At 55.5% G+C, this 57,671-nt stretch carries 48 protein-coding genes (2 of these 48 cut by a window edge); 34 read left to right on the plus strand and 14 right to left on the minus strand.

Going from position 1 to position 57,671, the window contains the following annotated elements; translation table 11 throughout:
- Together KRR23_RS11915 and KRR23_RS11920 are read left to right on the plus strand one after the other, a co-directional pair.
- Positions 1 to 939 carry the 3' portion of an EAL domain-containing protein gene (locus KRR23_RS11915; protein WP_216742648.1) on the plus strand. The gene continues 1,521 nt to the left of window position 1, outside the view, so the window shows 939 of its 2,460 coding nt (coding positions 1,522-2,460); its start codon lies beyond the left edge, outside the window; its stop codon occupies positions 937 to 939.
- A gap of 45 nt (positions 940 to 984) precedes the next feature.
- Positions 985 to 1,779 carry an iron-containing redox enzyme family protein gene (locus KRR23_RS11920; protein ID WP_216742649.1) on the plus strand — a complete coding sequence of 265 codons (795 nt, stop codon included), beginning with the start codon at positions 985 to 987 and terminating at the stop codon, positions 1,777 to 1,779.
- Between the two features lie 111 nt (positions 1,780 to 1,890).
- Here the strand turns inward: KRR23_RS11920 and KRR23_RS11925 are convergent, their stop codons facing one another.
- The 5 genes from KRR23_RS11925 to KRR23_RS11945 all read right to left on the minus strand — a co-directional run bounded on the left by KRR23_RS11925 (position 1,891) and on the right by KRR23_RS11945 (position 6,874).
- Positions 1,891 to 2,817: a GGDEF domain-containing protein gene (locus KRR23_RS11925; RefSeq protein WP_216742650.1), complete on the minus strand. Its 927-nt coding sequence runs from the start codon at positions 2,815 to 2,817 to the stop codon at positions 1,891 to 1,893.
- A gap of 371 nt (positions 2,818 to 3,188) precedes the next feature.
- Positions 3,189 to 3,929, minus strand: a complete 741-nt coding sequence (locus tag KRR23_RS11930) for a YciK family oxidoreductase (RefSeq protein ID WP_216742651.1) — start codon at positions 3,927 to 3,929, stop codon at positions 3,189 to 3,191.
- A gap of 175 nt (positions 3,930 to 4,104) precedes the next feature.
- Positions 4,105 to 4,776: an N-acetylmuramic acid 6-phosphate phosphatase MupP gene (gene mupP / locus KRR23_RS11935; RefSeq protein WP_054593468.1), complete on the minus strand. Its 672-nt coding sequence runs from the start codon at positions 4,774 to 4,776 to the stop codon at positions 4,105 to 4,107.
- A gap of 4 nt (positions 4,777 to 4,780) precedes the next feature.
- Positions 4,781 to 5,479: a bifunctional 2-polyprenyl-6-hydroxyphenol methylase/3-demethylubiquinol 3-O-methyltransferase UbiG gene (gene ubiG / locus KRR23_RS11940; RefSeq protein WP_019692990.1), complete on the minus strand. Its 699-nt coding sequence runs from the start codon at positions 5,477 to 5,479 to the stop codon at positions 4,781 to 4,783.
- 63 nt (positions 5,480 to 5,542) lie between these two features.
- The gene (locus KRR23_RS11945) at positions 5,543 to 6,874 is read right to left on the minus strand and encodes a TRZ/ATZ family hydrolase (RefSeq protein WP_216742652.1); all 1,332 of its coding nucleotides are present in this window, start codon (positions 6,872 to 6,874) and stop codon (positions 5,543 to 5,545) included.
- A gap of 108 nt (positions 6,875 to 6,982) precedes the next feature.
- Between KRR23_RS11945 and mtnA the strand changes: the two genes are divergently transcribed.
- The 27 genes from mtnA (at position 6,983) to KRR23_RS12075 (ending at position 40,438) form a co-directional block, all read left to right on the plus strand.
- Positions 6,983 to 8,059 (plus strand): S-methyl-5-thioribose-1-phosphate isomerase, encoded by a 1,077-nt coding sequence (gene mtnA / locus KRR23_RS11950; protein WP_216742653.1) that lies wholly within the window; start codon positions 6,983 to 6,985, stop codon positions 8,057 to 8,059.
- Positions 8,060 to 8,481: 422 nt separating this feature from the next.
- Positions 8,482 to 11,151 (plus strand): DNA gyrase subunit A, encoded by a 2,670-nt coding sequence (gene gyrA, locus KRR23_RS11955; RefSeq protein ID WP_216742654.1) that lies wholly within the window; start codon positions 8,482 to 8,484, stop codon positions 11,149 to 11,151.
- Between the two features lie 64 nt (positions 11,152 to 11,215).
- Positions 11,216 to 12,301 carry a 3-phosphoserine/phosphohydroxythreonine transaminase gene (gene serC / locus KRR23_RS11960; RefSeq protein WP_216742655.1) on the plus strand — a complete coding sequence of 362 codons (1,086 nt, stop codon included), beginning with the start codon at positions 11,216 to 11,218 and terminating at the stop codon, positions 12,299 to 12,301.
- Positions 12,301 to 13,395: a prephenate dehydratase gene (gene pheA, locus KRR23_RS11965; RefSeq protein WP_216742656.1), complete on the plus strand. Its 1,095-nt coding sequence runs from the start codon at positions 12,301 to 12,303 to the stop codon at positions 13,393 to 13,395. The genes serC and pheA overlap by 1 nt, the downstream gene beginning before the upstream one ends.
- An 11-nt stretch (positions 13,396 to 13,406) precedes the next feature.
- The gene (gene hisC / locus KRR23_RS11970; RefSeq protein WP_123584982.1) at positions 13,407 to 14,519 is read left to right on the plus strand and encodes a histidinol-phosphate transaminase; all 1,113 of its coding nucleotides are present in this window, start codon (positions 13,407 to 13,409) and stop codon (positions 14,517 to 14,519) included.
- A 28-nt stretch (positions 14,520 to 14,547) separates the two neighbouring features.
- On the plus strand, positions 14,548 to 16,755 hold the full coding sequence (locus KRR23_RS11975) for a bifunctional prephenate dehydrogenase/3-phosphoshikimate 1-carboxyvinyltransferase (protein ID WP_216742703.1): 2,208 nt from the start codon (positions 14,548 to 14,550) through the stop codon (positions 16,753 to 16,755).
- Complete coding sequence (gene cmk, locus KRR23_RS11980) at positions 16,752 to 17,441, plus strand: (d)CMP kinase (protein ID WP_054593462.1); 690 nt, start codon at positions 16,752 to 16,754, stop codon at positions 17,439 to 17,441. The genes KRR23_RS11975 and cmk overlap by 4 nt, the downstream gene beginning before the upstream one ends.
- Before the next feature lie 121 nt (positions 17,442 to 17,562).
- Entirely contained in the window at positions 17,563 to 19,254 is a 1,692-nt protein-coding gene (rpsA, locus tag KRR23_RS11985) for a 30S ribosomal protein S1 (RefSeq protein ID WP_019692981.1), read from the plus strand.
- Between the two features lie 196 nt (positions 19,255 to 19,450).
- On the plus strand, positions 19,451 to 19,732 hold the full coding sequence (locus KRR23_RS29090; RefSeq protein ID WP_253912033.1) for a hypothetical protein: 282 nt from the start codon (positions 19,451 to 19,453) through the stop codon (positions 19,730 to 19,732).
- Between the two features lie 174 nt (positions 19,733 to 19,906).
- On the plus strand, positions 19,907 to 20,203 hold the full coding sequence (gene ihfB / locus KRR23_RS11990; protein ID WP_003369729.1) for an integration host factor subunit beta: 297 nt from the start codon (positions 19,907 to 19,909) through the stop codon (positions 20,201 to 20,203).
- A 24-nt stretch (positions 20,204 to 20,227) separates the two neighbouring features.
- Positions 20,228 to 20,467 (plus strand): LapA family protein, encoded by a 240-nt coding sequence (locus KRR23_RS11995; protein ID WP_103315828.1) that lies wholly within the window; start codon positions 20,228 to 20,230, stop codon positions 20,465 to 20,467.
- Positions 20,467 to 20,709 (plus strand): sugar nucleotide-binding protein, encoded by a 243-nt coding sequence (locus tag KRR23_RS29390; RefSeq protein WP_216742657.1) that lies wholly within the window; start codon positions 20,467 to 20,469, stop codon positions 20,707 to 20,709. Before KRR23_RS11995 ends, KRR23_RS29390 begins: the two co-directional genes overlap by 1 nt.
- 766 nt (positions 20,710 to 21,475) lie before the next feature.
- Positions 21,476 to 22,918 (plus strand): mannose-1-phosphate guanylyltransferase/mannose-6-phosphate isomerase, encoded by a 1,443-nt coding sequence (locus KRR23_RS12005; protein WP_216742658.1) that lies wholly within the window; start codon positions 21,476 to 21,478, stop codon positions 22,916 to 22,918.
- Between the two features lie 148 nt (positions 22,919 to 23,066).
- Entirely contained in the window at positions 23,067 to 24,434 is a 1,368-nt protein-coding gene (locus KRR23_RS12010) for a phosphomannomutase (RefSeq protein WP_216742659.1), read from the plus strand.
- Between the two features lie 314 nt (positions 24,435 to 24,748).
- A complete protein-coding gene (gene gmd, locus KRR23_RS12015) occupies positions 24,749 to 25,840 on the plus strand; it encodes a GDP-mannose 4,6-dehydratase (protein ID WP_216742660.1) in 1,092 nt (363 codons plus the stop codon).
- Positions 25,833 to 26,780, plus strand: coding sequence for an NAD-dependent epimerase/dehydratase family protein (locus KRR23_RS12020; RefSeq protein ID WP_216742661.1), 948 nt, complete (start codon positions 25,833 to 25,835; stop codon positions 26,778 to 26,780). Before gmd ends, KRR23_RS12020 begins: the two co-directional genes overlap by 8 nt.
- Positions 26,777 to 27,994, plus strand: coding sequence for a glycosyltransferase (locus KRR23_RS29395; RefSeq protein WP_216742662.1), 1,218 nt, complete (start codon positions 26,777 to 26,779; stop codon positions 27,992 to 27,994). The genes KRR23_RS12020 and KRR23_RS29395 overlap by 4 nt, the downstream gene beginning before the upstream one ends.
- Positions 27,991 to 28,818 (plus strand): ABC transporter permease, encoded by an 828-nt coding sequence (locus tag KRR23_RS12030; protein ID WP_216742663.1) that lies wholly within the window; start codon positions 27,991 to 27,993, stop codon positions 28,816 to 28,818. Before KRR23_RS29395 ends, KRR23_RS12030 begins: the two co-directional genes overlap by 4 nt.
- Before the next feature lie 2 nt (positions 28,819 to 28,820).
- Positions 28,821 to 29,528, plus strand: a complete 708-nt coding sequence (locus KRR23_RS12035) for an ABC transporter ATP-binding protein (protein ID WP_216742664.1) — start codon at positions 28,821 to 28,823, stop codon at positions 29,526 to 29,528.
- A gap of 868 nt (positions 29,529 to 30,396) precedes the next feature.
- A complete protein-coding gene (locus KRR23_RS29400) occupies positions 30,397 to 31,986 on the plus strand; it encodes a capsular biosynthesis protein (RefSeq protein WP_216742665.1) in 1,590 nt (529 codons plus the stop codon).
- Between the two features lie 793 nt (positions 31,987 to 32,779).
- A complete protein-coding gene (locus KRR23_RS12045) occupies positions 32,780 to 33,268 on the plus strand; it encodes a hypothetical protein (RefSeq protein WP_216742666.1) in 489 nt (162 codons plus the stop codon).
- Positions 33,269 to 33,751: 483 nt separating this feature from the next.
- Positions 33,752 to 34,858, plus strand: coding sequence for a glycosyltransferase family 4 protein (locus KRR23_RS12050; protein WP_216742704.1), 1,107 nt, complete (start codon positions 33,752 to 33,754; stop codon positions 34,856 to 34,858).
- A 187-nt stretch (positions 34,859 to 35,045) separates the two neighbouring features.
- Positions 35,046 to 36,017 (plus strand): SDR family oxidoreductase, encoded by a 972-nt coding sequence (locus KRR23_RS12055; RefSeq protein ID WP_216742667.1) that lies wholly within the window; start codon positions 35,046 to 35,048, stop codon positions 36,015 to 36,017.
- Entirely contained in the window at positions 36,014 to 37,042 is a 1,029-nt protein-coding gene (locus KRR23_RS12060; RefSeq protein ID WP_216742668.1) for a glycosyltransferase family 4 protein, read from the plus strand. The genes KRR23_RS12055 and KRR23_RS12060 overlap by 4 nt, the downstream gene beginning before the upstream one ends.
- 105 nt (positions 37,043 to 37,147) lie before the next feature.
- Positions 37,148 to 39,142: a nucleoside-diphosphate sugar epimerase/dehydratase gene (locus KRR23_RS12065; RefSeq protein WP_216742669.1), complete on the plus strand. Its 1,995-nt coding sequence runs from the start codon at positions 37,148 to 37,150 to the stop codon at positions 39,140 to 39,142.
- 114 nt (positions 39,143 to 39,256) lie between these two features.
- Positions 39,257 to 39,592: a helix-hairpin-helix domain-containing protein gene (locus KRR23_RS12070; protein ID WP_216742670.1), complete on the plus strand. Its 336-nt coding sequence runs from the start codon at positions 39,257 to 39,259 to the stop codon at positions 39,590 to 39,592.
- 216 nt (positions 39,593 to 39,808) lie between these two features.
- Entirely contained in the window at positions 39,809 to 40,438 is a 630-nt protein-coding gene (locus KRR23_RS12075; RefSeq protein WP_216742671.1) for a DUF5666 domain-containing protein, read from the plus strand.
- A gap of 62 nt (positions 40,439 to 40,500) precedes the next feature.
- Here the strand turns inward: KRR23_RS12075 and KRR23_RS12080 are convergent, their stop codons facing one another.
- From KRR23_RS12080 to gcl, 8 genes are all read right to left on the minus strand, one after another.
- Positions 40,501 to 41,499, minus strand: coding sequence for a sulfate ABC transporter substrate-binding protein (locus KRR23_RS12080; RefSeq protein WP_216742672.1), 999 nt, complete (start codon positions 41,497 to 41,499; stop codon positions 40,501 to 40,503).
- An 89-nt stretch (positions 41,500 to 41,588) separates the two neighbouring features.
- Positions 41,589 to 42,413, minus strand: coding sequence for an ion transporter (locus KRR23_RS12085; protein ID WP_216742673.1), 825 nt, complete (start codon positions 42,411 to 42,413; stop codon positions 41,589 to 41,591).
- Between the two features lie 21 nt (positions 42,414 to 42,434).
- Positions 42,435 to 43,355, minus strand: a complete 921-nt coding sequence (locus tag KRR23_RS12090) for an urea transporter (RefSeq protein WP_216742674.1) — start codon at positions 43,353 to 43,355, stop codon at positions 42,435 to 42,437.
- Between the two features lie 175 nt (positions 43,356 to 43,530).
- Positions 43,531 to 44,946, minus strand: coding sequence for a pyruvate kinase (gene pyk / locus KRR23_RS12095; protein WP_216742675.1), 1,416 nt, complete (start codon positions 44,944 to 44,946; stop codon positions 43,531 to 43,533).
- Entirely contained in the window at positions 44,936 to 46,216 is a 1,281-nt protein-coding gene (locus KRR23_RS12100) for a glycerate kinase (RefSeq protein ID WP_216742676.1), read from the minus strand. Before KRR23_RS12100 ends, pyk begins: the two co-directional genes overlap by 11 nt.
- A gap of 155 nt (positions 46,217 to 46,371) precedes the next feature.
- On the minus strand, positions 46,372 to 47,262 hold the full coding sequence (locus KRR23_RS12105) for a 2-hydroxy-3-oxopropionate reductase (protein WP_103315860.1): 891 nt from the start codon (positions 47,260 to 47,262) through the stop codon (positions 46,372 to 46,374).
- Positions 47,263 to 47,472: 210 nt separating this feature from the next.
- Positions 47,473 to 48,255 (minus strand): hydroxypyruvate isomerase, encoded by a 783-nt coding sequence (hyi, locus tag KRR23_RS12110; RefSeq protein ID WP_216742677.1) that lies wholly within the window; start codon positions 48,253 to 48,255, stop codon positions 47,473 to 47,475.
- Between the two features lie 127 nt (positions 48,256 to 48,382).
- The gene (gene gcl, locus KRR23_RS12115; protein WP_216742678.1) at positions 48,383 to 50,158 is read right to left on the minus strand and encodes a glyoxylate carboligase; all 1,776 of its coding nucleotides are present in this window, start codon (positions 50,156 to 50,158) and stop codon (positions 48,383 to 48,385) included.
- 268 nt (positions 50,159 to 50,426) lie between these two features.
- Between gcl and KRR23_RS12120 the strand changes: the two genes are divergently transcribed.
- Entirely contained in the window at positions 50,427 to 50,867 is a 441-nt protein-coding gene (locus tag KRR23_RS12120) for a heme-binding protein (protein ID WP_216742679.1), read from the plus strand.
- Positions 50,868 to 51,094: 227 nt separating this feature from the next.
- Entirely contained in the window at positions 51,095 to 51,553 is a 459-nt protein-coding gene (locus KRR23_RS12125; protein ID WP_216742680.1) for a transposase, read from the plus strand.
- Positions 51,554 to 51,664: 111 nt separating this feature from the next.
- Here the strand turns inward: KRR23_RS12125 and KRR23_RS12130 are convergent, their stop codons facing one another.
- Positions 51,665 to 52,273: a TetR/AcrR family transcriptional regulator gene (locus tag KRR23_RS12130; protein WP_103319032.1), complete on the minus strand. Its 609-nt coding sequence runs from the start codon at positions 52,271 to 52,273 to the stop codon at positions 51,665 to 51,667.
- A gap of 261 nt (positions 52,274 to 52,534) precedes the next feature.
- On the opposite strand from KRR23_RS12130, the gene KRR23_RS12135 reads away from it, so the two are divergent.
- The 3 genes in view from KRR23_RS12135 to KRR23_RS12145 are tightly spaced (at most 13 nt apart) and all read left to right on the plus strand, a layout consistent with a single transcriptional unit that may run on beyond the window.
- Positions 52,535 to 53,662 carry an efflux RND transporter periplasmic adaptor subunit gene (locus tag KRR23_RS12135; RefSeq protein WP_216742681.1) on the plus strand — a complete coding sequence of 376 codons (1,128 nt, stop codon included), beginning with the start codon at positions 52,535 to 52,537 and terminating at the stop codon, positions 53,660 to 53,662.
- 13 nt (positions 53,663 to 53,675) lie between these two features.
- Positions 53,676 to 56,741 carry an efflux RND transporter permease subunit gene (locus KRR23_RS12140; protein WP_216742682.1) on the plus strand — a complete coding sequence of 1,022 codons (3,066 nt, stop codon included), beginning with the start codon at positions 53,676 to 53,678 and terminating at the stop codon, positions 56,739 to 56,741.
- A gap of 5 nt (positions 56,742 to 56,746) precedes the next feature.
- Positions 56,747 to 57,671 carry the beginning of an efflux RND transporter permease subunit gene (locus KRR23_RS12145; RefSeq protein ID WP_216742683.1) on the plus strand. 2,192 nt of this gene lie beyond the right edge of the window, so 925 of the gene's 3,117 nt are visible here — the first part of the coding sequence; it begins with the start codon at positions 56,747 to 56,749; its stop codon lies off the right edge, out of view.

Here is a 57,671-nt window from a genome sequence, read left to right on the forward strand (position 1 = left end):
GCCACCCTAGAGGCTTCATTGCGTGCTGCCGACATGGCCTGCTACATGGCCAAGGAGAAGGGCCGCAATCGGGTGCAGGTCTATCATGCTGACGACTCCGAGTTGTCCCTGCGCTTTGGCGAGATGGCCTGGGTACAGCGCCTGCACATGGCGCTGGAAGAGAACCGCTTCTGTCTGTACTCCCAGGAAATCGCTGCGCTGGGGCATATAGAGCGGGGCGGTGGGCATATCGAAATCCTGCTGCGTCTGCACGACGAAGCCGGGCGGATGATTCTGCCGGACAGCTTCATTCCTGCCGCCGAGCGTTATGGACTGATGACGTCCCTGGATCGTTGGGTGGTCGAGAATGTTTTCAGGATCATTGCGCAGGGCATCGCACAAGAGCGCAAAGGGCCGTTGGCCATGTGTGCGATCAATCTGTCAGGCACTACCATCGGTGATGAGGCTTTTCTGCACTTCCTGCGTGAAAAATTCACTGCCTATGCCATCCCGCCTGAAATGATTTGTTTTGAAATCACTGAAACCAGCGCGATTTCCAATTTGGGCAGCGCAATCAGATTTATCAATGAGCTCAAAGGGTTGGGATGTCATTTTTCGCTGGATGACTTTTGTGCCGGTATGTCCTCATTCGCCTATCTAAAACATTTACCTGTAGACTTCTTGAAGATCGACGGGAGTTTCGTAAAGGATATGCTGGACGACCCGATTAACCGTGCAATGGTCGAGGTGATCAATCACATCGGTCATGTCATGGGTAAGCGCACCATTGCCGAGTTTGTTGAAACACCCCAGATCGAGCAGGCATTGCTGGAGATCGGGGTGGATTATGCTCAAGGGTATATCATTGAACGCCCGCAATTGTTTACCTGTGACAGCCTGCAATGTCGGCCCGCCAGACCGCAGCCTCTGTTATTCAGGGCGCCTGGCACGTTCCGTTGAAATCTCTTGCTGATCCGTACCATCACAATCAAAAGGAGTGCGACAGTGATCGATACATTCAACAGATCCGGCCCGCTTATGGAAGCCGCAAGTTACCCCGCCTGGGCTCAGCAACTGATCCGGGATTGCAGCGAGAGCAAGCGTCGGGTTGTCGAACATGAACTGTATCAGCGGATGCGTGACAACAAACTCAGTGCAAGGACCATGCGTCAGTACCTGATTGGTGGCTGGCCGGTCGTTGAGCAGTTCGCGTTGTACATGGCGCAAAACCTGGCGAAGACCCGTTTTGCCCGCCATCCCGGCGAGGACATGGCGCGTCGCTGGCTGATGCGCAACATTCGGGTTGAGCTCAATCATGCCGACTATTGGGTGCACTGGAGTCGCGCGCATGGCGTCAGCCTGGAAGATTTGCAGGCACAGCAGGTTGCACCTGAACTTCATGCATTGAGTCATTGGTGCTGGCATACCAGCTCGGCGGATTCGCTGATTGTTGCCATTGCAGCGACCAACTATGCCATTGAAGGGGCGACCGGGGAGTGGTCGGCGCTGGTGTGTTCCAGCGGGGTCTATGCGGCAGCGTTCCCTGAGGACGACCGCAAGCGCGCGATGAAGTGGCTGAAAATGCATGCTCAATACGATGATGCCCATCCATGGGAAGCCCTGGAAATCATCTGCACGCTGGCAGGCCTGAACCCCACCAGATCCCTGCAAGCTGAACTGCGTCAGGCGATCTGCAAGAGCTACGACTACATGTATCTGTTCCTGGAACGCTGCATGCAACTGGAACACTCCGAAAGGGTTCCGGTAGCCCGGGAGCGGATGGCGCTGGTCGAAAGCTAAACAATCACAGCCAGGTGGCAGTTCCTACATTCGGCGGGGTGTCATGACAGACCGCAGTCTGTAGGAGCTGCCGCAGGCTGCGATCTTTTCCGGAGCGCTTGAGTTCAAGCTTCAACCCGCCATCGTCAACCGGTTACGCCCTTCGCGCTTGGCCACATACAACGCACTGTCGGCGCGTCGCAACAAGCTGTCTGCGGACTCGCCCGGCAGCAGCGTCGAGCATCCGAGGCTGACCGTTAAGCCGATCAGCGTCCCATCGGCCGAATACTCCCCGGCTTGTGCGGCATAGCGCAGGCGTTCGCCTACCATTGCAGCGGCTTCGCGGCTGGTGTTGGACAGCAGAATCAGAAACTCTTCTCCACCGAAGCGAAAGACCATGTCTACGTTGCGCAACTGGTCTTTGATCGAGGTTGCGACAGCCTTCAACACGTCATCGCCGGCGCTGTGACCGTAGTTGTCATTGATCTGTTTGAAGTGATCGATATCGAGCATCAACAGCGACAGCGGCTGCATGTGTCGCCGGGCCATGTCGATCTCCCGTTGCAGGGTCTGATCCATGGCAATGCGATTGCCGGTGCCGGTCAGCGGGTCGCGCAGTGCACTTTGAGTGGCCGCTCGATAGAGCAGGGCATTGCGCATCGGGAAGAGCAAGGTGGATAGCAGGGATTCGAGGTTACCCTGATCCTTTTCGCTGAAGCGCTGATTGCGACGGAACACCAGATCGCCCAGGTGTGTGCCTTCGTGGCTCAGGCTATAGCTCACCGAGTGATGTCCGCGCTGACCGAACTCCAGGCGCAGATCGCTGGTTTTGTGTTGATAGTTCAAGGCGTCCAGTGGCACAAGGCGCTGAATTTCGCGGAAAAACAGTCCCAGAATGCGCTGCGGCTCAAGGCTGGTTTGCAGTTGCAGGCCCAGCTGCTGGCGCAATTGACCGAGGCTGGCAGGACGCTCCAAAAGGGGGGGCAACTGGCCAAAGCCCAGCCGCTGCATTTTGGCGCTATCGAAGTCAATTGCGTTGGTCTGGGTTGGAGATTTCATATGGCGTGAGCCCCTAAGCAGGAATGCTGTCTTACAGGCTGGGTGAGAGCGGCTTTGGGCTGCGCGTCATACTGGTCCATCAGTCCCGTAGGACATGTGGCTAGATTTTAGTCTGCTTTGTCGAGCAAAAGTAAGCTCGACATGGCGCTGCCCGATCGCTAACACGCTGCGTGTTTCAACAGGATTAGAGCGAAAGTCATGCCATTCGGTTCAGACGAATAAAATTCGTTTTAAATCAGCTTGTTGGCTTGTGTGTCGGTGACTGGTGGCTGATTCGGCGGCATTTGATTGACTTCAAACAGGCGCTTGAAGGGGGGGGAGGCACGTGCCGCGACAGTATGCCGTCGCGGCAGTGGGGTGCAGCGAGGGCCTTACTGAGCGTCGAACGCCTGACCGTTGATGCCAGTGCTGTCCGGCCCCATCAGGTACAGGTAGACCGGCATGATTTCTTCAGGCGTCGGGTTATTGGCTGGATTTTCTCCCGGGTACGCTTGAGCGCGCATGCTGGTGCGGGTAGCGCCTGGGTTGATGCTGTTGGAGCGAACCGGCGCGACGCTGTCGACTTCGTCGGCCAGGGTTTGCATCAGGCCTTCGGTGGCGAACTTCGACACGCCATAAGCGCCCCAGTACGCACGACCTTTGCGGCCGACGCTGCTGGAGGTGAAGATTACCGAGGCGTCTCGAGACAGCTTGAGCAGTGGCAGCAGGGTGCTGGTCAGCATGAACATGGCATTGACGTTGACGTGCATCACACGCATAAAGTTTTCGCCGGAGAGTTGCTCCAGTGGCGTGCGCGGGCCAATGATCGAGGCGTTGTGCAGCAAGCCATCGAGGTGACCGAATTCGGTTTCGATCATGGCCGCCAGTTCGTCGTATTGATGCGGCAGGGCGGTTTCCAGGTTGAACGGAATCACTGCAGGCTGTGGATAACCGGCTGCTTCGATTTCGTCGTAAACCTGGGTCAGATTGGCCTCGGTCTTGCCCAGCAGCAGTACGGTAGCGCCGTGAGCGGCATAGGTTTTTGCCGCGGCAGCACCGATGCCACGACCGGCGCCAGTGACCAGGATGACCCGATCTTTGAGCAGTTCAGGGCGGGCGGAATAATCAAACATAAAAATCCTCTACAAAGCAGAAAACAGACTGTGGCGAGGGGGCTTGCCCCCGCTGGGTTGCGAAGCGACCCCAAGCTCGGTTTGTCAGCTTCACCGAACTGGCTGATTTACGACTGCTTCGCAGCCGAACGGGGGCAAGCCCCCTCGCCACAAATGCCTCCGGCAGCCAGTTAGATCAGCAGCTGCACAACGCGCTATCGAGCACCTTGCGCAACTCCGAAGGGTGGTCCACCACCACGTCGGCCCCCCAGTTTCGTGGATTGTCATCAGGGTGAATGTAGCCAAAGGTCACCGCGGCGGTCCGGGTGCCGGCATCGCGGCCCGACTCGATATCGCGCAGGTCATCGCCCACGAACAGCACGCTGGCCGGGTCCAGGTCGAGCATTTTGCAGGCGAGGATCAACGGCTCCGGGTGCGGCTTGCTGTTGGTCACGTGGTCTGGGCAAATCAGCAGCGCCGAGCGTTCGGCCAGTCCCAGTTGTTGCATGATCAGCTCAGCGAAGCGCAGCGGTTTGTTAGTCACCACGCCCCAGATCAGATTGGATTTCTCGATGTCGGCCAACAGTTCAGCCATGCCATCGAAGAGTTTGCTGTGAACCGCGCAACCCTTGAGATAACGCTCCAGGAACTCCAGTCGCAATGCCTCGAAACCCGGTGATTCCGGGTCCATCGAGAAGGTTACCGCCACCATGGCTTTGGCCCCGCCAGAGATCTCGTCGCGGATGTGTTTGTCCGGGATCGGCGCCAACCCGCGATCAGCCAGCATGCTTTGGCAGATGGCAATGAAGTCCGGCGCGGTGTCGAGCAGGGTGCCGTCCATGTCAAAAAGAACTGCTCTGATTGCCATCGGCTTACTCCTCGCGCAGCGTCTGGATCATGTAGTTGACGTCAACGTCGGCGGCCAGCTTGTAGTGCTTGGTCAGCGGGTTGTACGTCAGACCGATGATGTCCTTGACGCTCAGGCCGGCCTGGCGGCTCCAGGCACCGAGTTCGGAAGGGCGGATGAATTTCTTGAAATCATGCGTGCCGCGCGGCAGCAGTTTCATGATGTATTCGGCGCCGACGATAGCGAACAGGTAAGCCTTCGGATTACGGTTGATGGTCGAGAAGAACACCTGGCCACCCGGTTTTACCATGCGGAAGCAGGCACGAATGACCGACGATGGATCGGGCACGTGCTCGAGCATTTCCAGGCAGGTGACGACGTCGAATTGCTCGGGCATTTCTTCCGCCAGGGCTTCGGCGGTGATCTGCCGGTACTCGACGCTGACACCGGATTCCAGTTGATGCAATTGCGCGACCGCCAACGGCGCTTCGCCCATGTCGATGCCCATCACGGTGGCGCCGCGTTGTGCCATGGATTCGCTGAGGATGCCGCCGCCGCAACCGACATCCAGGACCTTCTTGCCGGCCAGTTTGACGCGCTCGTCAATCCAGTTGACCCGCAGCGGGTTGATGTCGTGCAGCGGCTTGAACTCGCTTTCGCGGTCCCACCAGCGATGAGCCAGGGCTTCGAATTTGGCGATTTCAGCGTGGTCGACGTTGCTCATGGGTAATCCTCTAAATCTAAAAAATTCTGCTGTCAGCCTTGAAGTTCGATTCAAGGGGTCGTTCTATTCGGCGTGTCCGCTGATGCGCTGGCCCCAGGCGGTGGCCGTGGCGCATAGCTGTTGTTCATCGAGGCGCGTCAGGCGCCGGTCGTCGAGCAATTGCTTGCCGGCGACCCAAAGGTGTTTCACACAGTCCCGGCCGGTGGCGTAGATAAGCTGCGACACCGGCTCATAAACCGGTTGCTGGGCCAGGCCAGACAGGTCGAAGGCCACCATGTCCGCGGCCTTGCCGACTTCCAGCGAGCCCACCTCGGCTTCCAGCCCCAGCGCACGAGCCCCGTTGAGGGTCGCCATGCGCAAGGCGCGATGAGCGTCCAGGGCGGAGGCCGAGCCGGCAACGGCTTTGGCCAGCAGGGCGGCGGTGCGGGTTTCGCCCAGCAGGTCGAGGTCATTGTTGCTGGCCGCGCCATCGGTGCCGACCGCCACATTGACTCCAGCCTGCCACAAGCGCTCCACTGGGCAAAAGCCGCTGGCCAGTTTCAGGTTCGATTCCGGGCAATGAATCACACTGGTGTTACTTTCTACCAGTAACGCCAGGTCTTCATCGCTGATTTGCGTCATGTGAACGGCCTGGAAGCGCGGTCCGAGCAAGCCCAGGCGAGCGAGGCGGGCCAATGGCCGCTCGCCGCGCTGCTCGACCGATTGCTGGACTTCGAAGGCTGTTTCGTGGACGTGCATGTGAATCGCTGCGTCCAGCTCCTCGGCGATTACCCGGATTTTTTCGAGGTTTTCGTCACCGACGGTGTAGGGTGCATGAGGGCCGAAGGTGATTTTGATGCGCGGGTGATGCTTGAGGTCGCCGAACAGCTCGACGCCCTGACGGATAGCCTCATCCGCATCGCAGGCGCCGGGAATCGGGAAATCGAGGATCGGGATGGCGATTTGTGCGCGAATACCGCTGTTGTGCACGCGTTCGCTGGCAACTTTCGGGAAAAAATACATGTCTGAGAAGCAGGTGATGCCGCCCTTGATCTGCTCGGCAATGGCCAGGTCGGTGCCGTCGCGGACGAAGGCCTCATCGACCCATTTGGTCTCGGCTGGCCAGATGTGCTGCTCAAGCCAGGTCATCAGCGGCAAATCATCGGCCAGGCCACGGAACAATGTCATCGCCGCATGTCCGTGGGCGTTGATCAGGCCCGGGCTGAGCAGCATGCCCGGCAGTTCACGGACCTCGCTGGCCTTGAACTTCAAGGCTTCGCTGCGCGGACCGATAAACGCAATACGCCCGTCGCGGATGCCCAGGCCGTGCTCCTTGAGGACTACGCCAGCAGGTTCGACAGGTACTAACCAGGTTGGCAGCAAGAGTAAGTCGAGCGCAGCGGCAGGATTCGGCATCGAGGGTTCGGTCCAGTGCTTTTATAAAGGATGGCGAAGTATACCCGAGCGTCTTCGCGGGGGGATCGCTATAATCGGCGGCTTTTGTTCATGAGTGCGGGGTGAGGGATGCGCGATCGACTGTTGGCTGCGGAGAAGGTGAAGGCCATCGATTGGCGGGACGGCGCCCTGTACCTGCTGGATCAGCGCATTCTGCCATTCGAGGAAACCTGGATTGCCTATACCAGCGCGGCGGGTGTGGCTGAGGCAATTCGCTCGATGGTGGTGCGTGGTGCTCCGGCAATTGGTATCAGCGCCGCCTACGGCGTGGTGCTGGCGGCGCGCGCGCGGTTTGCTGCGGGTGGCGACTGGCAGGCCGCGCTGGAAGAGGATTTTGCCCTACTCGCGGATTCACGGCCGACCGCCGTCAACCTGTTCTGGGCGCTGGGTCGCATGCGCGAACGCCTGGAGCGGCTCAAGGATCACCCCAATCCATTGGAAGTGCTTGAGGCAGAGGCCTTGGCAATCCATGAAAGTGATCGCGAAGCCAACCTGACCATGGCGCAATTGGGTGTCGACCTGATCCGCAAGCATCAGGGCAATGCCCAGGCTGTTTTGACCCACTGTAATACGGGGGCGTTGGCGACTGGCGGTTTCGGCACTGCGCTCGGGGTGATTCGTGGCGCGTTCCTGGAGGGCATGATCGAGCGGGTTTACGCCGACGAAACCCGGCCTTGGCTGCAAGGCTCGCGCTTGACCGCCTGGGAACTGGCCAACGAAGGCATTCCGGTCACCTTGAACGCCGACTCGGCCGCTGCGCACATCATGAAAACCAAGGGCGTGACCTGGGTGATCGTCGGCGCTGACCGAATTACCGCCAACGGTGACGTGGCGAACAAGATCGGCACTTACCAGTTGGCGGTCAATGCCATGCACCACGGCGTGCGTTTCATGGTGGTGGCGCCGAGTTCGACCATCGACATGAACCTGGCCAGTGGCGACGACATCCCGATCGAAGAGCGTGATGGCAGCGAGTTGCTGGACATCGGTGGCAAGCGGGTGGGGGCTGATGTCGATGCATTCAATCCGGTGTTCGATGTCACGCCGGCTGACCTGATCGACGTCATCGTTACCGAAAAAGGCATCGTCGAGCGCCCGGATACCGCGAAGATGGCGCAACTGATGTGCCGCAAGCGCTTGCATTGACGATCCAGGGCGCCTGAAATATTGCCATCGCGGGCAAGCCTTGCTCCTACAGTTTTCGTGAATCTGCAGGAGCAAGGCTTGCCCGCGATGAACGATGACTCGGTCTGCCGCTCCTGGCACCCATATTTTGCTTGTGAATCGAGGGTTGTCACGGCTCTAAGCCTCTCTCGTCGCCTTTGCGCCTGTCACCGGTCAACTAACTATGCTCCATGCGCGTCTGGGGGATAGGTGCGTGGCGGCTCTTGTGATAACATCCGGCGGTTTCCAAGGTAGCCCGATGTGGCTGCCTTTACTGCGCAGATCCATGGCATAACTCGTTGATTTGTCGTAAGTCGGTGCTGGCACTCAGCCTGCAGCGGCGAGCTTCGTTCGTCCCATATGGATGTGACGAAGTTTCACCAGAAAAAGGAATCAGGCTTCTCATGGGCGAACTGGCCAAAGAAATCCTCCCGGTCAATATCGAAGACGAGCTGAAACAGTCCTACCTCGACTACGCGATGAGCGTAATTGTCGGGCGGGCACTGCCTGATGCGCGCGATGGCTTGAAGCCCGTGCATCGGCGTGTGCTGTTCGCGATGAGCGAGCTGGGTAACGACTTCAACAAGCCGTACAAGAAATCTGCCCGTGTTGTCGGTGACGTGATCGGTAAGTATCACCCGCACGGTGATACCGCGGTGTACGACACCATCGTTCGTATGGCGCAGCCATTCTCGCTGCGTTACCTGCTGGTAGACGGTCAGGGTAACTTCGGTTCGGTCGACGGCGACAACGCTGCGGCAATGCGATACACCGAAGTGCGCATGACCAAGCTGGCGCACGAGCTGCTGGCTGACCTGCATAAAGAAACCGTGGACTGGGTGCCGAACTACGACGGCACCGAAATGATCCCGGCGGTCATGCCGACCCGTATTCCCAACCTGCTGGTCAACGGCTCCAGCGGTATCGCCGTGGGCATGGCGACCAACATTCCGCCGCACAACCTCGGTGAAGTCATCGACGGTTGCCTGGCACTCATCGACAACCCCGAGTTGACCATCGATGAGCTGATGCAATACATCCCCGGTCCGGACTTCCCGACCGCCGCGATCATCAACGGTCGCGCCGGCATCATCGAAGCCTACCGTACCGGTCGTGGCCGCATTTACATGCGTGCCCGTTCGATGATTGAAGACATCGACAAGGTCGGTGGCCGTCAGCAGATCGTCATTACCGAGCTTCCTTACCAGCTGAACAAGGCGCGTCTGATCGAGAAGATCGCCGAGCTGGTCAAAGAGAAGAAGCTGGAAGGCATCACCGAACTGCGCGACGAGTCCGACAAAGACGGTATGCGCGTGGTGATCGAGCTGCGTCGCGGCGAAGTGCCTGAGGTGATCCTCAACAACCTCTACGCCCAGACCCAACTGCAAGCAGTGTTCGGTATCAACATCGTTGCGCTGATCGACGGCCGTCCGCGGATCCTGAACCTCAAGGACCTGCTGGAAGCCTTTGTGCGTCACCGCCGCGAAGTGGTGACCCGTCGTACCGTGTTCGAACTGCGTAAAGCCCGTGAGCGTGGTCACATCCTCGAAGGTCAGGCCGTTGCGCTGTCGAACATCGACCCGGTCATCGCCCTGATCAAGGCTTCGCCAACCCCGTCGGAAGCCAAGGAAGCGCTGATCAGCACGCCGTGGGAATCCTCCGCGGTGGTTGCGATGGTTGAGCGTGCCGGTGCTGACTCTTGCCGTCCAGAGACCCTGGACCCGCAATACGGTCTGCGCGAAGGCAAGTACTTCCTGTCGCCGGAACAGGCGCAAGCCATTCTGGAACTGCGTCTGCACCGTCTGACCGGCCTGGAACACGAAAAACTGCTGGCCGAGTATCAAGAGATCCTCAACCAGATCGGCGAGCTGATCCGCATCCTCAATAGCGCCACGCGCCTGATGGAAGTGATCCGCGAAGAGCTTGAAGTGATTCGTGCCGAGTACGGCGATGTGCGTCGCACCGAAATTCTCGATGCGCGCCTGGACCTGACCCTGGGTGACATGATCCCGGAAGAAGAGCGCGTCGTGACCATTTCCCACGGTGGCTATGCCAAGACCCAGCCTTTGGCTGCGTACCAGGCCCAGCGTCGTGGCGGTAAAGGCAAATCGGCTACCGGCGTCAAGGATGAGGACTACATCGCTCACCTGCTGGTCGCCAACAGCCACACCACGCTGCTGCTGTTCTCCAGCAAGGGCAAGGTTTACTGGCTGAAGACCTACGAAATTCCTGAGGCATCCCGCGCTGCCCGCGGTCGTCCGCTGGTCAACCTGCTGCCGCTGGACGATGGTGAATACATCACCACCATGCTGCCGGTCGAGGAATACACCGAAGGTCACTACATCTTCATGGCTACCGCCAACGGCACCGTGAAGAAGACCCCGCTGGAATCCTTCAGCCGTCAGCGCAGCGTTGGCTTGATCGCGCTGGAGCTGGACGAAGGCGACGTACTGATCAGCGCTGCCATCACCGATGGCGAGCGTGAAGTCATGCTGTTCTCCGACGGCGGCAAGGTTACCCGCTTCAAAGAGTCCGACGTTCGCGCCATGGGTCGTACCGCTCGCGGTGTCCGCGGCATGCGTCTGCCGGAAGGCCAGAAGCTGATTTCCATGCTGATCCCGGAAGAAGGCAGCCAGATCCTCACCGCTTCGGCGCGTGGTTTCGGCAAGCGTACCGCCATCACCGAGTTCCCTGAGTACAAGCGTGGCGGTCAGGGCGTTATCGCCATGGTCAGCAACGAGCGTAATGGCCGTCTGGTCGGTGCAGTCCAGGTGCTCGATGGCGAGGAAATCATGCTGATTTCCGACCAGGGCACCCTGGTACGTACTCGTGTTGACGAGGTATCCAGTCTGGGTCGTAACACCCAGGGCGTGACCCTGATCAAACTGGCCAGCGATGAAACACTGGTCGGTCTGGAGCGGGTTCAGGAGCCATCGGAAGTCGAAGGCGAAGAGCTGGAAGGCGAAGAAGGCGTTGAGCTGGAAGGCGTCGTGCTCGATGCCGGCACCGAGCCGGACGACACTGTCGAAAGCCAGCAGGCTGACGCAGCTGACGAAGAAGAGCCGCAAGACTAACCAAATCGTAGCAGGGCAGAGTGTTTGCTCTGTCCGCTACCGTGAATGCATAGCGAGAGTGGATGTGAGCAAACGAGCCTATAACTTCTGCGCAGGTCCTGCTGCGCTGCCTGAAGCTGTCCTGTTGCGTGCCCAGTCGGAATTGCTCGACTGGCATGGCAAGGGTCTCTCGGTCATGGAAATGAGCCATCGCAGCGATGAGTTCGTGTCCATTGCGACCAAGGCCGAGCAGGATCTGCGTGATCTGCTGAATATCCCCTCGAACTATAAAGTGCTGTTTCTGCAAGGCGGCGCCAGCCAGCAATTTGCTCAGATTCCTCTGAACCTGTTGCCGGAAAACGGCAAGGCCGACTATATCGACACCGGTATCTGGTCGCAGAAAGCCATTGAAGAAGCGCAGCGCTACGGCCACGTCAATGTCGCCGCGACCGCCAAGCCTTACGACTATTTCGCAATCCCCGGCCAGAACGAATGGACGCTGTCGCAAGACGCGGCCTACGTGCACTACGCGCCGAACGAAACCATCGGTGGTCTGGAATTCCAGTGGATCCCGGAAACCGGTGATGTTCCGCTGGTTGCAGACATGTCTTCGGACATTCTCTCGCGCCCTGTGGATGTCTCGCGTTTCGGCATGATCTACGCCGGCGCCCAGAAAAACATCGGCCCGAGCGGTATCGTCGTCAACATCGTGCGTGAAGACCTGCTGGGTCGTGCCCGTTCGTTCTGCCCGACCATGCTCGACTACAAGGTCGCAGCCGACAACGGCTCGATGTACAACACCCCGCCAACACTGGCCTGGTACTTGTCCGGTCTTGTGTTCGAATGGCTGAAAGAGCAGGGTGGTGTTGAGGCCATTGGCAAGCTCAATGAAGTCAAACAGCGCACGCTGTACAGCTTCATCGATGCTAGCGGCTTGTACAGCAACCCGATCAACAAGGCTGATCGCTCGTGGATGAACGTGCCGTTCCGTCTGGCTGACGATCGCCTCGACAAGCCGTTCCTGGTCGGTGCCGAAGCGCGCGGTCTGCTGAACCTCAAGGGTCACCGTTCGGTAGGTGGCATGCGTGCCTCTATCTACAACGCCGTCGACATCAACGCAGTCAATGCGCTGGTTTCGTACATGGCAGAGTTCGAGAAGGAACACGGCTAATGTCTGAGCAAGAACTCAAGGCACTGCGCCTGCGCATTGATGCCCTGGACGAAAAAGTCCTGGAGCTGATCAGTGAGCGTGCGCGCTGCGCCCAGGAAGTCGCGCGAGTAAAGATGGCCTCGCTGGCCGAAGGCGAAGTGCCGGTGTTCTATCGTCCTGAGCGTGAAGCCCAGGTGCTCAAGCGCGTAATGGAACGTAACCAGGGGCCGTTGGGCAACGAAGAGATGGCGCGGTTGTTCCGTGAAATCATGTCGTCCTGCCTGGCGCTCGAGCAGCCGCTGAAAGTGGCCTATCTCGGCCCTGAAGGAACCTTCACTCAAGCGGCCGCCATGAAGCACTTCGGTCACGCAGTGATCAGCAAGCCAATGGCGGCGATCGACGAAGTGTTCCGTGAGGTGGCCGCGGGTGCGGTGAACTTTGGCGTGGTGCCTGTGGAAAACTCCACCGAGGGCGCGGTCAACCACACCCTCGACAGCTTCCTCGAACACGACATGGTTATCTGTGGCGAAGTCGAGCTGCGTATTCACCACCACTTGCTGGTGGGTGAAAACACCAAGACCGACAGCATCAGCCGCATTTACTCCCATGCCCAGTCCCTGGCGCAGTGCCGCAAATGGCTGGATGCTCACTACCCGAACGTCGAGCGCGTGGCGGTATCGAGCAACGCCGAAGCGGCCAAGCGGGTCAAGGGTGAGTGGAACTCGGCGGCGATTGCCGGCGACATGGCGGCAGGCTTGTACGGTTTGACCCGCCTGGCCGAAAAAATCGAGGATCGCCCGGACAACTCCACACGATTCCTGATGATTGGCAGCCAGGAAGTGCCACCGACCGGCGACGACAAAACGTCGATCATTGTCTCGATGAGCAACAAACCTGGCGCGCTTCACGAGTTGCTGGTGCCGTTCCATGACAATGGCATCGACCTGACGCGAATCGAAACCCGCCCATCGCGCAGCGGTAAGTGGACCTACGTGTTCTTCATCGATTTCGTCGGCCACCACCGCGACCCGCTGATAAAAGCGGTGCTGGAGAAAATCAGTCAGGAAGCGGTAGCACTTAAAGTGTTGGGTTCCTACCCGAAAGCAGTTCTCTAAAGGCGTTGATAATGAGTGGCGACTTCCTCGCTCTGGCACAGCCGGGCGTGCAACAACTTTCGCCTTACGTTCCGGGCAAGCCCGTGGACGAACTGGCCCGCGAGCTGGACATCGATCCGGCAAAAATCGTCAAGCTGGCGAGCAACGAAAACCCGCTGGGTGCCAGTCCCAAGGCTCTGGCGGCGATTCGCGAAGAGCTGGCTGAGCTGACTCGCTATCCAGACGGCAACGGTTTTGCGCTGAAAACCCTGCTGGCTGAGCAGTGCCGGGTCGAGCTCGATCAAGTGACGTTGGGCAACGGCTCCAACGACATTCTTGAGCTAGTCGCGCGTGCCTATCTGGCGCCAGGTCTCAACGCAGTGTTCAGTGAGCATGCGTTTGCGGTCTACCCGATCGTCACTCAGGCTGTGGGTGCCGAGGCGCGAGTGATTCCAGCGAAGGACTGGGGTCATGACCTGTCGGCCATGCTCGAAGCCATCGACAGCAACACCCGCGTGGTATTTATCGCCAACCCGAACAACCCGACCGGAACCTGGTTCGACGCCGAGGCGCTGGACGAGTTTCTGCAGGACGTGCCTGAGCGTGTGCTGGTGGTGCTGGATGAGGCGTACATTGAGTACGCCGAAGGTAGCGACCTGCCTGATGGCCTGGATTTCCTCGCGGCGTACCCGAACCTGCTGGTTTCCCGGACCTTTTCCAAGGCCTACGGTTTGGCCGCGCTGCGTGTGGGTTATGGCTTGTCGACCGCAGTGGTCGCCGATGTATTGAACCGTGTGCGTCAGCCATTCAACGTCAATAGCCTGGCCCTGGCTGCGGCTTGTGCTGCGTTGCAGGACGATGAATACCTGGCTGAAAGTCGTCGCCTGAACGAGTCCGGCATGCAGCAGCTCGAAGCGGGTTTCCGTGAGTTGGGGCTGAGCTGGATTCCTTCCAAGGGCAACTTCATCTGTGTGGATCTGGGGCGCGTTGCGGCCCCGGTTTTCCAGGGCTTGCTGCATGAAGGTGTGATCGTGCGTCCGGTGGCCAATTACGGCATGCCGAATCACTTGCGCATCACCATCGGTCTGCCGGCTGAAAACAGTCGCTTCCTCGAGGCGCTGGCCAAGGTTCTGGCTCGTGGTTGATGTCATCGCCGTGCAACCTGCTGTGCCTATGATCGGTCGCCTGGTGGTGGTCGGTCTCGGGCTGATCGGTGGTTCGTTCGCCAAGGGCCTGCGTGAAAGTGGGTTGTGCCGCGAAGTGGTTGGTGTTGACCTCGATCCGCAATCGCGAAAACTGGCGGTTGAGCTGGGCGTGGTGGACCGTTGTGAAGACGACCTCGCTACCGCGTGCTGCGGTGCCGATGTGATTCAGCTGGCGGTGCCGATCCTGGCGATGGAGAAACTGCTGGTGCTGCTGGCTGGCATGGACCTGGGGGCGGCGATTCTGACCGATGTCGGCAGTGCCAAAGGCAATGTGGTGCGCGCAGCGACCGAAGCCTTCGGTGGTATGCCGGCGCGCTTCGTCCCGGGGCATCCGATTGCCGGTTCCGAGCAGAGCGGGGTCGAGGCTTCCAATGCTCAGTTGTTCCGTCGACACAAAGTGATTCTGACACCGCTTGAGCAAACCGATCCGGCTGCACTGGCAGTTGTCGACCGGCTCTGGCGTGAATTGGGTGCCGATGTCGAGCACATGCAGGTCGAGCGTCATGACGAAGTGTTGGCGGCGACCAGTCATTTGCCGCACCTGCTGGCATTCGGTTTGGTCGATTCGTTGGCTAAACGCAGTGAAAATCTGGAAATCTTCCGTTACGCTGCCGGCGGTTTCCGCGATTTCACGAGAATCGCCGGCAGTGACCCGGTCATGTGGCACGACATCTTCCTCGCCAATCGCGAAGCTGTCCTGCGCACACTCGATACATTTCGCAGCGATCTCGACGCCTTGCGCGACGCGGTCGATGCAGGGGACGGGCACCAACTGTTGGGCGTCTTTACGCGCGCCCGGGTTGCCCGCGAGCATTTCAGTAAAATCCTGGCCCGCCGGGCCTATGTGGACGCTATGAACTCCAACGATCTGATTTTCCTGGCAAATCCTGGTGGCCGCCTGAGTGGGCGGATTCGTGTACCGGGCGACAAATCAATTTCCCACCGTTCGATCATGCTCGGCTCCCTCGCTGAAGGCGTTACCGAAGTCGAAGGTTTCCTCGAGGGTGAAGATGCCCTGGCGACCTTGCAGGCCTTCCGTGACATGGGTGTCGTGATCGAAGGTCCGCACCATGGTCGCGTGACCATCCATGGTGTCGGCCTGCATGGCTTGAAGCCGGCTCCTGGTCCGATCTATCTGGGCAACTCGGGTACGTCGATGCGTCTGTTGTCCGGCTTGCTGGCTGCGCAGGACTTCGACAGCACCTTGACGGGCGATGCGTCGCTGTCCAAGCGTCCGATGAATCGTGTGGCCAACCCGCTGCGCGAAATGGGTGCGGTGATCGAGACGGCGGCAGAAGGTCGTCCACCGATGACCATTCGTGGCGGTAACAAGCTCAAGGGCCTGACCTACACCATGCCGATGGCCAGCGCCCAGGTTAAATCCTGCCTGCTGTTGGCAGGGCTGTACGCCGAGGGCAAGACCACCGTCACCGAACCTGCTCCGACCCGTGACCATACCGAGCGTATGCTGCGTGGCTTCGGCTACCCGGTTACCGTCAGCGGCGCCACTGCGTCGGTCGAATCCGGCCACAAGCTGACCGCGACGCACATTGAAGTGCCGGGCGATATCTCTTCGTCGGCGTTCTTCCTGGTCGCGGCGTCGATTGCCGAAGGTTCGGAGTTGGTGCTGGAGCACGTGGGGATCAACCCGACCCGTACCGGCGTGATCGACATCCTGCGCCTGATGGGCGCCGATATCACCCTGGAAAACCAGCGTGAAGTCGGTGGCGAGCCAGTGGCTGATTTGCGCGTGCGGGCAGCTAAGCTTAAGGGTATCGAAATTCCTGAAGCGCTGGTTCCGCTGGCCATCGACGAGTTCCCGGTACTGTTCGTGGCGGCGGCCTGTGCCGAAGGCCGGACTATTTTGCGCGGCGCGGAAGAGTTGCGGGTCAAGGAATCGGATCGTATCCAGGTGATGGCGGATGGTTTGCTGGCGCTGGGCGTCAAGTGCGAGCCAACGCCGGACGGCATTATCATCGATGGCAGCCAGATTGGCGGCGGCGAGGTGCATGGTCACGGCGATCACCGGATTGCCATGGCGTTCAGCGTTGCATCGTTGCGTGCCAATGCACCGATCCGTATCCATGATTGCGCCAACGTTGCGACCTCCTTCCCGAACTTCCTCGCGTTGTGCGCGCAAGTCGGTATTCGTGTTGCTCAAGAGGCTCAGTCGTGACCAGCCATGCTCCGGTAATCACCATCGACGGACCGAGCGGCTCGGGCAAGGGCACCATCGCCGGGATTCTCGCCAAGCGCCTGGGTTGGTGCTTGCTGGATTCCGGTGCGTTGTACCGTTTGCTGGCATTCGCTGCGCGCAATCATGGTGTCGACCTGACCAACGAAGAGTCGCTGAAGCTGTTGGCCGCTCATCTCGATGTGCAGTTCATCGGGGCGACCGAAGGTCATCCGCAGCGCATCATCCTTGAAGGTGATGATGTCACTGACGATTTGCGCAACGAGCAGGTTGGTGCATGGGCCTCGCAAGTGGCGGCGCTGCCTGCCGTGCGTGACGCCTTGCTGCAGCGCCAGCGGGCATTTCAGGAGGCGCCGGGGTTGGTGGCTGATGGCCGCGACATGGGCACCGTTGTATTTCCCGACGCGCCGCTGAAGATTTTTCTGACCGCCAGCGCCGAGGAACGGGCGCGCCGACGTTATTTGCAGTTGAAGGGCAAAGTCGAGGGTGTTAGTCTGTCGAGTCTGCTAGATGAGATCCGTGTGCGCGATGAGCGCGACACCCAGCGAGCGGTAGCCCCGCTCAAGCCGGCGGTCGACGCCATACAGCTGGACTCCACGGAGTTGTCCATCGAGCAGGTGCTGGAACGCATCATGAGCGAGATCGCCATTCGCGATATCGCCGGGTGACCAAGAAACACTGCAGGGGACCAGTCATAGTCTTGCGGCGTTTCTTTTATATAAACGTAACCCACATCGTCTGGGATGTGGCAGATGGGCGTATTCTTCGCCCTTATCAACAGGAATTAAAATGAGCGAAAGCTTTGCGGAACTCTTTGAAGAAAGCCTAAAAACCCTGAACCTTCAGGCAGGCTCCATCATCACCGGTGTTATCGTTGATATCGATTACCAAGCTCGCTGGGTAACCGTTCACGCTGGCCTGAAGTCTGAAGCACTCATCCCGCTTGAGCAGTTCTACAACGACGCTGGCGAACTGAATATCAACGTCGGTGACGAAGTTCACGTTGCGCTGGATTCGGTTGAAGACGGCTTTGGTGAAACCAAGCTGTCCCGTGAAAAAGCCAAGCGCGCTGAATGCTGGATCGTTCTGGAAGCAGCCTTCGCAGCCGAAGAAGTGGTCAAGGGCGTTATCAACGGTAAGGTTAAAGGCGGCTTCACTGTCGACGTTAACGGCATCCGTGCGTTCCTGCCTGGTTCTCTGGTTGACGTCCGTCCTGTGCGCGACACCACGCACCTGGAAGGCAAAGAGCTGGAATTCAAGGTCATCAAACTCGACCAGAAACGCAACAACGTTGTCGTTTCCCGTCGTAGCGTCCTCGAAGCCGAGAACTCCGCTGAGCGTGAAGCTCTGCTGGAATCCCTGCAGGAAGGTCAACAAGTCAAAGGTATCGTCAAAAACCTCACCGATTACGGCGCATTCGTCGATCTGGGTGGCGTCGATGGCCTGCTGCACATTACCGACATGGCTTGGAAGCGTATCAAGCATCCTTCCGAAATCGTCAACGTTGGCGACGAGATCGATGTCAAGGTTCTGAAGTACGATCGCGAGCGCAATCGTGTTTCCCTGGGCCTCAAGCAACTGGGCGAAGATCCATGGGTTGCTATCAAAGCCCGTTACCCAGAAAGCACTCGCGTTACCGCACGTGTAACCAACCTGACCGACTACGGCTGCTTCGCTGAGCTGGAAGAAGGCGTTGAAGGCCTGGTACACGTTTCCGAAATGGACTGGACCAACAAGAACATCCACCCTTCGAAAGTCGTACAAGTCGGCGACGAAGTGGAAGTTATGGTTCTGGACATCGACGAAGAGCGTCGTCGTATCTCCCTGGGCATCAAGCAGTGCAAATCTAACCCATGGGAAGATTTCTCTGGCCAGTTCAACAAGGGCGATAAAATCTCCGGCACCATCAAGTCGATCACCGATTTCGGTATCTTCATTGGTCTGGACGGCGGCATCGACGGCCTGGTTCACCTGTCCGACATCTCCTGGAACGAAGTGGGCGAAGAAGCCGTACGTCGCTTCAAGAAGGGCGACGAGCTGGACACCGTTATCCTGTCGGTTGACCCAGAGCGCGAGCGTATCTCCCTGGGTATCAAGCAACTGGAAAGCGATCCGTTCTCCGAGTACGTTCAAGAGAACGACAAAGGCGCAATCGTTAAAGGCATCGTGAAAGAAGTTGACGCTAAAGGCGCCATCATCACTTTGGCTACCGATATCGAAGCTACTCTGAAAGCCTCCGAAATCAGCCGTGACCGCATCGAAGATGCGCGCAACGTTCTGAAAGAAGGCGAAGAAGTTGAAGCCAAGATCATCAGCGTTGACCGCAAGAGCCGTGTAATCCAGCTCTCGATCAAGTCGAAAGACGTTGAAGACGAGAAGGAAGCTATCCAGAGCCTGCGCGACAAGCCAGCTGCTTCGGATGCTCCAGTTGACACCACTCTTGGTGCTCTGCTGCGTGCACAAATGGAAAAACAGAACTAAGTTCTGTCCGACCATAGAAAAAGGGCGACTTCGGTCGCCCTTTTTTGTGCCTGAAATTTGAGGTTATCGGGGTGCTGAGGGAAACAATGCGGGGATAAGGTGGTCTGTTGTTCGGGTGTGTCAATTGCCTATCTGGAGCTAGGCTTTAGCTTGAGCCGAGCATTCGTCGGGTGTGATTCCTGGCATAAGGAAGGGGATGAACAAGCTTATTGTTGCATTGGCAGTCCTGGTCTTGGTGGGGTGTACGACAAATGCCAAGACTCACGTGGTGCGTGGCGTGAGTGGTATCGAGATCGATTGTTCGGGGCTCGGATCAGGTTGGGACAAGTGTTACAAGCGCGCTGCAAGAGAGTGTGGGGTGGAGGGATACAAGGTCATTGGCAGGTCCAGTGATGCTAAAGAAGAGGGAGAGGGTTATCTATTCGGGTGGAACCCGGCTGGATACCTCACTCGCGTCATATTGGTGGTTTGCAGGTGACGGTTCGGTTTGCCTCTGTGGTGTGGAAGGGTGGGGTGTCGGTCTCCGGGAAGCGAGCTTTGCGGTGTCTGTCAGGGAATGCAGATAAGTCAATATATAGGCTGTTCAAAACCCTTTGAGCATGCTAAAACCTTTGAAGCGCTGATCTAGCTGCTTGAAAAAGAAGGGAAAAATATGACGAAGTCGGAGTTGATCGAACGAATTGTCACCCATCAAGGGCTACTCTCATCCAAGGATGTGGAGCTGGCCATCAAGACCATGCTTGAGCAAATGTCCCAGTGCCTGGCTACCGGTGATCGAATCGAAATCCGTGGCTTTGGCAGCTTCTCTTTACACTATCGTGCACCGCGCGTCGGCCGTAACCCAAAGACCGGCCAATCCGTCAGCCTCGACGGTAAATTCGTTCCTCATTTCAAACCGGGCAAAGAGCTCCGGGATCGGGTGAATGAGGATGAGGAGGAGGGGCTTTGACAGTCGTCATTCAGGGAGCGATTCATGCGTAATCTCAAACGCGTACTCCTCGGAGTCTTTGTGTTGTTGCTGGTTTTGGCAGTTTTGGCATTCGTGCTGGAGAATCAGCAGTCAGTCTCATTGTTGTTCCTGGGGTGGGCAGGGCCACAGTTGCCGGTCTCGGTAGTCACGGTCATTGCACTGCTGCTCGGAATGTTGCTTGGCCCTTGTCTTGGGTGGCTTGTCGGGCGCGTCGGCAAAGCGAGGCGTAAACATCTGGCTTGATGGATTCAGGCGAAACCCGCTTCGGCTGCAAATACCTGATTTTTCCTACGGGTTGGACTTGTGAGGCTCGCGGTAATAATTTCGCCAAGACGATGCTGCGCTTGGGCAAAGATCAGGAAACTTTGAGTGTAATTGCTGATCAGATAGGTATGCGTAACTGGCGTTGCTCTCATGATCGACATCATAATGATGGCGGTTTTTGGGCGTCGAACATCCGGGGTTTGGCGGTGGTTATCACTTGATCGTGGATGGTGAAATCTTCGGGTGCGGCTATGATTGTCATGTTGTCGACTTTGCGCGTAGGTGCGGTGAGGCATTGACCGTGGTCGCCGTGAATCCGATCGATAAGGATCCATACCGTTGAGCGGTTCCAGGGGCCGAAGATCGCTTGGCTGGGCGGGATTGCTTATAATTTGGTCGGATCACACCGGTTGAGCTCGATGTTCAGGCTGAGCGACTGAAAAGCGTCGTTTATGCTCAGTATTTGCCAAAGCTGCTGGACGCATGAGCTGATTGATCGAAGTTTACGCCGGCCTCTCGGATGTGGCGTGTTCCGTTCCGCCAGCATTTTGAGGTCGATCTGATAGCTCCGTGGAGTGCAGGACCAGGCTTTGGTGGGTGCCATGTTCGAAGGTGATTCACTCGCTAAAAATCTGTGGTTTCGGGCCTTATCGTTAGGTTTTGGACGGGTTTGCCGGCGCCAGACCAGGTCTCCGATTGGCCTTTGATCGAGTTTTAGATTCGGGGTTGTGAGTTGTTCGTAAAAATCTTTGTTGGCTGTAGAATGGGTGGGAATGCATTTCTGGCCGAGCGAGCTTCTACAGCTCGGGTCGTATGTAATGGGTATTAACGGCAGGACGGCCGTAGCACAAGCGAACTGCTTGATGGTTTCGCAAGAATTCAACCCCTCGACTTTGCATCTGAAAGAGGTGCAAGGCGACCAGAATATAAACGAACTCCGTTTTCTGTAGTTAACCTTTCAGAGAGTGAGGATTAAGGACGTTGAGTATGGAACTGATTCCCGTAATTTTGTCTGGCGGTGTGGGTAGCCGGTTGTGGCCTGTGTCTCGAGAGGCCCACCCCAAGCCGTTCATGGATTTGCCAGGTGGCCAGAATCTAATCCAGAAAACCTTCCTGCGAGCTTCGCAACTGGAGGGTGTTGTAGAAGTGCTTACGGTGACTAATCGTGAGCTTTTGTTCAAGACTGAAGACGAATACAGTGCTGTCAATACTGCCAAGCACTCCCAAGGTTTCATTCTTGAGCCTTTCGGGCGTAATACGGCTGCGGCTGTTGCGGCGGCTGCGCTGCAGTTGGAGGCCACCCATGGCCCCGACGTCCATATGCTGGTGCTGGCTGCCGACCATCTGATCAAGGATGAAAAGGCCTTTGCCGCTGCAGTAGCGAATGCCGTAGCGTTAGCCTCGGAAGGCTGGCTGGTCACTTTTGGCATCCAGCCGACCTACCCTGAAACCGGTTTTGGCTACATCGAGGCGCAAAAGAATGCTCCGCTGAACGGTGGCTTGAAAGTTGCGCGTTTCGTCGAGAAGCCTGATCTTGAAACCGCTCAAGGCTACGTAAGTGCCGGAAACTACTACTGGAACTCCGGAATGTTCTGCTTCCGGGTCGGCACCGTCCTCGAAGAGCTGCGTGAACATGCTCCAGACGTAGTCGAAGCGGTTGTCAGGACCATTGAGCAGTCTCGCGTTACTTCGTCTGACAAGTACCGTTGCCTGGCCCTCGATGCCGAGGCATTTGCAGAGGTGCCGGATATCTCCATCGATTATGCGTTGATGGAGCGTTCTGCCAAGGTTGCGACCATTCCCTGTGATATCGGCTGGAGTGATATCGGCTCGTGGAATGCTGTTGCTGAGCTGACAGCGCCCGATGCTGACGGCAACCGTTTTGAAGGTGAGGTGTTATCTCATGGTTCCCGTAACAACTATGTAAACAGTGAAGGTCGACTCACTGCACTGGTTGGCGTCGAGGATCTGTTGGTAATCGACACGCCAGATGCCGTGATGATCGCGCATAAAGACCATGCGCAAGATGTGAAACACATTGTTGGCCAGCTCAAGGCCAATAGCCATACGGTACATTTGCTTCACCGGACGGTGCATCGCCCGTGGGGTACTTACACGACGCTGGAGAACGGCGAGCGCTTCAAGATCAAGCGTATCGTGGTGAAGCCAAAGGCTTCTCTGTCCCTGCAGATGCACCACCACAGAAGTGAGCACTGGATCGTCGTCAGTGGGATGGCGATTGTGGTTAATGATCAGCAGGAGCTGATGTTGAACACTAACGAGTCCACCTTTATTCGTGCGGGCCATCAGCATCGTTTGAGGAACCCTGGAGTGATCGACCTGGTGCTTATTGAGGTGCAGAGCGGTGATTATCTGGGGGAGGATGACATCGTGCGTTTTGAAGACAACTACGGGCGTGTCGATAAATAATTAAGCCTGGGCGTTATGAGCCTGATCGGCGAAATATTTTTCGCCGATCAGGTTTATCTGTTCTTGGTCTGATACCGATGCGTTTCTATCTTTCGCGAATGCAGGGCAGCCATCTGCCCGCCTTCAGATACCTTAGCAAGAGAGCGGTATGCATACCCCTATCAAAACCCAGTGTTTCAAAGCTTACGACATCCGTGGTCAGGTACCAACCGATCTGAATGAAGACGTCGCGTACCGGATAGGCCGTGCCATGGTTGTCGAATTGCAAGGCAAGAGCATCGTGCTGGGACGGGATATGCGGTTGGAAAGCCCGATGCTGGCAGAGGCTATGACGCGTGGGCTGCGAGAAGCCGGTGCAAATGTCATAGATATCGGTCTATGCGGCACTGAGGAAGTTTACTTCGCCACCAGCGCCTTCAAGGCAGACGGCGGGGTGATGATCACCGCGAGTCATAATCCCAAAGGTTACAACGGGATGAAGTTGGTCAAATCCGAATCGCGCCCCATCAGCGGCGATACAGGCCTTAATGCCATACGCGACCGGGTGGAAAGCGGCGACCTGGGCGCGTTGGCGACGACTCTGGGCGAGATTCGTTTCGAGTTGGACAAGACGAACTATGTCGAGCACCTTCTCAGCTACATCAATGTCTCGGACCTCAAACCGCTGAAAATACTCGCAGATCCGGGGAATGGGGCTGCTGGACCCGTTTTGCAGCAGTTGATCCATAAGTTGCCATTCGAATGGGTAGTGATCAACGCCGAACCCGACGGCAATTTCCCCAATGGAGTACCCAATCCTCTGTTGCCAGAGAACCGTAGCTTGACCCAGCAAGCGTTGCTGGCGAATGGCTGTGACCTTGGGTTGGCGTGGGACGGGGACTTCGACCGCTGTTTCTTCTTCGACGAAGAAGGCCGTTTCATCGAAGGCTATTATCTTGTAGGTCTCTTGGCGAAAATGCTGCTGAAGGAGCATCCAGGTAGCAAGATCATCCATGACCCGCGATTGACTTGGAATACCATTGATCAGGTAGAACAGGCAGGGGGCGTCCCTGTTTTGTGTAAGACCGGCCATGCGTTTATCAAAGAACGCATGCGTCTCGAAGATGCAATTTATGGCGGTGAGATGAGCGCTCACCACTACTTCCGCGACTTTGCGTATTGTGATAGTGGTATGATTCCCTGGTTGCTGGTCTCCGCATTAATGTCTACGACAGGAAAGACTTTGGCTCAATTAGTTGGTGAGCGCATTGACGCATATCCGTGTACGGGTGAAATCAACTATCGAGTCAGTGATGTGTCGGCAACTCTCGAAAAGGTGTTGGCCTACTACTCGCCGGGGAGTCCTCAACTGGATATGACAGATGGTATCAGCGTTGCTTTTTCGGATTGGCGCTTCAGTCTGCGCGGTTCGAATACTGAACCTTTGTTACGATTGAATGTTGAATCGCGTGGTAACCGCGAGTTGATGAGTATGCGTTTAGCGGAGATTGAGTCGTTAATCCAGATTAAGTGCTGAGTTTGCCGAGGACTAAATTCTGTTCTTGGCAGGGCGGTATTTGGATTATCGTATTTTTAGCCTTGATGCGAGATAATGGTAGTTCGCAGTAATCTCGGCGAATGTTGAAGGAGGGATTAAGTTTTGTCTCATTTACCACATATCCATATGGTGTGAATTTTCAATGGTTTTGTTCTGGTTGTGAGGCGTGAGGGAAGCAGGTTCGATCTGTTTGGACTTTTCTAAAATTTGGTATGATAGTCATCTGTAGGATTGGGTTTGACCTTCTGGCTTGAGCTCAGTATTAAATCGAAAAATTGATTGAGGATTATGTTTTGACAAAGAAAAAAGCGCTAATCACCGGCATTACAGGTCAAGACGGTGCTTATCTGGCAGAGTTCCTGCTGGCTAAAGGCTATGAGGTTCATGGTATTCGCCGTCGGGCCTCTATGTTTAATACTCATCGCATTGATCATCTTTATCATGATCCGCACAGTCAAGGTTTCGATTTGACGTTGCACTACGGTGATCTGACGGATTCTTCGAGCTTGATTCGAATCGTCCAAGAGGTCAAGCCCGATGAAATCTATAATTTGGGTGCTCAAAGCCATGTTGGGGTTTCATTTGAATCTCCTGAGTATACTGCTGACACTGATGCCATGGGGACTCTACGTCTTTTGGAAGCAATCAGAATTGCAGGTCTTGAAAAAACTACACGGTTTTATCAAGCCTCAACGTCAGAGCTTTATGGTTTGGTGCAAGAGGTTCCACAAAAGGAGACGACACCTTTCTATCCTCGGTCACCATATGCTGCCGCGAAGATGTATGCCTACTGGATTACGGTAAACTACCGAGAGTCATATGGCATGTATGCTTGCAACGGGATTTTGTTTAATCACGAGTCTCCTATTCGTGGTGAAACATTTGTTACCAGAAAAATTACACGTGCTCTAGCTCGGATTAAACTAGGTCTACAAGAGTGTCTGTACCTTGGGAATATGGATGCGTTGCGGGACTGGGGCCATGCTCGTGATTATGTAGAAATGCAGTGGCTTATGTTGCAGCAAGCGTCAGCAGACGACTTTGTTATTGCCACGGGTGAGCAGCATTCGGTTCGAGAGTTTGTAGAGGTTGCTGCTGCCGAAATTGATATTAAAATTCGCTGGGAAGGTAAAGGTGTAGAAGAGAAAGGTTACGATGTAGCCACTGGTAAATGCATCGTGGCGGTTGACCCTGTATATTTCCGTCCTGCAGAAGTTGAAACGCTGCTTGGCGATCCTGCCAAAGCTAAAGAAAAACTTGGTTGGGTTCCAACAACGTCCTTTAGTGAGCTTGTTAAGGAGATGATGCAGTCGGACTTGAAAGAGGCTCAGAGAGACGAGCTTGTAAAACAACACGGCTTTAAATACTTTAATCATCATGAGTAATATTTCACTGGATTCCTCTATCCTGATTACGGGAGCGGGTGGCGGGCTAGGGAAAGCTCTCGTCGCCTTGCTTCAGAAAAAAGGCTATAAAAATATTTCGGCTCCTTCAAGGCAGGTCTTAGACCTGCTTGATTCCAAGGCAGTCCTTAACTATTTTTCTGAACATAAACCACAGGTCGTACTTCATCTCGCATCTGTAGTTTTTGGCCTTCTTGGGAATCTTGAAAACCAGATGCGCTCTTTGGTGGAAAATACACAGATTAACTCAAATCTGTTTTCCGCCATAAATGAGTATCCGGTTGAATATGTTTTCTTTGCTGGCACTGTTGCTGGGTATGCGTATCCGTATGTTCAAGTGCCCTTGCAAGAGTCTGATTTTTTCCGTGGGCTTCCTCACGGAGGAGAGTTTGGCTATGCAATGTCTAAGAGGCATGCCTATGGCTATTTACGCATCCTGTCTGAAACAAAAGGTGTAAATTTCACATACGGAGTATTTACGAATTTGTATGGCGAGAATGACCGCTTTAACGAGAATAGCGGTCATGTAATTCCTTCTTTGATTATGAAGGCTCATCGTGCCAGTGAGGCTGGTGAGCCATTCTATGTTTGGGGGGATGGCTCGGCTCAGCGCGACTTCTTGCACTTTGACGACGCTGCTGAAGCAGTTGTGTTGTGCATGCTGTCTGAAAGCTCAGCATCAATGATTAATATTTCAAGTGGTAAGGCCGCTACTATTCGCGAATTAACTGAGTTGATAGCTCAGGAAGCAGGTGTTGCGGATGTCAGATTTCAAGCAGACAAGCCCGTCGGTATCCAATCTAGAGTCGTTGATAATAAACTGCTAATGGACTTAGGCTTCGCTCAATCTATAAGTTTGGAGTGCGGCATAAAGCGCTTATACAAATGGTATTCAGATAACGTGATAGAGGTTCGGGCGTGAACAGCAGAAAAATGGCTATAGTTTCCAGTTATTCTGAAAGTTGTGGCAACGCTGCTTTTACAAAAGTAGTGCATGACAGTATCGAGTCCTATCACTCGGATATACAAGTCGAAGTGGTTGAGCTTGATTTGAAGTTGCTGCAATCTATCAATGGAAGGGTCAGAGCCAAGGCTGACGAGCATATTAAAGATATATGTGATCGGCTTAAGAGTTATGACCTGGTAAATATTCAAATGGAAGCGGGGTTGTATGGGACTTTGCCGAAGGATATTATTGGTAGGTTTCGAAAGCTTGTATCGGCTAACCCCGAGACAAGTGTAACCTTGCATTCGCCGCGTTTGATCGGATCTGCCCAGTCTGGATCGCGCAGTGCAATTAAAAAGTTGTTGCGATTGGATATCAAAGGTGGGTTGCGTGATCTTATTGGTGATAAATATTCACAAGTGCATTTGAATATTAATAGGAACATACTCAAGGCCGCAATCAAGTGCCGTGCCCGCTTAATCGTGCATACCACCAGATCTGAAAAGCAAATCAAGGATTTTTTTTCCTATGATAATGTAGTCGTTCACCCGCTGAAGATGGTGCCAGTGGATTATGTGAGGGATACCAATACTTTTGATCGAATCGTATATCAGGCAGATTTTGCTGAGAGTGATCGTTTGATCGGCATGTTTGGTTATATAAGCGCTTATAAAGGCCATGTGGATGCATTGAAAGCCCTTGAGCAATTACCAAAGAACTATAAGCTGCTAATCTTTGGTCGTCAGCATCCACAGACGCTTAAGGCTAATGGGAAAACAGACGACTACTTAGATCTTCTGATTGGTCTTGTTAAGAAAAGCAAGTCCTTGAAAGGTCGTGTTTTCTTTATGGGTGAGTTGAACGATAAAGACTTCCTGGATGTTGTAAGTAGTGTCGATATCGCTTGGCTGCCGTATTATGAAAATGGTCAAGATGGCTCTGGAATTGCGTCAATTTGTTTAGATTTGTGCCCTAGAGTGCTCTGTTCGACTTCTTTCGCTTTTGATGAGCTTTTCAAGCTGGTTAACTACAGTAATGTCAAACGTTTCGATATCGGCAATACTCTTGAGATGTCTCTAAAGACTGAAATGTTTCTACGTACTGAAAAACAGAATGGGCCGTTTTGCAACGAGTCTGTCTATAGCTTGAAATCCCAAGCTGGAGTTTACACAAAAGGGGTAGTGGCTTGAAGGATGAACGGTCTCCCGCTTTTTTTGAGTTAAAGCAGAAGGCTTTCCTGGAAGGTGTCAATGACATCTTCCAAGGCTTGCAAAGACTCAGTTTGGCGTTCTTTTTTGCTTGGGGAGATACCAAGGCCAGATATCGTCGCAGTGTTCTCGGTCCGTTCTGGATGGTGCTCAGCACTGCTGTGAGTGTTGCTGGTCTTGGTTTTCTTTGGAGTATGTTACTTAAAGATGATCCCATTAAGTTAGTACCATCGCTGACAATTGGGCTGGTCGTCTGGCAATTTATTTCAGGCTGTATTTTAGAGGCGCCATCTGTTTTTTCCAGGAATGCTCACTTTATCAGAAACATAAAGATCCCATATTTTATTTTTCCGATGCAACTGATTATGCGGCAGTTAATAAATTTTGGACACAATGCCGTTGTGGTGATTGTTGTTCTACTTTATTTCTCACCGCCTTTGAGCGCTAATCAGCTTTTGATTGTCCCTGGGCTGCTTCTTGTTGTTGGTAATTTGTGCTGGATCGTTCTATTGATAGCCATGCTAGGGTCGAGGTTTCGTGATTTTGAACAGATAATTGGGGCCGTCATGCCTTTGATGTTTTTCTTGAGCCCGGTTATTTATCGACCAAGTCAACTTAGTTTTGGTCAGCAGTTAGTGTGGTCGAATCCTTTTAGCTACTTTATAACTTTGATTCGAGATCCAATCGCAGGGGATATCCCACCGCTATTCGTCTATCAAGTTTCAATTTTGGCTTTGTTAATTGGTACTGTATTTACTGTGTATCAGTTTGGAAAGTGTCGCAAAAATATTTCATTCTGGATTTAGTTATGGCTCATCTGCTTTTTGATAACGTAACTGTAAAGTACCCGATATATAATGCGGGGGCTAAGTCCTTAAAAAAAGCATTGGTCAATGTTGGGACTGGTGGTTTTTTGTCGAAGGACCCAGGCGAAGTTTTGACCATCACGGCACTAGATAAAGTGAATTTTGAGCTGTTTGATGGGGATTCAGTCGGATTGATTGGTCATAATGGAGCTGGCAAAACCACTTTGCTAAGAACAATGGCCGGTCTTTACACCCCGGTTTCCGGATCTGTTACTACGTCAGGGAAAATTTCAACTATCATCGAGTTGGGAGCCGGCCTCGACTCTGAGCTTTCTGGCTATGAGAATATTTACCGCTTGGGTTTATTGCTCGGCATGACTAAGTCTCAAGTGCAAAATCTTATTCCGTCAATAGAGGACTTTACCGAACTTGGTAACTTTCTTGAAGCTCCGGTTCGGACATACTCATCAGGTATGTTGATGCGCTTGATGTTTGCAGTCAGCACATCGAATCAACCAGAAATTTTATTGGTTGACGAGATGTTTGGTACTGGGGATAAGGGTTTTCAAGAGAAGGCAAGGGCTCGTATGGAAAGTATTATATCATCAGCCAAGATTTTCGTTTTTGCTTCTCATTCTGAAGACTTAATTAAGAAATTTTGTAATAGGGTTTTCGAGTTAAAGCATGGATCTGTTCATGAAGTAACCTAATCGAAATTTTTCAGAAAGCAGTATTTGCTGTCTCTTGGCTGAACGGGTTTGGAGCGATAGTAGGGTGATGCCCTATAGTATTCGCCGAGGTGTATGTTAAACCGACTCTTTATGACTTGGTTTTGAGTTGTCAGAGTACGCTTACTAATCTAAGCAACTCCTTTCGACTTAAGTTAGGTGGAGATGATGAGGTTTATTGGGGGGGGTAGTAGTCCTTGGTGGGTGATTGGTCTGATGTAAGCAGTATTACTCAAGAGTGAATATGAAGCTTTCTTCTTGTTTTGCAGATATTTTCAATGATCAAGCACGTGCGCCTTCACTTGACGGTGTACGTGCTGTTGGTTGCTGCGGGTCATTATGGTACAACAAACAAGGACTCAGGGTGTACTGTGTGTGCATGGCTTGAAGCAGGACTTCAGGTGTTAGCGTGTGATACTGTTTTTTCTTTCTCTGCGAGTACTAAGACTTTTTAGTCTCCGCTAATCTGTTCATTTTTTTTCGTTTTTTAGTACGTCTCCAATCTTTCTGGAGAGTGTAAGAGTTTCTGTGGATGCTTTAAACGATCGAAGTATTCATCGTTGGCATGGTGGCCGCTTATCTCCAGCAATTCATTCAGGGTGTGGAAACCAGGCTTATACGGTGCTTTCATTGAATGGTACGGATTGTAATGGTAGGCGGAGTTCAAGATGAAGTTAATTGTCTTATTTTATGCAAGTTAAAAGCTAAAAATTATTGCTGTTTAAATAGGCGCTATGAATTGCATAGGTACGCATAAATCTTGTGATCAAAAAGTGGTTGAAGAAGTTTGCTTTCATAAGTGCTCAGAAATATTAAAGTAAAATTCGGTAAATGATTTTAGGGGAGGGGCGTGGTGGGGCTTAGTCGGCTTTTAGTTTACATTGAACCTTGGATTGAGGGCGCAAAGCCTGGCGGGAAGCAGGATTATATCTGGTGGTTTGGTAATGTTATTAATTCTCTAGCGTCCCAAAGCTCAGGTCAACTGCAGGTCGTCTATTTAATTGGTGATGATTGCGCGCCTATGTGGGATAACTATATAAACTGTACTGCGGATAAAGTTATAGTTTCTCAGCAAGAGTTAAAGCGTATTTTTCCTGATGTCCGTAAAGCGCTAGTGAGTTGGCTTGAAAAAAAATATAGCCATCAGGATCTAGATGCGATGTCAGATCTTATAAGAGAGAAATTAGCAGGCTTTATTCCTGACATTGTTTTTTCAATTAGCCCTGCTCCATTTCTTGAAAATCTCTTTCCTGATGCGTTGATGATGTATCGTGATGCGATGTATTGTCGTGAGCCATGGCCTGATGAAATGACCTGCTTTGATCCGGTAGGAATTAACATCAATAGTATACTTGGGAAATGTACTGATGATCTTCTAGCAATTTCTAATACCAAGGCAAGTGATGAGTTTGTGGCGAGTCTCGATGAAATATTCATTAAGTCGACTCTTGAAAAAAACCCATTGATAAATATGGCTAATGGCTATCGAGATCGTTTCGAATCTCTAGTGTTGTTGCCGCTCCAGTCAAGCGGACATTATAATTTTTACAGCGCTACAGATTTCCCCGGGCAGTTTGAGTATCTGACTTTTGTTTTGGATAAGGTCCCTGCGGACATTGGTGTTGTTGTTACCCAGCACCCTGATGATGCCACTCTGAACGAAGCTACATTGGGTTATTTGCGCGCTACTTATAAAAATTTCCTCTATGATGAGATAACTGCAGATTATCATGCTCCCTCGCAATTTCTTCTTCCGCTTGTTGACGGTATGATATGTATAAGCTCTGGTTTGTGTTATCAGGCACTATTGTGGAATAAACCTATTTTCATTGTTGGGAATTCCCATTTCTCCGGTTTGTCTGAAATTGGGGGGCTTGATGCACTAAAAAAAGTTTTATCAGAGAGATCGCGTACGCGTAGAAGCGGGCTTATAACCTGGCTTTTGACACATTATTTTTTCTCATATGCTTACTTGAATGATGGGCAATGGCTCTCAAAATACATTGCTCACTTGGTAGATAATAAGTTTAAGGGGGGGGTGGGTATGTTTATGCAAATTGACACCCCGAAAAATATACTGGCTATGTTGTCTCAGGGGCAGCGTAGTATAGAAATACTTAAGCCGAATTTAAGGCGCGAGTTTGATAAGCGTGAAGTTGAGATAGTTGATCTTCGACATCAGATGCAGGAGGAGCGTAAAGCGGTAGCTCATCTAGAAATGGTGTTGGGGCAAAAGGATGCTGCAATTGAAGGGCAGCATAAAGCGGTAGCTCATCTAGAAATGGTGTTGAGGCAAAAGGATGCTGCAATTGAAGGGCGGCATAATGCTATACGCTCTCTTTACATACAGTTCAATTCTATCAAGTTCATCAAGTTCATCAAGTTCATCAAGTTCATCAAGTCATCATTCTTGCTCTGGTTTAAGTATCAACGGAGTTGATCGTAGGGATATATATACCGACTCTAGGGGCTTCTGATGTGCTTCTTGCAAGAGTTACTAGCTAAATGGTACCTGGACGACCCCTCAACACATCCGGTTTAGTCTGAGTGAAGAGGCCGCGCTGAGTCGGTGTATAACCGGCAGCAATCACTCGACGCAACAGGTCCCGGGTGAGAGTGATGCTGTTGGTAACTCACTAAAGAGATAGTGAAGTTAGCCGGTCTCCCCTTGAATTCGATCACTCGCTGGGTATTGCCATGTTCTCCATGGCACACGCACATAGTTCATGTCGAAGGCGGATTCATTAGCGGTATTGAAATACGGCGCTGATATCAAGAGGTGATTGGCATTCCTGCGGAATAGAACTAGAGAAGCGTCTAAAAGCCTTTAATTACCATGTTAAGAGGTAGTCGACCATCAAGGAGTGGCTCACTGCGTATCACATTGACTTTTAATTTCTGTGTGTGGGGAACGGGCGGAGATTATTGTTCGCGTTCACTATGGCAGTTTCGGCTTGGTAGGTGAGTTACCCAGTTAAAACATTCTGCGCCTGATCCTGGTAATGCCAAACCTCCCATGCTCCGATAGAGAGATTGTTTCTCTCAAGACACGATGTACGCTCGCGAGGTGGTCTTGTATACAAAGAAATATTTTCTGAGGGCGGTCATCAGAGGGCATGCGGGCTCGTAAATTTTTTTTGTAACCAGGTCTCTTGTTAATAGTAAGATGATGCTAGCATAGAAGTGTAGGCACGATGCCATGGCGGTATAGGACAAAAGGGAGTGGTATAAAAGTGAGCGATGGAATGGAGTTGGTTGAAGTATTGAAGGATGCACGGGAATCTAGAATGGTTGATGTTTCTAGTGCGAATAAGGCGACTGTGGGGGCTCTTCCTACTGTCACAAACCTTTATGAGCAAATCAAAAAGTGGGTTATTCCGCTCGAAGGTTTTGGGTTTTTAATTGGTCCTTTAAACCCTAAAGAAACAGAGACTACGGGTAAGAAAAACAAAAAAAAGTATCACAAGAAAGATGGTCGGCAGTCAGTTGAAGTCAATAGTCAGCAGATAAATTTTGTCCTGGGACGTCGTGTTGTTTTCGGTGCCAAGGGTAGAGTTGATATGTTAATAGGGGCGAAAACTATTACGCTATTACTGTCTGTAAAAGGAGAGCAAGAGGGGTGGGTCGTGCTTGATGGCTTGCAAGAAGCGTCAGTAGCGCCGAGGTTCGTGGTTTTTAATGAGGCGGTTTTTCTTGATTTAGTTAGTGTTTTTTTTGTATAGGATTATTTTAATTATCTAGATTTTGTTGTGTTGTGGGGGACCCCTCTGCTTGTTGTGAGGGGTCTATATAGTAGCGTAAATAAGATGACTTGGGTTCTGATGTACGTGAAAGGGGCTTAAGTTTATCTGGAGAATGTCTTGCCGGGTACGTGGTATTGCCTTAGCAGCAAATAGTTAATCTATGAAATGGTCATTTTAGGGGGGGGCTTATAAATCACTCCAGCTGCTTGGAATGAATTTTTTCAAGGGTCGCCGGATAGCTGCTATTGCTAAGGTATAGAGGTCTACCGTTTAGCCGGCTCGCCTGGAATGCTACCTTTTATTTCGAGTATCATTGAGGGCGATTTGCAGTGGTGCTTTCGGGGGGGAAGTATCGAGAGCGTCCGCGTTACTAGCAGGCGTGATCTATGATATGGTTGATGCTAAAAGTTTACGCTGGGCGAATGGGTCCATTAACCATTACAAGGTCTTTGGAAGCTGATGATCAAGGTTCTGCATTTTTTTAAGACCTACTATCCCGAGACGTTGGGTGGGATAGAGCAGGTAATCTTTCAACTGGCCGAAGGTTGCATCAAGTACGGTATCCAGTCAGAGGTTTTGTATCTGAGTCAAGGCGGCTCGGCGCGGGGGGTGAAAGTTGCCAACCATCTGAGTCATCGTTCGAAGCTGGATTTTCAGATAGCGTCTACCGGGTTTTCGATTTCAGCCTTTAAAGACTTTGCACAACTGGCCGAAGAAGCAGATTTGATTCATTATCACTTTCCTTGGCCTTACATGGATATAGTGCATTTTGCTTCTCGGGTAAAGAAACCGACGGTGGTAACGTATCACTCGGATATTGTTAAACAAAGAGTTTTGTTAAAGTTTTATCAGCCACTAATGCGGCGCTTTCTTAATGATGTTGATAGTATTGTCGCATCCTCTCCAAATTATGTTGAAAGTAGCTCAGTCTTGAAGGCGTTCAAGAGTAAAGTGAGTGTTATTCCTTTTGGTCTTGACAAGGGTACTTATCCTGAACCTTCAGCTGAGAAGCTAAAATACTGGCGCTCTCAGCTCGGTGAGCGTTTTTTTCTGTTTGTTGGAGCGTTGCGTTATTATAAAGGGCTGAATTTTTTGCTTGACGCAGCCCAGGAAACTAAATACCCGGTTGCTATTCTTGGGGCTGGTCCGCTTGAGTTCGAGTTAAAAGAGCATGCTAGGCGATTAGGAATTAACAATGTTTATTTCCTGGGTGGTTTGCCTGACGATGATAAATGTGCATTGCTGAACCTTTGCTATGCATTGGTTTTCCCCTCACATCTGCGCTCAGAAGCATTTGGGATCTCACTGCTTGAGGGCGCAATGTACGGCAAGCCCATGATTTCTTGTGAAATTGGTACGGGGACTACCTATATCAATATTTCGGATGAAACTGGTTTGGTCATTTCGCCGCATGATTCTGAAGCTCTTGCAGAAGCTATGAGAACACTTTGGGAAAACCCGACGCTTGCTGAGAATATGGGCCGATCTGCGGCCGCTCGTTGCGAAAAAGTTTTCTCTGTCGATTCAATGGTTAGTTCGTATGCTGATCTTTATCGTAGTTTATTATGATAGGGAAGTGTGAATAGTGTTTTTGTGCGGAGCCTATATTGGCTCCTTCTCCTTTATGAGGCTTTTGAGATTTTCGGGGCGGTATGACGGAATGATTACCTGGATTAGATCCGTCGGGAGATATTGTCTATGTGTGTGGATAATATCATTGTCGCTGATGCGTATTTTATATTAAAGAGTCACTGATATGAGCTCTGTATCTATCCTCGTCACGGGAGGCTCTGGTTTTCTGGGGGGGGCTTTAATAAAACACTTGGCTAAGGCCAGAGAGTATTCTCTAACTGCCCCCGTCAGAGATCTAGGTGTTACTCTCCCTCCTGATGTACGCTTACTGCCGACGACCGACCTGAATGAGGTTACCGATTGGCATCTAGCGCTTGTTAATATTGACATTGTGGTGCACACCGCTGCACGTGTGCATGTGATGAAAGAGACCGTGGCTGATCCCCTGTCGGTCTTTCGTGCCGTTAACGTCAATGGCACCTTGAATCTTGCTCGTCAAGCAGCAGCAGCAGGTGTAAAACGCTTTGTTTTTATCAGTTCGATCAAGGTCAATGGCGAGTTCACTCGTCCTGGCGAGGCCTTCACTGCTGATGAGCTTCCGGCTCCTATTGATCCCTATGGTATCTCCAAGTTTGAGGCTGAGCAGGGGCTGCGCGAGCTCTCAGCTGCGACGGCCATGGATGTAGTGATTATCCGACCTGTGTTGGTCTATGGCCCGGGCGTCAAGGCCAACTTTCTGAGCATGATGCGCTGGCTTTATAAAGGTATACCATTGCCCTTTGGCGCTGTTCAGAATCGGCGCAGCCTGATTTCTCTGGATAATCTTGTCGATCTCATTGTGACCTGTCTCGATCACCCGGCAGCGGCAAATCAGACATTTCTGGCGAGTGACGGCGAGGATGTTTCTACTACTGAACTGTTGCGTAAGCTTGCCACGTCCCTGGGGAAATCTGCACGTCTGTTGCCTGTACCCGTTTGGTTAATGAGTGGAGTGGCCGCAATGCTGGGCAAGCGGGCGCTTGCTCAGCGCCTTTTTGGCAATTTGCAGGTCGATCTCGGCAAAAATCAACAACTATTGGGTTGGACTCCTCCTGTCAGCCTTGATCATGGCTTAAGTCTCACGGCACAGAGCTTTCTGGATTCTCGAAAATCATGAGTTACTGGTGGTTCATTCCGGTGATTGCCGGCGTTTCCTTTTTCCTGACTGCGCAACTGCGCAACTATGCTTTGTCCCGAAGCTTGATGGACGTCCCCAATGCACGAAGTTCCCACTCGGTTCCTACGCCTCGTGGCGGTGGGGTCGCCATTGTCATGGCTTTTCTTTTGGCGTTGGGGCTTTTGTTCTCCGTGGGGTTGATTCCTTTGGTCGTCTTCTTGGCCATCGCTGGTGCGGGCGCAGTGATTGCGGTCATCGGATTTATGGATGACCATGGACACATCGCCGCGCGCTGGCGCTTGTTGGGGCATTTTGCCGCTGCTGTGTGGTTATTGCTTTGGCTCGGCGGTTTGCCTGCCGTGAGTCTGTTTGGTGTCACTTTTGACGTGGGTTGGTTCGGCCATGCTCTGGCGGCTTTTTATCTGGTGTGGTTGCTCAATCTTTACAACTTCATGGACGGCATCGATGGCATTGCCAGTTTGGAAGCTATTTGTGTCTGTCTGGGGGCCTGTTTGTTGTATTGGATTTCTGGCCTGGAGAGTTTGATTTGGGCTCCGTTACTGCTAGCCGTTTCAGTTGCAGGTTTCTTTTGCTGGAATTTTCCGCCTGCCAGAATTTTTATGGGAGACGCTGGAAGCGGATTTCTCGGTATCATGCTTGGGGGGCTTTCGCTTCAGGCGGCCTGGGTATTGCCGTCGCTGCTTTGGGTATGGTTGATTCTGCTGGGTGTATTTATTGTCGATGCGACGGTTACCCTGTTGCGTCGCTTGCTCAGGGGGGACAAAGTCTATGAGGCCCATCGCAGTCATGCTTACCAGTTTGCCTCGCGCCGTTTTGGCAAACATCTACCTGTGACTCTGGCGGTTGGAGCGATCAATCTGTTCTGGCTTTTGCCGATTGCTCTTTGCGTGACACGTTATGGCCTGGACGGTGCCATCGGAGCGATTTTGGCTTATGTGCCATTGGTTGCCCTAGCCGTTAAGTTTCACGCAGGTGAACTCGAAAACCCTTCGTCGAAGAACTGAGTAACGCTTTCACCATTTAGGTTTAAAGTTACAACGTTTCGTCGGTAGATCTCACCACATTACGGTAGTCGGTTGAAGGAGCGGGCAGAGGTGTCTGAAGGGGTTATGGATAAGGTAAGAGTCTATTTAGTAGGGCTGTCACGTCGGAATAAGCGACTGATTCAGGTCGTAAGCGATGTGGTTTTGGTGTGGGTTGCACTGTGGCTGGCTTTTATCGTGCGTCTGGGCATTGACGATATGTACAACCCCTTCAAGGTCCACTTCTGGCTATTCGCCTGTGCTCCTGTCGTCGCCATCCCTCTGTTCATCCGCTTCGGCATGTACCGTGCCGTCATGCGCTACTTCGGCAACGACGCCCTCATAGCCATCGTCAAGGCCGTAAGCCTCTCGTCACTGATCCTGGCAGTCGTTGTCTATTGGTACAGCAATCACCAAACTGTGGTTCCGCGCTCCATCATCTTCAACTACTGGTGGCTGAGCCTGGTCATCATCGGCGGCTTACGCCTGTGCATGCGTCAATATTTCATGGGCGACTGGTTTACCGCTGCTCAGCATGTGCCGTTCACCAATCGCGACGATGGTTTGACCAAGGTCGCCATCTACGGCGCGGGTGTCGCTGGCAACCAGCTCGTCGCGGCGCTTCGCATGGGGCGGGTAATGCGTCCTGTGGCCTTCATCGATGACGACGCGAGTATCGCGGATCGCTCTATTTCAGGCCTGCAGGTCTATAAGCCCAAGCATATTCAGCAGATGATCGATGTCACCGGCGCGCAGGAAATTCTTCTGGCGCTGCCGTCATCCACGCGAGCACGACGTAGGGAGATTCTGAATCTCCTGGAAGGCTTTCCGCTTCACATTCGCAGCGTTCCGAATTTCACTGACCTGGCCAGTGGGCGGGTGAAGGTCGAGGACATCCAGGAGGTCGATATTGCCGACTTGCTGGGGCGTGACTCGGTACCGGCTCAGCCTGATTTGCTGGAGCGTTGTATCAAGCGCAAAACGGTCATGGTGACCGGTGCGGGCGGTTCTATCGGTGCGGAGCTTTGCCGGCAGATTTTTTCTCTTGGTCCTACGACGCTAATCCTGTTTGAACACAGCGAGTTCAATCTTTACAGCATTCTTTCCGAGTTGGAGAAACGAGCCAGTCGTGAATCCCTGTCTGTTCGCCTGCTGCCTATCCTCGGTTCTATCCGGCATCAGGACAAGCTTCTGGACGTGATGAAAACCTGGAAAGTGGAAACGGTTTACCACGCAGCGGCCTATAAGCATGTGCCGATGGTCGAGCACAATATCGCCGAAGGCGTGTTGAACAATGTGATGGGTACGCTCAATACCGCACAAGCCGCCTTGCAATCAGGTGTTGCCAACTTTGTGCTGATCTCCACCGACAAAGCCGTGCGTCCGACCAATGTGATGGGCAGTACCAAGCGCTTGGCCGAATTGACACTGCAGGCGCTTAGTCGTGAGATTGCGCCGGTACTGCTGGGCGACAAGGCCAATGTATCGCGTGTCAACAAGACCCGGTTCACGATGGTGCGCTTTGGTAATGTGCTGGGCTCTTCCGGTTCGGTGATCCCGTTGTTCCATAGCCAGATCAAGTCGGGTGGGCCGTTGACGGTGACTCATCCGAAGATCACGCGTTACTTCATGACCATTCCCGAGGCAGCTCAGCTAGTGATTCAAGCGGGCTCGATGGGGCAGGGTGGTGACGTGTTCGTATTGGACATGGGTGAGCCGGTGAAGATTGTCGAGCTGGCGGAAAAAATGATTCACCTGTCCGGCTTGAGTGTGCGCTCGGAGAGGAATCCTCAAGGCGACATCGCCATCGAATTTACGGGCCTGCGCCCTGGCGAGAAGCTTTACGAGGAGTTGTTGATTGGTGACAACGTCGCAGCGACTCAGCACCCAATGATCATGAGTGCCAATGAAGACCATCTGCCTTGGGACGTGCTCAAGGCGCGGCTGACCGAGCTGCTCGGCGCTGTCGAGCGGGATGACTACTCACGGGTTCGTCAGTTGTTACGCGAAACTGTCAGTGGCTACTCGCCCGACGGTGAGATCGTCGACTGGATCTACCAGCAACGCCGTCTCGAACCCTGATTGTTACACACCCTGTAACTGATACATTTTTGACAGGCTCACAGCATGACCTAGGTTTGGGAGGCAGCTTCGGAAAAGCTGCTTCTTTCCTATCGATGTCATGGAGCGTCACTTATGCGTACAGGCTATTTCTACTCTCTGGTTTTTGCCCTGCTGACCAGCGCCTCTATTGCCGCTATCGCTGCGCCAGCGACAAACACGGAGGCTGTAAGCGCGCCATTGGCAGTACAGGTCGCACCGTCCGGGGAGGCTGCAAAAGTCGATCTCAATACGGCGGATGCAACGACACTGCAGCGGGAACTCGCCGGAGTAGGTGAGGCCAAGGCCAAGGCGATTGTTGCATATCGTGAGAGTAATGGACCGTTTGCATCGGTGGATGAGTTGTTGGAGGTCAAGGGCATCGGCAAGGCGATTCTGGACAAGAATCGCGACAAGCTTGAGGTGAACTGATTCGTAGTGCTAGCGCCACAGGCCGGTCATTGACCGGCCTTTTTCGTTGGTGCGCCTAATTGCGTCTTGCAGTGGCTGTTAGAGAGCGTTGCAAGACGGTCAAGGGGACGTTGCCCGCAAACTTTCATCTTGCACCGTAACGCCTATGATTTGTGTGGGCGGTTAAGCCCTTTGGTATCAGTCATTTTCAACGTCTCATCAGTGGAAACAGGTCCCATGAAAACGATGTTTGGTAGCCTGATACGCAACATTGGCCTGATTTCCCTGGGCAGCGTGCTGATCGCCACGGCTGCTCTGGCCGAGGAGGCACCGGGTATGCGCATCGGCGTGCGCGGTGAAGTCACCGGGGTGTCCGAAGAGGTCTTGAAGGTGCATGCCAACACGGGCGAGAACGTGATCATCCAGTTGACCAAGGACACCCAGGTTCGCGCTGTAACCCCGGCCAACATCGAAGACATCAAGCCCGGCAGCTACATTGGCTCAGCGGCAATACCGCAAGACGATGGCACGCTCAAGGCGCTGGAAGTGCATGTGTTCCCACCCGAAATGGCTGGCACCGGCGACGGCCACCGTCCGTTCGATCTGGTCAAGGGCAGCAGCATGACCAATGGCATCGTCGGCGATCTGGTGGTCAACAATGGCCGAATCCTGACCGTCAATTACAAGGGGGGCCAGCAGACCATCCTGGTGCCGGAAGACGTGCCGATCGTCAACCTGACACCGGCTGACCGCAGCCTGCTCAAAGTCGGGGTCAAGGTCGTGTTGTTCGCCACCCAAAGCGCCGACGGCACCCTGACGGCGCAATCGATTTCGGCTGGCAAGGATGGCGTGGCGCCGCCGATGTGAGTTACCGGCGGGTATGAAAAAGGCGACTACTAAGGTCGCCTTTTTCATTGCTGATCCAGCGCTTATTGCCCGCTGTAAATCTGGTCGAAAACCCCACCATCGTTGAAGTGGGTTTTCTGCACGGTGCGCCAGTCACCGAAGGTTTTCTCCACCGACAGGAAGTCGACTTTCGGGAAGCGGTCGGTGTGCTTGGCCAAAACGGCCGGGTCACGCGGACGCAGGTAGTTGGCGGCGGCGATTTCCTGGCCTTCCGGGGACCACAGGTAGTTCAGGTATTCCTCGGCGGCAGCGCGGGTGCCTTTTTTGTCGACAACTTTGTCGACCACGCTCACCGGCGGCTCGGCCTCGGCAGAGACGCTTGGGTAGATGACTTCGAACTGGTCGCGACCGAACTCGCGGGCGATCATTTCCGCTTCGTTCTCGAAGGTCACCAGCACATCGCCGATCTGATTGGTCATGAAGGTGGTGGTGGCTGCGCGGCCACCGGTGTCGAGTACCGGGGCTTGTTTGAACAGTTTGCCGACGAAGGCCTTGGCCTTGTTCTCGTCACCGCCGTTTTTCAGCACATAACCCCACGCCGACAAATAGGTGTAGCGGCCGTTGCCCGAGGTTTTCGGGTTGGGCACGATCACTTGCACACCGTCCTTGAGCAGGTCCGGCCAGTCTTTCAGGGCTTTCGGGTTGCCCTTGCGCACGATAAACACGGTGGCGGAAGTGAACGGCGCACTGTGGTCCGGCAGGCGAGTTACCCAGTTGTCCGGGACCAGTTTGCCGTTGTCGACCAACGCGTTGATGTCGGTGGCCATGTTCATGGTGATGACGTCAGCCGGCAGGCCATCGATCACTGAACGAGCCTGTTTGCTGGAGCCGCCGAAGGACATCTGCAGGGTGATGTTTTCGTTGTGCTCGGCTTGCCAGTGTTTCTGGAAGGCAGTGTTGTAGTCCTTGTAGAAATCGCGCATCACGTCGTAGGACACGTTGAGCAGGGTCGGTGCGGCCTGGGCCACGCTCGCGAGGGTCAGGCCAGCGGCCAGAAGTGAGGCGCCAAAGATCTTTTTCACTGCACATTCCTTTTGTTCGAGATGAAGGCAATTTGCCGTCGACTATAGCCGGGGCTACATATCCCTTTAAAGATTAAAAAGTACTTTGCTTATTCTATTTTCTTGAACAACGCATTGCCGCAGCGTGAGCAGAATGCCGCGCTGTGTTCATGCTGATTTTTGCTGCACACCGGGCAGTCGTGTTGCTGCTGTTCGCCGCGCATGGCGTTGGCCAGTTCGGCGGTAAAAATCCCGGTGGGGACAGCGATGATCGAGTAACCCGTGACCATCACCATCGCCGAGATAACCTGCCCAAGCGCAGTCCTGGGCACGATGTCGCCGTAGCCGACGGTGGTCAGGGTGACGATAGCCCAATAGATCCCTTTGGGAATGCTGGTAAAGCCATGCTCCGGGCCTTCGACCACATACATCAGCGTGCCGAACACCGTTACCAGCGTGCAGACGCTGAGCAGGAATACGATGATTTTCTGTTTGCTGCCGCGCAGGGCGTCGAGCAGGTAATGGGCCTGCTTCAGGTAGGGGAGCAGTTTGAGCACGCGAAAGATCCGCAGCATACGGATGATTCGGATGATCAGCAGGTACTGCGCGTCGCTGTAATACAGCGCAAGGATGCCTGGAACAATCGCCAGCAAATCCACCAGCCCGTAAAAACTGAAGGCGTAACGCAGCGGCCTGGGCGAACAGTACAAGCGCAACAGGTACTCGACCAGGAAGATCAGGGTAAAGCCCCACTCGATGTACGCCAGGGTGTTGGCGAAGCTTTGATGAACATCATCGATGCTGTCGAGGATCACCACCACCAGGCTGGCAAGGATGATCAGCAGCAGTGTTTTGTCGAAGCGCCGCCCGGCCACCGTGTCGGTCTGGAAAATCATCACGTACAGGCGTTTACGCCACGTGTCGTTGCTGTCCATTCAAATCGCCTTGACCATAAATCAGCGCAGCCTAGGTCGATTCTCCGAGGTTTGGCAAGGCGCACTGTCTGTAGTTGCCTGGCGCAGCAGGCGAATACCCGAACGCAGCAACCAGCAGGCGAGAATGAACGGCGCGGTCAAGGTCGCCAACCCCACGGCAGCGAACGCCGGTGTGAGGAGGATCGCCAGTGCAATACCCAGCAGCGGCAGCCAGGGTTGGCGGGGTTGCTGGCTGAAGGCGAGGGCAGCCAGCGCCGGGTTGTAGCCATAAAGGCCGAGCAATGCGTCGGGTGTCTCGTTCAGCCACACGGCGCAGAGCAGACCCGCGGCGGAACCCAGCAGTGCCCAGAGCGCGGCGCGGCGGTTGGCAAGCAGTAGCCCGACGACGATCAGCACACCTGCCAAAGGATGGTCGAGGAAGATGACTTGGCCCAGGCCTTTGAACTCGGCGCCGAGCAGGCCCAGGGCATCGAGTTCTGGACGTGGCGCAGGTGTCGAGTGAGCCGGGGCAGCAACGCTCAGCAGTATCCAGCCCAGTCCCACGAAAGGTGCGGTGTAGGCGGGCAGAAAATGCTGGTCGCGTGCGCGCTTGAGCCATTGCTGGGTGACGATCGCACTCAGGCCACCGCTGGCGAGGATCAGTGGCGGCAGCATGGCCGACCAACTGAACTGCAGGCTCAGCAAGAGGCCGAGCAAGACCCCGTTGTAGCTGAAGAGTCCGGCTTGGCGATCAGCCTTGGCGTAGCCGCGACGTTGCGCAGTGAGCAAGCCGGCCACGCCACCCAACAGGGCGCCGCCGAGCAACGTCGGAGCGCTAAACAGGATGGCCAACAGGCACAGCAGGCCGCACAGCGGATGGCGCTGGAGGAAAATCTGACTGAAGCCGTTGAGCAGAGCAGTGGCCCAATCGGGGCAGTGGGTGTTGAAGTGGTGTGAGGGCATGCTGATAAATACCAGGGACTTGCACAAAACCCTGTGGCGAGGGGGCTTGCCCCCGTCAGGCTGCGAAGCGGCCCCAAATCGGATAACACATTTTGTCAGTCGAACCCGGTTTACCGGACTTACGACTGCTGCGCAGCCGAACGGGGGCAAGCCCCCTCGCCACAAAAGCTGTTCGCTAAATCAACGTCTCTATACGCAACGAGTTCGTTGATCCCGGCTGACCGAAAGGCACACCCGCAGTGATCAACAACGTATCACCACGCTTGGCCATGCCTTGCGCCTGGGCGATTTCCAGCGCGGTGGAGCACACCTCGTCGACCTGCCGCAAACGATCGTTGACCACCGAGTGCACGCCCCACGTCACGCTCAAGCGCCGAGCGGTTTGCAGGTTCGGCGTCAGGTTGAGGATCGGCACCGCTGGCCGCTCCCGCGCCGCACGCAAACTCGAACTGCCGGACTCGCTGTAGTTCACCAGCACCGCCACCGGCAGGATGTTGCTGATCCGACGGATCGCACAGCTGATGGCGTCCGAGGTCGTGGCTTCGGCTTTTGGCCGGCTGACATCCAGTTGCGCCTGGTAATCCGGGCCGCTTTCGACCTGGCGGATGATCTTGCTCATCATCTGCACCGCTTCGAGCGGGTAATCGCCCGAGGCAGTTTCCGCCGACAGCATTACCGCGTCAGCCCCTTCGGCCACGGCGTTGGCGACGTCGGTTACTTCGGCACGGGTCGGCGCCGGGGAGAAGCGCATCGACTCGAGCATCTGGGTCGCCACCACCACCGGTTTGCCGAGCTGGCGGCAGGTGCTGATGATGTCTTTCTGGATCTGCGGCACGCTCTCGGCCGGCACTTCCACACCCAGGTCGCCACGGGCAACCATGATTGCGTCGCTCAGTTCGGCGATTTCGCGTAGCTGTTCAACGGCCGACGGCTTTTCGATTTTCGCCATCAAAAAGGCTTTGTTGCCGATCAGCGCGCGTGCCTCACGAATGTCTTCAGGACGCTGCACAAATGACAGCGCGACCCAATCGACACCCAATTCCAGACCGAAATTCAGGTCGCGACGATCCTTGGCGGTCAGCGGGCTGAGGTCGAGCACCGCTTGTGGCACGTTGACGCCTTTGCGGTCCGACAACTCGCCGCCATTGAGCACTGTGGTGTCGATGGCATCGGCGTACTTGGTCACCACCCGCAAACGCAGTTTGCCGTCGTCCAGCAACAGGTCCATGCCGGGTTCCAGCGCGGCGATGATTTCCGGGTGCGGCAGGTTGACCCGGCGTTCGTTACCCGGCGTGGCATCGAGGTCCAGGCGCAGGGCCTGACCACGTACCAGTTGCACCTTGCCCTCGGCAAACTTGCCGACCCGCAGTTTCGGGCCTTGCAGGTCCATCAGAATGCCCAGCGGGTAATTGAGTTGGCGCTCGACTTCGCGGATCCACTGGTAGCGCTGGGCGTGGTCGGCGTGATCGCCGTGGCTGAAGTTCAGGCGAAAGATATTCACCCCGGCTTGCACTAGCTCGCGGATGTCATCGATCCCGTCAGTGGCGGGGCCGAGGGTGGCGAGGATTTTGACCTTCTTATCAGGCGTCATGTTCAGGGCTCTCGAGGATCAGGATGGCGCGGAAGTCGTTGACGTTGGTGCGCGTCGGCTCGGTGACGATCAGACCGTCGAGCGCTGCGAAATAGCCATAGCCATTGTTGTTGTCCAACTCGTCGCTGGCGCTCAGACCGAGAGCCGTGGCGCGGGTGTAGCTGTCCGGGGTCATGATTGCGCCGGCGTTGTCTTCGGAGCCGTCGATGCCATCGGTATCACCGGCCAGCGCGTAGACGCCGGGCAGGCCTTTGAGGCTATCGGTCAGGCTGAGCAGGAACTCGGCGTTGCGTCCGCCACGGCCATTGCCGCGCACGGTGACGGTGGTTTCGCCACCGGAGAGAATTACGCACGGCGCCGCCAACGGCTGACCGTGCAGTAGCACTTGGCGGGCGATGCCAGCGTGGACTTTCGCCACTTCGCGGGATTCGCCTTCCAGATCGCCGAGGATCAACGGGCTGAAACCGGCCTGGCGGGCTTTCACCGCTGCCGCTTCCAGGGATTGCTGTGGTCGGGCGATCAACTGGAAATGGCTGCGAGCAAGGCTCGGGTCGCCAGGTTTTACCGTCTCCGATTCGGGGCTTTGCAACCAGCTGCGTACCGACGCCGGAACCTCGATGGCATAGCGCTTGAGGGTCGCCAAGGCTTCAGCCGAGGTACTCGGATCGGCGACGGTCGGGCCGGAAGCAATCACCGTGGCGAGGTCGCCCGGGACATCGGAAATCGCGTAGGTATAAACCGTCGCTGGCCAGCAGGCTTTACCGAGGCGGCCGCCCTTGATCGCCGAGAGGTGTTTGCGCACGCAGTTCATTTCGCCGATGGTCGCGCCGGATTTGAGCAGGGCTTTGTTGATCGCCTGTTTGTCGGCCAGAGTGATGCCGGCTGCGGGCAGGGCCAGCAACGCCGAACCACCACCCGACAGCAGGAAGATCACCCGGTCGTCTTCGCTCAGGTTACTGACCAGTTCCAGCACCCGTTTGGCCACGGCCAGACCGGCTGCATCAGGCACTGGGTGGGCGGCTTCGACCACTTCGATTTTTTCGCAAGGGGCGCCGTGACCGTAGCGGGTGACCACCAGGCCAGACACTTCACCCTGCCAGCAGCGCTCGACCACCTGGGCCATGGCCGCGGCGGCTTTGCCGGCACCAATGACGATCACCCGACCGCTGCGATCTTTCGGTAAGTGGGCTTCAAGGACATGCTGCGGATGGGCCGCGTCGATGGCTGTGGCAAACAGCTCGCGCAGGAATTGTTGCGGATCGACCGACATGGCGGGCTCCCAATCTTATTGTTTTGGTTTAGAGCTTTGTAAAACGTAGCGAGCGAAGGCAAGACAAGGCGAAAACAGGTGAGTAAGCGGAGTTGACGTTAGTCAATGAGCATTACGAACCTGTTTTCAACGCAGTATTGCCGAGCGCAGTAGTTTTACTTATCGCGAATCGAGAAGTTCGCCATGTGTTCCAAGCCCTTGATCAGCGCCGAGTGGTCCCAGTTGCTTCCGCCGAGGGCCGCGCAGGTACTGAACACTTGCTGGGTGCCTGCGGTGTTGGGCAGGTTGATGCCCAATTCGCGAGCACCGGCCAACGCCAGGTTGAGGTCCTTCTGATGCAGGCTGATGCGGAAGCCTGGATCGAAGGTGCCTTTGATCATGCGCTCGCCGTGTACTTCAAGGATCTTCGAGGAGGCGAAACCGCCCATCAGCGCTTCACGCACCTTGGCAGGATCGGCACCGTTCTTCGAGGCGAACAGCAAGGCTTCGGCCACGGCCTGGATGTTCAGCGCCACGATGATCTGGTTCGCCACTTTGGCGGTTTGACCGTCGCCATTGCCGCCGACCAGGGTGATGTTCTTGCCCATGCTCTGGAACAGCGGCAGCGCGCGTTCGAACGCATCGCTGTCGCCACCGACCATGATGCTCAGGGTCGCGGCTTTGGCGCCGACTTCACCACCGGACACCGGGGCGTCGAGGTATTGCGCGCCTTTCTCGTTGATCTTCGCCGCGAAGGCTTTGGTCGCGGTCGGCGAGATTGAGCTCATGTCGATGACCACTTTGCCTTTGCCGACACCGGCGGCGACGCCATCGGCACGGAACAGCACGTCATCGACTTGTGGGGTATCCGGCACCATGATGATGATGAATTCGGCTTCCTGAGCGACTTCTTTCGGGCTCGCCAGAGCGACCGCGCCAGCGGCAACCAGGTCAGCCGGAGCAGCGTCGTGGTGCGCCGACAGGAACAGGCTGTGACCGGCTTTCTGCAGGTTCAACGCCATTGGGTGGCCCATGATGCCGGTGCCGATAAATCCGATTTTAGCCATGAGAAAATCCTCTTTTTTTGTGTTGCTCACAATGCCAAGGCCAATGAGCTTTTTGTGGCGAGGGGGCTTGCCCCCGTTGGGTCGCGAAGCGGCCCCAAAACTGTTTTCGCGGTGATTCAGGAGGAACGCTGGTGTTGGTTTTACGGCTGCTTCGCAGCCGAACGGGGGCAAGCCCCCTCGCCACACAAGCCCGCTCCCACAGGAACTGCGTCAGATTGCGTTATGGGTTTTCAACCAGCCAAGGCCCGCTTCAGTGGTGGTCAGCGGCTTGTATTCACAGCCGATCCAGCCCTGGTAGCCGATTCGGTCCAGGTGTTCGAACAGGAAGCGGTAGTTGATTTCACCGGTGCCCGGCTCGTTGCGGCCCGGATTGTCGGCCAGTTGAATGTGGTTGATCTCGGCCAGGTGCGTGGCCATGGTGCGGGCCAGGTCACCCTCCATGATTTGCATGTGGTAGATGTCGTACTGCAGGAACAGGTTGGCGCTGCCCACTTGTTCGCGAATCGACAGTGCCTGGGCGGTGTTGTTCAGGTAGAAGCCCGGGATGTCGCGGGTATTGATCGCTTCCATCACCAGTTTGATGCCCACCGCTTGCAGCTTGTCGGCGGCATATTTGAGGTTGGCGACAAAGGTCTTTTCCACGGTGGCATCGTCGACGCCTTGTGGGCGGATACCGGCCAGGCAGTTGACTTGGGTGTTGCCCAGAACCTGTGCATACGCGATCGCCAGATCGACGCCGGCGCGGAACTCTTCCACACGATCCGGGTGGCAGGCGATCCCGCGTTCACCCTTGGCCCAGTCACCGGCCGGCAGGTTGAACAGCACTTGGGTCAGACCGTTGGCATCCAGTTGAGCCTTGAGATCGGCGGAGCTGAAGTCGTACGGGAACAGGTATTCGACCCCACTGAAGCCGGCTTTGGCGGCCGCTTCAAAGCGGGCAAGAAAATCCTGCTCGGTAAACAGCATGGACAGGTTGGCTGCGAAACGCGGCATGGTGGTCTCCCGTTAAAGTTCTCGTTCCCACGCTCTGCGTGGGAATGCCTCATTGGACGCTCAGCGTCCGCAGTTGGGACGCGGAGCGTCCCGGGCTGCATTCCCACGCAGAGCGTGGGAACGATCATCAGTCGAGCAACGAAATCGCCGTCGGTGCGTCGGCGCCGACCAGCGCCAGGTCCTCGAATTCGTTGACGGCGTTGATCTCGGTGCCCATGGAAATGTTGGTCACGCGCTCCAGGATGATCTCGACGATCACCGGAACCTTGAACTCCTCGATCAGCTCCTCGGCCTTGCGCAGGGCAGGGGCGATGCCCGCCGGCTCAAATACGCGCAACGCCTTGCAACCCAGGCCTTCGGCAACCGCTACGTGGTCAACCCCGTAACCGTTGAGTTCCGGTGCGTTGAGGTTGTCGAAGGACAGCTGCACGCAGTAATCCATGTCGAAACCGCGCTGCGCCTGACGGATCAGACCCAGGTACGAGTTGTTCACCACAACGTGGATGTACGGCAGTTTGAACTGCGCGCCCACCGCCAGTTCTTCGATCATGAACTGGAAGTCGTAGTCGCCCGAGAGTGCCACGACCTTGCGGCTCGGATCAGCCTTGACCACGCCCAGCGCTGCCGGAATGGTCCAGCCCAGAGGGCCGGCCTGACCGCAGTTGATCCAGTGACGCGGTTTGTAGACGTGCAGGAACTGCGCGCCGGCAATCTGCGACAGACCGATGGTGCTGACGTAGCAGGTGTCTTTGCCGAACACCTGGTTCATCTCTTCATACACGCGCTGCGGTTTGACCGGCACGTTGTCGAAGTGAGTCTTGCGGTGCAGGCTGGCCTTGCGATGCTGGCAGTCTTGCAACCAGGCGCTGCGATCCTTCAGTTTGCCGGCGGCTTTCCACTCGCGGGCCACTTCGATAAACATTTTCAGCGCCAGGCCGGCGTCGGAAACGATGCCCTGGTCCGGGGTGAATACGCGGCCGATCTGGGTCGGCTCAATGTCGACGTGAATGAATTTGCGGCCTTCGGTGTACACCTCGACCGAACCGGTATGACGGTTGGCCCAACGGTTACCCACGCCCAGCACCACGTCGGATTTGAGCATCGTCGCGTTGCCGTAGCGGTGCGAAGTCTGCAGGCCAACCATGCCGACCATCAGCGGGTGATCGTCCGGGATCGTGCCCCAACCCATCAGGGTCGGGATAACCGGAATACCGGTCAGCTCGGCGAATTCCACCAACAGGTCGCTGGCATCGGCGTTGATGATGCCGCCGCCGGCTACCAGCAATGGACGTTCAGCCTGATCGAGCATGGCCAGGGCTTTCTCGACCTGCTTGCGGGTTGCCGCGGGCTTGGCCAATGGCAGTGGTTCGTAGGCGTCGATGTCGAATTCGATTTCGGCCATCTGCACGTCGAACGGCAGGTCGATCAGTACCGGGCCAGGACGGCCGGAGCGCATTTCATAGAAGGCTTTCTGGAACGCGTAAGGCACTTGGCCCGGTTCCAGAACGGTGGTCGCCCATTTGGTCACCGGTTTGACGATGCTGGTGATATCGACGGCCTGGAAGTCTTCCTTGTGCATACGGGCACGGGGTGCTTGACCGGTGATGCAAAGAATCGGGATCGAGTCGGCCGAGGCGCTGTAGAGCCCGGTGACCATGTCGGTACCGGCAGGGCCGGAGGTGCCGATGCACACGCCGATGTTGCCAGCCTTGGTGCGGGTGTAACCCTCGGCCATGTGCGAGGCGCCTTCAACGTGGCGAGCGAGGACGTGATCGATGCCGCCGACCTTTTGCAGGGCGGAGTACAGCGGGTTGATTGCAGCGCCCGGAATGCCAAAAGCGGTATCAACCCCTTCACGGCGCATCACCAGAACGGCGGCTTCGATTGCTCTCATTTTGCTCATGGTTTTGTGCCTCTTTACGTTTTGTAATTGTATACAAGTGGCTTTGCGCAGAGTGTATTCACGGCGGACGGCGCAGGTCAATCCATTTTCTCAAGCGGCTGTTTCATTCGTCGGAGGGCCATAAACACTGTGGCGTTTCGTCGCATGAGCTGCTTTTCGAGAATTATTGTATACAAAAAAATAATTCATTGTGTTCTATTTGTCGCATCGGGTTTCTCAACAAACAGAAGCCCAATGGCTTTCCCATAACAAGATAAGGACGGCACCCATGAGCGCTTTAACCTTGAAAGTCGCAGTCAGCCTGACCAATCGGGCTATCGTTGCAGGGCGCAAGATCGCCGCGGCACCGCTGACCATTGCAGTACTCGATGCGGGCGGGCATTTGTTGAGCCTGCAACGCGAAGACGGCGCGAGCCTGCTTCGTCCACAAATCGCCATCGGCAAAGCCTGGGGCGCGATCGCGCTGGGCAAGGGCTCGCGGCTATTGGCACTGGACGCGCAACAGCGCCCGGCGTTTATCGCCGCGTTGAACAGCCTGGGGCAGGGCAGCGTGGTACCCGCGCCGGGCGGGGTGCTGATTCGTGATCAGGACGGGGTTGTGCTGGGGGCCATCGGCATCAGCGGCGACACCTCGGACATCGACGAGCAATGCGCGATCAGCGCCATCGAAGAGCAGGGGTTGCAGGCGGATGCGGGTGTGACGGCTTGATCTTCAGCGCCTGAACCATCGCCTTCGCGAGCAAGCGAACGTCGCCCGGCCCTTCCCACATTGGACCGTCGGTGGACACAAAATGTGTGAACACCACAGATCAAGTGTGGGAGCGGGCTTGCTCGCGAAAGCAATCTTTCAGACACATCCAGCTAAAAGTCTGCCCCATCCTCAAGCATTCACGGGTCTAGCCTTCCTTATGACTTGATCATGGAGGGGGCAAGGGAATGCCAGAACTGTCTGCCTCACATCGCTTGCGCATCGGCCGCTATGCAGAGCAAAACCGGATCTATCTGCTGACGGCAAATACACTTAACCGTGAGCCTGTTTTCAGGGATTACACCTTAGGCAGGATGGTCGTACACCAGTTCAAGCAAGCACAGGAACAAGGTTTTTCCGATTCCTTGGCCTGGGTAGTCATGCCTGATCATTTTCACTGGTTGATTCAATTGCACCGAGGATCGTTGGGGCAATTGATGTGTCAGACGAAATCCTTGAGCACTCGCTCAATCAATTCAGCGACTGGAAAATCGGGCAGTCTTTGGCAGCAGAGCTTTCATGATCACGCGCTGCGGCATGAGGAAAGCCTGGTGAAAGTCGCTCGGTATGTTGTCGCCAACCCATTGCGGGCGGGACTGGTCAAGCGGCTGGGCGATTATCCATTGTGGGATGCGATATGGATTTGATCCGAAACCGAGTTGCCCCCTTCGCGAGCAAGCCCGCTCCCACAGGGAATTACCTTAACGACCGAGATCCAATGTGGGAGCGGGCTTGCTCGCGAATGGGCTCGCTGCGGTCTACCTGTCCGGCTCGCAGCCCTTGAGCACCAACCGAATGATGGTTTGCGCCGCGGCTTCGTAGTCGCTTTCATCCAGCTTGGCCTTGCCGGTGACGGCGGAGATCTGCCAGTCGAAGTCGGCGTAGGTCTGGGTCGCGGCCCAGATGCTGAACATCAGGTGGTTGGGCTCGATCGGGGCGATCTGGCCTCGATCGATCCAGGTCTGGATGCAGTCGATGTTGTGCTTGGCCTGGGCGTTGAGCTGTTCGACCAGGTCGGCGCTCAAGTGCGGTGCTCCGTGCATGATCTCGCTGGCAAACACCTTGGACGCGAACGGCAGGTCGCGGGAGATGCGAATCTTCGAGCGAATGTAGCCGCTGAGCACTTCGCTGGGCACACCGTCGGCGTTGAACGGCGTCGAGGCCTGGAGAATCGGCTCGATGATGCTTTCAAGGACCTCGCGGTAGAGATTTTCCTTGGATTTGAAGTAGTAGTAGACGTTGGGCTTGGGCAACCCCGCCTTGGCCGCGATGTCACTGGTTTTGGTCGCAGCGAAGCCCTTGTCGGCAAACTCTTCACTGGCGGCACGCAGGATCAGTTCTTTATTGCGCTCGCGGATAGTGCTCATAAACCAGGTGATTCCTTGCCGATACTGGCGGTTGCGCATGGTAGCACCGGCCTCGCGCAGCGCTCAAGAATGCCGCCTGCTGCGCCTCATCGTTTGCGCCTGTCTCAGGGCTGAACAAACGGCTGGATGGGCGAATGAATGGCAGGCGCACTGCTAGAGTTCAAAGGAGCGATCAGGCCTTTTGGCCATTTCTTGTGTAAACGGCCCGGCATTCACTTCGCATCGTTGCGTTTGGTGTTCAGCCCGTTTGAGTGAGAAACCGTGGAGAAGAGCAGGCGAGGCAAATTTGCTCTGGTGATCGGGGCAGTGCTGCTGGTGTTGTTGACCGCCGCCCTGTGGTTTTACCGCGAGAGCGGACAACGCAAAGGCAAGCCGCCAACACCTGCCGAGCCGGTGGCAGTTGCGGCGGTGACCTTGCAGGATGTGCCGGTGTATATCGACGCCCTGGGGACGGTCACGCCCACTCGCAGTGTGACCGTGATAACGCAGGTCAACGGCATTCTTGCCTCGGTCGAATTCGAGGAAGGCCAGCAGGTGCGCAAGGGCCAGGTCATCGCGCGGATCGACGATCGGGCGCTGAAGGCACAACTGGCGGTGGCCAGAGGCACGCTGGCTCACGATCAAGCGGTGTTGAGTAATGCCCAGCGTGATCTGACGCGTTTTCGCGAATTGATCAAAATCGGTTCCACCAGCCAGCAAACCCTCGACACCCAGGCGTCCCTGGTGCAGCAGCAACAAGGCACGGTCGCCGCCGATCAAGGCAGTGTGCAGAACCTCGAAGTCCAGTTGAGTTACTGCACCATTACCTCGCCGGTCGATGGCGTGGTGGGTTTGCGGCTGGTCGATCCGGGCAACTATGTGACCACAGCCACTACCACGGGTATTGCGCTGATTACCCAAATGCGCCCGGCGACGGTGGTGTTCGCGGTGCCCGAGGATGATTTGGCGGCGATCCATCAGGCGATGGCCAAAGGGCCGGTGACGGTGCTTGCCTACGACCGCAACAAGCACGGCCTGCTGGGCACCGGCAGCCTGCTGGCACTGGATAACCAGGTGGACACCAGCACTGGCACGATCAAGGTCAAGGCGCAGTTCGACGATTCCGGCAATGCGTTGTTCCCCAATCAGTTCGTCAACGCCCGGCTCAAGGTCGACACGCTGAGCCAGGTACCGGTGACACCGACCACGGCGATTCAACATGGCAGCAAAGGTGACTTCGTATTCGTGGTCAATGGCGACAAGGCCAGCCTGCGCAACATCAAGGCAGGTCCTTCGATGGGTGACGTCACGGCGATACTCGATCACGGCGTCAAACCCGGCGAACAGGTGATCACCGAGGGCGCGGACAAGCTCGATGATGGCTCGCCCGTGAAGGTCGTCGCCCAATGAACAGCCGCCAGCCATGAACGTCTCGCGGCCCTTTATCGAGCGGCCGGTCGCCACCACGCTGTTGATGGTGGCGGTGTTGCTGCTGGGGATGCTGGGTTATCACTTGCTGTCGGTGTCGGCGCTGCCCGAGGTCGATTACCCGACTATTCAGGTGTTTACCCAATACACCGGCGCCAGTCCGCAGGTGGTCAGCTCGTCGATCACCGCGCCACTGGAGCGTCAGCTCGGCGAGATGCCGGGGCTTAAATCGATGAACTCCACCAGCTCCGACGGCGCCTCGGTGATTACCCTGCAATTTGATCTGGCGTTGTCGCTGGATATCGCCGAACAAGAGGTGCAAGCCGCCATCAACGCTGCCGGGACTTTCCTGCCGACGAACCTGCCGTACCCGCCGGTGTACAGCAAGGTCAACCCGGCAGACGCCCCGGTGCTGACTCTGTCGCTGACCTCCGACGTGTTGCCCCTGACCAGGATCGAAGACCTTGCCGACACTCGACTGGCGCAAAAAATCTCGCAGATCACCGGTGTTGGTCTGGTCACCATCAGCGGCGGTCAACGCCCGGCGGTGCGGGTTCAGGCCAATACCTCGGCGTTGAACAACCTGGGCCTGTCATTGGAGGAACTGCGCACGGCGCTGGGCAATGCCAATGTCAATCAGGCCAAAGGCAACATCGACGGCAAGTTCCAGGCGTACTCGATTGGCGGCAACGATCAGTTGCAGTCGGCCGATGACTATAACGAGCTGGTGATCGCTTATAAAAACGCTGCGCCGATTCGTCTGGCGCAGATCGCCAGTTCCATTCAGGGACCGGAAAATCCGCGTCAGGCGGCCTGGACCGACAGCACGCCCTCGATTCTGCTGAATATCAAGCGCCAGCCCGGGGCCAACGTGATCGACGTGGTGGACCGGGTCCAGCGACTGTTGCCGACGCTGCGCGCCAGTCTGCCGGGTACGTTGAAAGTCGCCGTGCTCACCGACCGCACTCAGACCATCCGCGCCTCGGTCACCGACGTGCAGTACGAATTGTCGGTCGCGGTGGTGCTGGTGGTGTTGGTAATTTTCCTGTTCCTGCGCAAAATCCCGGCGACCGTAATCCCCGCCGTCACGGTGCCGCTGACCCTGATTGGCACGCTGGCGGTAGCCTACGCATTGGGCTTCTCGCTGAACAACCTGACGCTGATGGCGCTGACCATTGCCATCGGTTTTGTGGTCGATGACGCCATCGTGATGATCGAAAACATCACGCGCTACATCGAGGCCGGAGAGCCGCCCTTGCAAGCCGCGCTCAAGGGCTCGGCGCAGATCGGCTTCACCATCATTTCGCTGTCGGTGGCGCTGATTGCGGTGATGATCCCGCTGCTGTTCATGGGCGATGTGGTGGGCCGGTTGTTTCGCGAGTTCGCCATGACCGTGGCGGTGACCATCATTATTTCGGCGCTGATCTCGCTGACCCTGACACCGATGATGTGCGCGCGGATGCTCAAGCCCCGGCAGCAGGAGCGACGGGTCGACTTTTTCGACCGGGTCAACGGTCACTATTTACGGGGGCTGGATTGGGTGTTGGCGCATCAGCTGCTGACCCTTATCTCGGTGATATGCACCGCGTTGCTGACCTTGCTGCTGATCGTACTCATGCCCAAGGGTTTTTTTCCCGAACAGGATACCGGGCTGATTCAGGGCATCTCCCAGGCGTCGCCAACCATCTCGTTCCAGCAGATGCAGGTCGAGCAGCAGCGACTGGCTCTGAGGATTCTGCGAGATCCGGCAGTCGAGAGCCTGTCGTCTTTTGTCGGCATCGATCAGACCAACCCGACGATCAACCAGGGTAATTTGCTGATCAACCTCAAACCCCATGGAATGCGCGACAGCAGCGCGATGGTGATCCGCAGGCTGGCGGATGCGAACAGCGATGACGCCGGCATTCGTCTGTACCTGCACGCAGTGCAGGATTTGACCCTGGATGCCACGGTGTCGACCACCAGCTATCGCCTCGGCCTGCAAGCCACCGAGCCGGAGGTGCTGGCGCTGTGGACCGGCAAACTGCTGACGGCGCTCAAGCACGACCCGATGTTCACCGACGTGCAAAGCCAGGCGCTGCAGTTCGGCAATCAGATCCAGCTGACCTTCGACCGTGCCACCGCTTCGCGCCTGGGCATTACGCCGCAAGCCATCGACGATGTGCTGTACGACGCCTTCGGCCAGCGTCAGGTGTCGACCCTCTACACCCAGCTCAATCAATATCATGTGGTGCTGGCCACCGATCATCCGCCGCACAATCTGGCTGATCTGCTCACCGGCCTTTACGTGAACATTCCGGGCGGCGGGGTGGCGCCGCTGTCGAGCATGGCCAGTATGCAAGTGGTGCGCACGCCGATCACCATCAACCGACTCGGGCAGTTTCCCTACGCTGACGTGTCATTCAATCTCGCACCTGGCCAGTCCCTCGGCGCAGCGGTGAACCGGCTCAAGGACGTGGAGTCGCAACTCGGTTTGCCGTTGACCGTGCAAGCGTCGCTGGAAGGCGCGGCGGCGACCTTCGAGGCGTCTTTATCCAATCAGGTATTTCTGGTGATCGCGGCGATTGTCGTGGTGTACCTGATGCTGGGGGTTCTCTACGAAAGCTTCGTGCACCCGGTGACGATCCTCTCGACCCTGCTGTCGGCAGCGTTGGGCGCATTGCTGGCGTTGCTGATCACCGGCACGCAGTTCGACATCATTGGTTTGATCGGCATTGTGCTGCTGATCGGCATCGTCATGAAGAACGGCATCATGATGGTCGACTTCGCGCTGGAGCTGCAGCGCAAGGGCGGTTTGAGCCCGCAGGCGGCGATCCGCCAGGCAGCCGAACTGCGTTTTCGGCCGATTTTGATGACCAGCATGGCCTCGCTGTTCGGTGCGGTGCCGTTGGCGCTGGGCACCGGGATTGGCTCCGAGCTGCGGCATCCGCTGGGGATTGCGATTATCGGCGGTCTGCTGCTCAGCCAATTGCTGACGCTGTTCTCCACGCCGGTGATTTTCCTCGCCATGCATAAGCTGGAACGCCGTTTTAGTGGGCGACGTCCGGTCGTTGAAGGCTGACGGCGATGAACCTCAGCGCGCCGTTCATCCAGCGCCCGATTGCCACCACTCTGCTGGCGGCGGGGCTGGCGCTGGCCGGCATCCTGGCGTTTCTGTTGCTGCCGGTGGCGCCCTTGCCCGAGGTGGACTTTCCGACCATCAGCGTCCGTGCATCGCTGCCCGGAGCGGACCCGAGCACCGTCGCCAGCTCGGTGGCAACGCCGCTGGAGCGCCAGTTCGGACAGATCGCCGGCGTCACCCAGATGACCTCGTCCAGTACCTTGGGCGCGACCCGGATCAACCTGCAATTCGATTTGAATCGCGACATCAACGGCGCCGCGCGGGACGTGCAGGCGGCGATCAATGCGGCGCGAACCAACCTGCCGAGTGACCTGGCGGGCAACCCGACCTACCGCAAGGTCAACCCCGCCGATTCGCCGATTCTGGTCATCAGCCTGACCTCAGACACTGCCACACCGGGGCAAATGTACGATGTCGCCTCGACCCTGCTTCAACAACGCCTGCTGCAAACCAAAGGCGTCGGCGACGTGATTGTGGGTGGCGGCGCCTTGCCGGCGGTGCGCATTGAGCTGAACCCGGACCGGCTCAACCACTACGGCGTCAGCCTGGAGCAGGTGCGGGCGGTGATCGCATCTTCCAACGCCAACCTGCCCAAGGGTTCGGTGGCCGTCGGGGCGCAATCGCAGGGCATTGCGGCGAACGACATGCTTTACAAGAAGGATGATTACGCGCCGCTGGTGGTCAGGCAACACAACGGTGATGTGGTGCGTATCTCCGACCTTGGCTATGTGCGCGAAGACGTCGAGGACTTGCGCAATTTCGGTCTGTCCAACGGCAAGTCGGCGGTGCTGCTGGTGGTGTTCAAGCAGCCGGGGGCGAACGTCATCAGTGCCGTGGATGCGGTGAAAGCCGAACTGCCGTTCCTGCAAA

Origin of the sequence: Pseudomonas sp. CVAP#3, from assembly GCF_018986375.1 — a bacterium.
Lineage (GTDB): Bacteria > Pseudomonadota > Gammaproteobacteria > Pseudomonadales > Pseudomonadaceae > Aquipseudomonas > Aquipseudomonas helvetica.

What these genes read in the sequence shown, in the direction of transcription:
- KRR23_RS12130 (WP_103319032.1), bottom strand. Translation starts at nt 52,273, where the DNA reads ATGAGCACTATCCGCGAGCGCAATAAAGAACTGATCCTGCGTGCCGCC.
- mupP (WP_054593468.1), bottom strand. Translation starts at nt 4,776, where the DNA reads ATGGCAATCAGAGCAGTTCTTTTTGACATGGACGGCACCCTGCTCGAC.
- KRR23_RS29090 (WP_253912033.1), top strand. Translation starts at nt 19,451, where the DNA reads ATGAACAAGCTTATTGTTGCATTGGCAGTCCTGGTCTTGGTGGGGTGT.
- pyk (WP_216742675.1), bottom strand. Translation starts at nt 44,946, where the DNA reads ATGACGCCTGATAAGAAGGTCAAAATCCTCGCCACCCTCGGCCCCGCC.
- ihfB (WP_003369729.1), top strand. Translation starts at nt 19,907, where the DNA reads ATGACGAAGTCGGAGTTGATCGAACGAATTGTCACCCATCAAGGGCTA.
- KRR23_RS12060 (WP_216742668.1), top strand. Translation starts at nt 36,014, where the DNA reads ATGAGTTACTGGTGGTTCATTCCGGTGATTGCCGGCGTTTCCTTTTTC.
- KRR23_RS29390 (WP_216742657.1), top strand. Translation starts at nt 20,467, where the DNA reads ATGGATTCAGGCGAAACCCGCTTCGGCTGCAAATACCTGATTTTTCCT.
- KRR23_RS12140 (WP_216742682.1), top strand. Translation starts at nt 53,676, where the DNA reads ATGAACGTCTCGCGGCCCTTTATCGAGCGGCCGGTCGCCACCACGCTG.
- KRR23_RS12065 (WP_216742669.1), top strand. Translation starts at nt 37,148, where the DNA reads ATGGATAAGGTAAGAGTCTATTTAGTAGGGCTGTCACGTCGGAATAAG.
- KRR23_RS11930 (WP_216742651.1), bottom strand. Translation starts at nt 3,929, where the DNA reads ATGTTTGATTATTCCGCCCGCCCTGAACTGCTCAAAGATCGGGTCATC.
- KRR23_RS12085 (WP_216742673.1), bottom strand. Translation starts at nt 42,413, where the DNA reads ATGGACAGCAACGACACGTGGCGTAAACGCCTGTACGTGATGATTTTC.
- KRR23_RS12120 (WP_216742679.1), top strand. Translation starts at nt 50,427, where the DNA reads ATGAGCGCTTTAACCTTGAAAGTCGCAGTCAGCCTGACCAATCGGGCT.
- mtnA (WP_216742653.1), top strand. Translation starts at nt 6,983, where the DNA reads ATGCGCGATCGACTGTTGGCTGCGGAGAAGGTGAAGGCCATCGATTGG.
- KRR23_RS12100 (WP_216742676.1), bottom strand. Translation starts at nt 46,216, where the DNA reads ATGTCGGTCGATCCGCAACAATTCCTGCGCGAGCTGTTTGCCACAGCC.
- hisC (WP_123584982.1), top strand. Translation starts at nt 13,407, where the DNA reads ATGAGTGGCGACTTCCTCGCTCTGGCACAGCCGGGCGTGCAACAACTT.
- pheA (WP_216742656.1), top strand. Translation starts at nt 12,301, where the DNA reads ATGTCTGAGCAAGAACTCAAGGCACTGCGCCTGCGCATTGATGCCCTG.
- gcl (WP_216742678.1), bottom strand. Translation starts at nt 50,158, where the DNA reads ATGAGCAAAATGAGAGCAATCGAAGCCGCCGTTCTGGTGATGCGCCGT.
- KRR23_RS12090 (WP_216742674.1), bottom strand. Translation starts at nt 43,355, where the DNA reads ATGCCCTCACACCACTTCAACACCCACTGCCCCGATTGGGCCACTGCT.
- hyi (WP_216742677.1), bottom strand. Translation starts at nt 48,255, where the DNA reads ATGCCGCGTTTCGCAGCCAACCTGTCCATGCTGTTTACCGAGCAGGAT.
- ubiG (WP_019692990.1), bottom strand. Translation starts at nt 5,479, where the DNA reads ATGAGCAACGTCGACCACGCTGAAATCGCCAAATTCGAAGCCCTGGCT.
- KRR23_RS12035 (WP_216742664.1), top strand. Translation starts at nt 28,821, where the DNA reads ATGGCTCATCTGCTTTTTGATAACGTAACTGTAAAGTACCCGATATAT.
- gyrA (WP_216742654.1), top strand. Translation starts at nt 8,482, where the DNA reads ATGGGCGAACTGGCCAAAGAAATCCTCCCGGTCAATATCGAAGACGAG.
- KRR23_RS12105 (WP_103315860.1), bottom strand. Translation starts at nt 47,262, where the DNA reads ATGGCTAAAATCGGATTTATCGGCACCGGCATCATGGGCCACCCAATG.
- KRR23_RS12075 (WP_216742671.1), top strand. Translation starts at nt 39,809, where the DNA reads ATGAAAACGATGTTTGGTAGCCTGATACGCAACATTGGCCTGATTTCC.
- KRR23_RS12020 (WP_216742661.1), top strand. Translation starts at nt 25,833, where the DNA reads ATGAGTAATATTTCACTGGATTCCTCTATCCTGATTACGGGAGCGGGT.
- rpsA (WP_019692981.1), top strand. Translation starts at nt 17,563, where the DNA reads ATGAGCGAAAGCTTTGCGGAACTCTTTGAAGAAAGCCTAAAAACCCTG.
- KRR23_RS12010 (WP_216742659.1), top strand. Translation starts at nt 23,067, where the DNA reads ATGCATACCCCTATCAAAACCCAGTGTTTCAAAGCTTACGACATCCGT.
- KRR23_RS11945 (WP_216742652.1), bottom strand. Translation starts at nt 6,874, where the DNA reads ATGCCGAATCCTGCCGCTGCGCTCGACTTACTCTTGCTGCCAACCTGG.
- KRR23_RS11925 (WP_216742650.1), bottom strand. Translation starts at nt 2,817, where the DNA reads ATGAAATCTCCAACCCAGACCAACGCAATTGACTTCGATAGCGCCAAA.
- KRR23_RS12125 (WP_216742680.1), top strand. Translation starts at nt 51,095, where the DNA reads ATGCCAGAACTGTCTGCCTCACATCGCTTGCGCATCGGCCGCTATGCA.
- KRR23_RS11975 (WP_216742703.1), top strand. Translation starts at nt 14,548, where the DNA reads ATGATCGGTCGCCTGGTGGTGGTCGGTCTCGGGCTGATCGGTGGTTCG.
- KRR23_RS12070 (WP_216742670.1), top strand. Translation starts at nt 39,257, where the DNA reads ATGCGTACAGGCTATTTCTACTCTCTGGTTTTTGCCCTGCTGACCAGC.
- KRR23_RS11995 (WP_103315828.1), top strand. Translation starts at nt 20,228, where the DNA reads ATGCGTAATCTCAAACGCGTACTCCTCGGAGTCTTTGTGTTGTTGCTG.
- KRR23_RS12005 (WP_216742658.1), top strand. Translation starts at nt 21,476, where the DNA reads ATGGAACTGATTCCCGTAATTTTGTCTGGCGGTGTGGGTAGCCGGTTG.
- KRR23_RS12055 (WP_216742667.1), top strand. Translation starts at nt 35,046, where the DNA reads ATGAGCTCTGTATCTATCCTCGTCACGGGAGGCTCTGGTTTTCTGGGG.